General features: G+C 33.7%; 35 protein-coding genes, 6 tRNA genes and 1 rRNA gene. 10 read left to right on the top strand and 32 right to left on the bottom strand.

Annotation, left to right across the window (positions count from 1 at the left end; all coding sequences use genetic code 11):
* Positions 1-420 precede the first annotated feature (420 nt).
* A complete protein-coding gene (locus T537_RS12715; protein WP_081823276.1) occupies positions 421-6,504 on the bottom strand; it encodes a pectinesterase family protein in 6,084 nt (2,027 codons plus the stop codon).
* Positions 6,505-6,767: 263 nt separating this feature from the next.
* Positions 6,768-7,595 (bottom strand): CpsB/CapC family capsule biosynthesis tyrosine phosphatase, encoded by an 828-nt coding sequence (locus T537_RS0108605; RefSeq protein ID WP_031557258.1) that lies wholly within the window; start codon positions 7,593-7,595, stop codon positions 6,768-6,770.
* A gap of 164 nt (positions 7,596-7,759) precedes the next feature.
* Here T537_RS0108605 and T537_RS0108600 point away from each other — a divergent pair, with 164 nt between their 5' ends.
* Positions 7,760-8,587, top strand: a complete 828-nt coding sequence (locus tag T537_RS0108600; RefSeq protein WP_031557255.1) for a helix-turn-helix domain-containing protein — start codon at positions 7,760-7,762, stop codon at positions 8,585-8,587.
* 215 nt (positions 8,588-8,802) lie between these two features.
* Positions 8,803-9,624, top strand: coding sequence for a PAQR family membrane homeostasis protein TrhA (gene trhA, locus T537_RS0108595; protein WP_081823275.1), 822 nt, complete (start codon positions 8,803-8,805; stop codon positions 9,622-9,624).
* Positions 9,625-9,718: 94 nt separating this feature from the next.
* Here the strand turns inward: trhA and T537_RS0108590 are convergent, their stop codons facing one another.
* Together T537_RS0108590 and T537_RS0108585 are read right to left on the bottom strand one after the other, a co-directional pair.
* Positions 9,719-11,329, bottom strand: a complete 1,611-nt coding sequence (locus T537_RS0108590; RefSeq protein ID WP_031557252.1) for a hypothetical protein — start codon at positions 11,327-11,329, stop codon at positions 9,719-9,721.
* A 139-nt stretch (positions 11,330-11,468) separates the two neighbouring features.
* Positions 11,469-13,940 (bottom strand): glycogen/starch/alpha-glucan phosphorylase, encoded by a 2,472-nt coding sequence (locus tag T537_RS0108585; protein WP_031557250.1) that lies wholly within the window; start codon positions 13,938-13,940, stop codon positions 11,469-11,471.
* A 229-nt stretch (positions 13,941-14,169) separates the two neighbouring features.
* Between T537_RS0108585 and T537_RS0108580 the strand changes: the two genes are divergently transcribed.
* Together T537_RS0108580 and T537_RS0108575 are read left to right on the top strand one after the other, a co-directional pair.
* Complete coding sequence (locus tag T537_RS0108580; RefSeq protein ID WP_031557248.1) at positions 14,170-15,690, top strand: Y-family DNA polymerase; 1,521 nt, start codon at positions 14,170-14,172, stop codon at positions 15,688-15,690.
* Positions 15,687-16,109: a hypothetical protein gene (locus T537_RS0108575; protein WP_027437258.1), complete on the top strand. Its 423-nt coding sequence runs from the start codon at positions 15,687-15,689 to the stop codon at positions 16,107-16,109. Before T537_RS0108580 ends, T537_RS0108575 begins: the two co-directional genes overlap by 4 nt.
* A gap of 1 nt (position 16,110) precedes the next feature.
* Here the strand turns inward: T537_RS0108575 and T537_RS0108570 are convergent, their stop codons facing one another.
* A complete protein-coding gene (locus T537_RS0108570; RefSeq protein ID WP_031557246.1) occupies positions 16,111-17,052 on the bottom strand; it encodes a diguanylate cyclase domain-containing protein in 942 nt (313 codons plus the stop codon).
* Positions 17,053-17,278: 226 nt separating this feature from the next.
* Between T537_RS0108570 and T537_RS12870 the strand changes: the two genes are divergently transcribed.
* Positions 17,279-17,446: a hypothetical protein gene (locus T537_RS12870; RefSeq protein WP_155895249.1), complete on the top strand. Its 168-nt coding sequence runs from the start codon at positions 17,279-17,281 to the stop codon at positions 17,444-17,446.
* Between the two features lie 104 nt (positions 17,447-17,550).
* On the opposite strand, the gene T537_RS0108560 is transcribed toward T537_RS12870, so the two are convergent.
* On the bottom strand, positions 17,551-18,474 hold the full coding sequence (locus T537_RS0108560; protein WP_031557244.1) for an AEC family transporter: 924 nt from the start codon (positions 18,472-18,474) through the stop codon (positions 17,551-17,553).
* A gap of 332 nt (positions 18,475-18,806) precedes the next feature.
* Here T537_RS0108560 and T537_RS0108555 point away from each other — a divergent pair, with 332 nt between their 5' ends.
* Together T537_RS0108555 and T537_RS0108550 are read left to right on the top strand one after the other, a co-directional pair.
* Positions 18,807-20,960, top strand: coding sequence for a PTS sugar transporter subunit IIABC (locus T537_RS0108555; RefSeq protein WP_031557243.1), 2,154 nt, complete (start codon positions 18,807-18,809; stop codon positions 20,958-20,960).
* Positions 20,961-20,971: 11 nt separating this feature from the next.
* Entirely contained in the window at positions 20,972-21,811 is an 840-nt protein-coding gene (locus tag T537_RS0108550; protein WP_031557241.1) for a PRD domain-containing protein, read from the top strand.
* A 108-nt stretch (positions 21,812-21,919) separates the two neighbouring features.
* Here the strand turns inward: T537_RS0108550 and ileS are convergent, their stop codons facing one another.
* From ileS to T537_RS0108520, 6 genes are all read right to left on the bottom strand, one after another.
* Entirely contained in the window at positions 21,920-25,156 is a 3,237-nt protein-coding gene (gene ileS, locus T537_RS0108545) for an isoleucine--tRNA ligase (RefSeq protein WP_031557239.1), read from the bottom strand.
* A 359-nt stretch (positions 25,157-25,515) separates the two neighbouring features.
* Positions 25,516-26,547: a stealth family protein gene (locus T537_RS0108540; protein WP_197018736.1), complete on the bottom strand. Its 1,032-nt coding sequence runs from the start codon at positions 26,545-26,547 to the stop codon at positions 25,516-25,518.
* 74 nt (positions 26,548-26,621) lie between these two features.
* Positions 26,622-27,560, bottom strand: coding sequence for a glycosyltransferase family 2 protein (locus T537_RS0108535; RefSeq protein WP_051637198.1), 939 nt, complete (start codon positions 27,558-27,560; stop codon positions 26,622-26,624).
* A 13-nt stretch (positions 27,561-27,573) separates the two neighbouring features.
* The gene (locus tag T537_RS0108530) at positions 27,574-28,806 is read right to left on the bottom strand and encodes an iron-containing alcohol dehydrogenase (RefSeq protein WP_031557232.1); all 1,233 of its coding nucleotides are present in this window, start codon (positions 28,804-28,806) and stop codon (positions 27,574-27,576) included.
* A gap of 86 nt (positions 28,807-28,892) precedes the next feature.
* Positions 28,893-32,378 (bottom strand): DEAD/DEAH box helicase, encoded by a 3,486-nt coding sequence (locus tag T537_RS0108525; RefSeq protein WP_051637197.1) that lies wholly within the window; start codon positions 32,376-32,378, stop codon positions 28,893-28,895.
* 214 nt (positions 32,379-32,592) lie between these two features.
* Positions 32,593-33,606, bottom strand: a complete 1,014-nt coding sequence (locus T537_RS0108520; RefSeq protein ID WP_242839177.1) for a sugar kinase — start codon at positions 33,604-33,606, stop codon at positions 32,593-32,595.
* Between the two features lie 202 nt (positions 33,607-33,808).
* Here T537_RS0108520 and T537_RS0108515 point away from each other — a divergent pair, with 202 nt between their 5' ends.
* Positions 33,809-34,249, top strand: a complete 441-nt coding sequence (locus T537_RS0108515) for a MarR family winged helix-turn-helix transcriptional regulator (RefSeq protein ID WP_027437268.1) — start codon at positions 33,809-33,811, stop codon at positions 34,247-34,249.
* 82 nt (positions 34,250-34,331) lie between these two features.
* Positions 34,332-34,514 carry a hypothetical protein gene (locus tag T537_RS0108510; RefSeq protein ID WP_027437269.1) on the top strand — a complete coding sequence of 61 codons (183 nt, stop codon included), beginning with the start codon at positions 34,332-34,334 and terminating at the stop codon, positions 34,512-34,514.
* Between the two features lie 80 nt (positions 34,515-34,594).
* Here T537_RS0108510 and T537_RS0108505 read toward each other — a convergent pair whose 3' ends face one another.
* From T537_RS0108505 to T537_RS0108490, 4 genes are all read right to left on the bottom strand, one after another.
* Complete coding sequence (locus tag T537_RS0108505; RefSeq protein WP_031557228.1) at positions 34,595-35,758, bottom strand: MalY/PatB family protein; 1,164 nt, start codon at positions 35,756-35,758, stop codon at positions 34,595-34,597.
* A gap of 1 nt (position 35,759) precedes the next feature.
* Positions 35,760-36,638 (bottom strand): DUF3737 family protein, encoded by an 879-nt coding sequence (locus T537_RS0108500; protein ID WP_034244539.1) that lies wholly within the window; start codon positions 36,636-36,638, stop codon positions 35,760-35,762.
* Positions 36,639-36,885: 247 nt separating this feature from the next.
* Positions 36,886-38,901: a hypothetical protein gene (locus T537_RS0108495; RefSeq protein ID WP_031557224.1), complete on the bottom strand. Its 2,016-nt coding sequence runs from the start codon at positions 38,899-38,901 to the stop codon at positions 36,886-36,888.
* Positions 38,902-38,918: 17 nt separating this feature from the next.
* Entirely contained in the window at positions 38,919-41,042 is a 2,124-nt protein-coding gene (locus T537_RS0108490) for an efflux RND transporter permease subunit (protein ID WP_034244536.1), read from the bottom strand.
* A 252-nt stretch (positions 41,043-41,294) separates the two neighbouring features.
* Between T537_RS0108490 and T537_RS0108485 the strand changes: the two genes are divergently transcribed.
* Complete coding sequence (locus T537_RS0108485; RefSeq protein WP_027437274.1) at positions 41,295-41,906, top strand: TetR/AcrR family transcriptional regulator; 612 nt, start codon at positions 41,295-41,297, stop codon at positions 41,904-41,906.
* Between the two features lie 154 nt (positions 41,907-42,060).
* Here the strand turns inward: T537_RS0108485 and T537_RS12710 are convergent, their stop codons facing one another.
* The 16 genes from T537_RS12710 to T537_RS0108405 form a co-directional block, all read right to left on the bottom strand.
* Complete coding sequence (locus T537_RS12710) at positions 42,061-44,073, bottom strand: pectate lyase family protein (protein WP_081775426.1); 2,013 nt, start codon at positions 44,071-44,073, stop codon at positions 42,061-42,063.
* A gap of 166 nt (positions 44,074-44,239) precedes the next feature.
* Entirely contained in the window at positions 44,240-45,115 is an 876-nt protein-coding gene (rsmI, locus tag T537_RS0108475; protein WP_051637196.1) for a 16S rRNA (cytidine(1402)-2'-O)-methyltransferase, read from the bottom strand.
* Positions 45,115-45,933 (bottom strand): tRNA1(Val) (adenine(37)-N6)-methyltransferase, encoded by an 819-nt coding sequence (locus tag T537_RS0108470; protein WP_081823274.1) that lies wholly within the window; start codon positions 45,931-45,933, stop codon positions 45,115-45,117. Before T537_RS0108470 ends, rsmI begins: the two co-directional genes overlap by 1 nt.
* Positions 45,934-45,954: 21 nt before the next feature.
* Positions 45,955-46,866 carry a PSP1 domain-containing protein gene (locus T537_RS0108465; RefSeq protein ID WP_031557214.1) on the bottom strand — a complete coding sequence of 304 codons (912 nt, stop codon included), beginning with the start codon at positions 46,864-46,866 and terminating at the stop codon, positions 45,955-45,957.
* A gap of 47 nt (positions 46,867-46,913) precedes the next feature.
* On the bottom strand, positions 46,914-47,906 hold the full coding sequence (locus tag T537_RS0108460) for a DNA polymerase III subunit (protein ID WP_027437278.1): 993 nt from the start codon (positions 47,904-47,906) through the stop codon (positions 46,914-46,916).
* Positions 47,907-47,918: 12 nt separating this feature from the next.
* Positions 47,919-48,359 carry a YaaR family protein gene (locus T537_RS0108455; RefSeq protein WP_027437279.1) on the bottom strand — a complete coding sequence of 147 codons (441 nt, stop codon included), beginning with the start codon at positions 48,357-48,359 and terminating at the stop codon, positions 47,919-47,921.
* Between the two features lie 143 nt (positions 48,360-48,502).
* Positions 48,503-49,096 (bottom strand): nucleoside/nucleotide kinase family protein, encoded by a 594-nt coding sequence (locus tag T537_RS0108450; RefSeq protein ID WP_031557211.1) that lies wholly within the window; start codon positions 49,094-49,096, stop codon positions 48,503-48,505.
* Between the two features lie 92 nt (positions 49,097-49,188).
* Entirely contained in the window at positions 49,189-50,742 is a 1,554-nt protein-coding gene (locus tag T537_RS12085; RefSeq protein WP_031557210.1) for an aminotransferase class I/II-fold pyridoxal phosphate-dependent enzyme, read from the bottom strand.
* Positions 50,743-50,806: 64 nt separating this feature from the next.
* Entirely contained in the window at positions 50,807-51,892 is a 1,086-nt protein-coding gene (locus T537_RS0108440) for a L,D-transpeptidase family protein (protein WP_051637195.1), read from the bottom strand.
* A 133-nt stretch (positions 51,893-52,025) separates the two neighbouring features.
* Positions 52,026-52,098: transfer RNA gene (locus tag T537_RS0108435), tRNA-Phe, on the bottom strand.
* 4 nt (positions 52,099-52,102) lie between these two features.
* Positions 52,103-52,176: transfer RNA gene (locus T537_RS0108430), tRNA-Met, on the bottom strand.
* A 36-nt stretch (positions 52,177-52,212) separates the two neighbouring features.
* A tRNA-Tyr gene (locus tag T537_RS0108425) sits at positions 52,213-52,294 on the bottom strand.
* A 34-nt stretch (positions 52,295-52,328) separates the two neighbouring features.
* Positions 52,329-52,400, bottom strand: a tRNA-Thr gene (locus tag T537_RS0108420).
* Between the two features lie 10 nt (positions 52,401-52,410).
* Positions 52,411-52,483 (bottom strand) — tRNA-Val (locus T537_RS0108415).
* A 37-nt stretch (positions 52,484-52,520) separates the two neighbouring features.
* Positions 52,521-52,594 (bottom strand) — tRNA-Asp (locus tag T537_RS0108410).
* Positions 52,595-52,768: 174 nt separating this feature from the next.
* Positions 52,769-52,979: ribosomal RNA gene (locus tag T537_RS0108405) — 23S ribosomal RNA — on the bottom strand; the annotation flags it as partial.

Genomic DNA, 52,979 nt, shown 5'->3' with positions numbered 1-52,979 from the left:
TACTACAAGTTTCATACTCTGTTTCCACTTGCTGACAAGACCTCCCTTGGTACCACACGTTTCTTTCTCTCCACATATCTGCCACATTTACTACAGTTAATTCCGAGTAGTTATTGGACTTCAGTTTGTAATGCAACCTTATCCTTAACTATAGCCTGATGTGATTTCTGTTCGTCAGACCAGAGATTTGCCTCCACCTTCCTTCAGATTCCACCTCACGATGGACACCCTTGGTCTTGGCTGTATCCTTCCCACTACTAGGGCGGATTAGGGACTTTCACCCATTAGAAACGTGCGCCGCAAGGCGCACATTAAAAGGAGGATGCCAATTAATGACATCCTCCCCTTTGTTGTTTTAGGCTATATATACACGTCTTTGACGTGCCAAATCGCAAGGTTAGTTGCGATATTAGCATTTAACTATCTATTTTCTTTGCTCTTAGATAACTTAAGATTGCCAGCAAGTAAAGTCATTGATGCTAAAGCAAGTATTAAGTAAAGTCTTAATGCATTAGTATCTGCTGTAGTTGTTGTAGTTTCTGCCACTGTTGCTGTTGCTGTATCTGTTATAGCTGCCTCTACTACTGCTGTGTCTGCTGCCACTTCATTAGCTGTCTCATCTCCAATTACAGCTTCAGATGCTGCAACGCTTATCTTAGCTACTGCCTCACCATCTTCTGATACAATCTTAATTTCATGCTCGCCTTCTGATAGTGTAGCTACATAATCAGCTGCTAAGCGAATAATTGTTGAACCAGCCTTAGCTGTATAATTGCTTTCATCTAGTAATTCACCATCTACATAAACGCCCTTAAATAGTGCAAAGTCAGCTGCAGAACGTAATACTAATTCCTTAGCCTCACCCTTTACTAGGCTTAAATTGCCACCTTCAAGCATCTCATATACCTTACCCTGATCACCTGCAATCTCACCAGAATCAGATGGTGTTTCTGATGGATTCTCGCTTGGTGTTTCTGATGGGTTCTCTGATGGGTTCTCGCTTGGTGTTTCTGATGGGTTCTCTGATGGCTCTTCACTTGGCGTTTTTGCCTCACCATATACCTGTACACCATCTACTACTAAGCTGATGTTAGTAAATGTTACGTCTGCCTTTCTTGAGACAAACATACCTACGTATACGTAATTTGGATCATTACTTGTAAGTGCAAAATCAAAACCAGCTGTAATTGTCTGCTCATTGCCAAATGTACAAGCATAACCATCTGAATTGCTTTCAATCTTAAGATCAAAGCTATCACCTGCATTAATGCTAGCTGTCTGGCTGCATGTTCCACCTTGTGTTAATGTTCCTGATTTTCTAGCAAAGCAATTCCACTTATCATCCTTTGTAAGCTTTAATGGACCTGCTGCCACATAATCACCCATTGTTTCTGTTAATGCCTTATCAAGATACATATCATCTCTTGCCATTAAACCAAATGAAACCTGATCATTTAATGTTACTGCATTAACATTAGCTGTTGCCTGTAATGTAAAATTCTTACCTACTGGCACTTTGTAATAATACATTGCAAGACCTTCATTAGTGCCTGCAATTTTTCCATTGCCGTTTAATGCTGCAATTCTAATTCCACCTTCTACTTCTTCAAGTACAAAGTTAGAATTTGTAATCTTATCATCTCCGCCAACATTTCCAAATACTGAACCACTCCAGATTCCTACATTCTTCCAAAGGCTAGATACCTGTCCATCTGCTATTGGTTCATAAGAAGCTTCTTTATACTCTGGATTAACCACTAAATCTGCTTCCTTAGTTGGCTTAGTTACATCCTTTACATACTTAGCTAAGCTATTATCAGAATTTTTAATTGCCTGTGTTAAGTAGTAATCTAGAAGCTTAGCTCCATAAATATTGATATGTGTATTATCTACTGATGATGGATCCTTTGATGTCCAAGCATGTAAGTATAATGTTTCACTTGGTCCAAGTTCATCATATAAATTCTTAGTGATATTTGTCATATCAATTACTGTAAGTCCTAGCTTAGCACCTAAATCTCTAATTACCTGTGCATAATCACCACCATTTGCCTGATGTAGGTTAGATGCTGACCAATTACCATCTGCACTTCTTCTAACAATTGGTGTATCAAGAATTACTGTTACACCTTTTTCCTGTGCTTTCTTTATATAATTCTCATATAATGAGTTACCAAATGTTCCAGCTTCGTTAATATCTGCACTTGGTGATGTATATCTATCTGGCTCATTTTTCTCATCATTATGGCCAAAACCTATAATTAGGTAATCGCCCTCTTGCATACCATCTATTAATTCCTTATATTCCTTATCGTTAACGTAACTCTTAGATGAACGTCCTGATAAAGCTAAGTTCTTAACTGTAATATTATCAGTAAAATACTGTGAAAGCATTGTTCCATATCCATATCTTGGATAGTAATATGCATCATTAAATGATGATACTGTTGAATCACCTATTACCCATACTGTATGGCTTGCACTATCATCACCCTGACTTGGTGTTTCTGGTGTATCTGGTACTTCTGGTGTATCAGGTGTTTCTTCTTTTGATAACTCTTCTGCCTTGGCATTAATGCTATCAAGTAAGTTCTGAGTATAGTTTTTAAGCTGAGGCACATCTGTATCAATTACGCCATCCTTATTTACTGTAAACTCAACTGTTCCATTTGCCTTTACACCACTTGTCTTAGTTGGCTTTAAGACAAATTTTGAGATATTCAAATTTTTATTCTGAATATCCTGTGCCATTAAACCTGCTGACACAAAACCACCTAATTTACTTGAATGTGTGCTATCGCCATCACATAGTAATTTAGATGCTGCTGGTGAAACTCCGTTAGCTGCTGAAGAATCTTCCTTGTATGTTTTTTCATAAAGATCCTTAGTAATCTGGAATTCATCAATTAACATTACATTTTCTTCCTGTGCAAGCTGTCTAACTGCCTCTACATATGAATTATACTTTACTGCTGGTACATATGAACCTGCATATGTGTCTGATGCGTCACTTGCATCGTGATGTGGTCTAATTGTTCCTTCTGTTGTGAAGTATAATCTTGCAACTGGTGTTACAAGCACAGGTGTTGCTCCTACCTGTCTAGCCACATTAATATACTGTAATAAATACCACTTATATGTTGCACCACAATCATATGAATAATATGTATCACCATATTTATCCTTAAGGGATGATGGTGTATTTACCTTCTGACCTGCTGTTACAGGGAAGATTCCATTAGCATCTGGCTGACCTAGTGGAACATATCTATCTTCTCTATATCCAATTTCATTAGCACAGTCATTATGTCCAAACTGAATAAATAAGTAGTCACCCTTTGAAATATTAGCTGCGATTTTGTCTAGTGTTCCTTCATTAATGAAGTTTCTAGTACTTCTACCACCATTAGCATAGTTAACTACGTTTACATAATCGCTATCAAAATAATCCTGTAAATATTCACCCCAAGATCCTTCTGACTGTGATTTTCCACCGTTATACATACCCTTTGTTGAGTAATCTTTAACTGTTGAATCACCAGCAAGGAAAATATTAATTCCATCACCTACTGTTGGATCTGTTACCTTTCCTGTTGGATCTTCGTATCCTTCTCTTACAAATGCCTCTAAAGTTATTGTCTTAGTTTCACCCTTCTGACCTGAAATTGTCTGTGGCTCTACTTCAAGACAAATGTGCTTTGATACTGCTTCATCTGTAATCTTATATGTTCTATCTGAACTTGCTGTAGATGTCTTTACTAGTGTTCTAGATCCATCATCTGATACAATATACCATCTAATAATAGATGCATCTGCAGCCATATTGTCTCCTAAATCATAACATGCTGTTAATACATGTCCTGGATATGGAGCATTCATATCTCCGTTATCAACAATATATGGATCTTTTACAAATCTAACACCATCAGCTTCTTTTACTAAGCTAACTGGTGTCCAATCAGCAAAGTAATCTGATAATTTAATACTATTTGCTGTATTTTCATCAATAACACCTGTTACACGCTTGCTTAAATCACAAGCTGTTCCATCTGTGTAAACTGTGCCATATTCTCTATACTTTGCATTTTCAGGCTTATTAGAACTCATTGTTGTATAGCCTTCAGCTAAGATTAAATCACCACAAACCTTAGTGTTAAGGAATGTAACATTAGCATCACTTCCCCATGGTCTACCTAGATAACTCTTAGATACTGTTAAATTGTCGTTGCCTGAAATTGTACAGTTTCTAAATAAATATCCTGCATTAGCACTTGGCTTCATAGCTGTAATATAACCACCAACTGAACCTGTGCTGTAACCATAGAAACAAAGATCACATGCATCAAATACGCAATTGCCATCACCAAAAATGTAATCTGTATTACCTTCAACATGGCAGTTTAAGAAATATAATCTAGCATCTGTATTACCTGTATAAAGTGTATCCTGACTACCAAGGAATGAACAATTTGTCATTTCTACATCTGTTGCTTCAACTGCAAAAGCTGTTGCTCTCTCTGTTGCTGATTTTGATGTAACGTCTGCTCCATATCTTCTTACAAATGCAATTGAACCATCTGATACAACACCATCTTCAAGCTCTTCATCTGTTAAGTATCTATTAAATGATGCTTCAAATGTGATTCCATCTGCTCTAAAGTAATCTGCATTGCCTGTTACATAAACTGAAGCACCCCACTTATTAGCTGCTCCCTTATCAAACTTATCATATGCATTTTCTGGATTATAAAAACCTGTATCATCGATACTATAATATTTATAACCAATTCCGTAATACCATGTAAGTTTTACTTCTTCATTACTATCATTTACAAAAGAGATATAAGGTGTATTCACTCTTATCTGTTCTCTATATGTTCCTGGAGCAATGTGAATTGTAATTCTCTCATCTTCTGAACTTGGCTTCATTAAAGATGCTGCTTCAACTGCTTCACTTACTGTGTTGTAGTTTAAACTTCCCTTATCTTCATATCCAACATATAAATCAGATACTCTATCAAGTGCTGCCTTAGCAGTTGTTGATACAAACATAAGGTCTTTTTCTACATTTGCACCAGCTACTACAACATGTGTTGTTGTTCTGTATCCATTAACATCTACAACTGTCTTATATGAACCATCACGTAATGCTACGCTATATCCATTAGCAGTTATTGTTGCTGGATATTCATATGAATCTTCTAAATTTACGAATTTTAATGATGTTGGAGTTGTTCCATTTAATCCTGTAAAACTACCCTTTACTTCATACTTAGGCTTAAGTTCAACCTCAATATCCTGTGTTACTGCAGTTTTACTATTAACTACTCCTCCTTTAATTACTTCATAGTCATTAACACCCTTTAATTGTGCAGTGTAGTTTTCTTCTGCCTCAAGACTTGCACTAAAACTTCCATCTGCTTCTATGCTAAGAACAACATCTTCTGCCATAGAATCTTCATCTGTCTTCATAATTACTGAAAGCTTTGATATATCATAGCTTGGATCAAATCCTGTGATTTTTCCTGTGTAACTATAAAGTGATTTTTCCTCAATTTTTATTGTTCTATTAGCTATTCCTGTTATTGCATCTTTACGACTTGTTTTTATTGTCTTAGTATCCTGTGTTGTACCAAAACCCTTAGCTCCATATACATTTACTGTATATTCTTCATCGGCTCCAAGTGTAACTGAATAATTTCCGTTAGAATCTACTGTAGCATCAGTTGTAGCTCCTGTGCTATTAGATGTAAATCTTAAAACATAATCTGAAAGATTATTTCCTTGTGTATCTACCTTTCCAGTTACCGCTACTCCTGGAATTCTAATTATTCTGTTATATACTGGTTTACCTGCTGCCTTATCTGGATAAATCTTATAAGTACCATCGTACTGTGCAACAAATTCATGCTTACCACCAACATTAGTAAATGGCTGGCCCTCTAGCTGAGATTTAGTTCCATCACTATTCTCATATCTGAAGTAAATTGTTGATTCTGCTGCATTAGATGCTCCCATATATACAACAATCTTATCTCCTGCCTTAACATTTGCTATGTCCATGCATCTGTTTTTGTCAGATCCTGTACCATTACAATAGTACATTCCCTTTGCATTATATCCATCATCATATTTAGTTTGAGCAATGTTATTTAAACCTGCTGTCTTTGTACTTGCATCTCGATAAACTCTATCTTGTCCTATATAAGTAAGAGTTAAATCTCCCCAAGTAATGCTATCAACCTCTGATTTTCCCTGAATAAATCTTCCATTATCGCCTAACTTATCATAAATATCCCAAAAGTTAGACGCAATCTGGTTGTCATACATGCTTGTATCTGCTTCTTGTACTCCACCAAAGTCCCATACTTCGATTTTGCGACCTTGACTTGTTGCAGCACTAGCAAATGTGACACCACTAAAGATAGTAGTGATTGTCATTACTGCTGCACAAACACTACTACTGATGCGACGAATTAAACTTCGTTTACTTACGTGCTTCATATTGAATTGTCCTCCCAATCAATTATCTTGGCCCCTTTACCAAGACAACCATTTTAAAGAGCCTAAGCTCTTTAAAACTGTTTTAGAGAATGCGGGTAATCTAAAACAGGCTTTTCTTGAACTGCTACTTGTTCAATACTTGCTAGTTGTATAGTAATTATAAAGTCTGACGCAGAGTCAAGGTCAATTAATTTCATGGAAGAATTTTGTATTTTTTATGTTCTAATAAAATTTTATTTTGTCTTTTAAAAAACTTAAGTTTTCTATTTTTCCAAACCTAATAACTTTATTGCATTATTTCTAAAAATGTTTTGTGCATAAATTTCTCCATACTTTTTGGAAACATAATCTCTTGCTTCTGATAGTATTGGTTTTCTTGATGTTAGATTATGCGCATCAGATGCTACAAAATCAACAAATTCTTCACTTAATAGTTTCTTTACGCACTTTTTAACCTGTGGTCCGTTCACTCCCATTATAGAGTCTGCATTGATTTGAATATATGCACCCATTTCTCTTAGATCAGCAATTAACAATGGATCCTTTACTATGCACACGTATCTTTCTACATGGGCTACAATTGGCTGAAATCCTGACATAAAGCAGTCAGAAATTCCTCTTCTAATTGTATCTATATCTGTCATTGCAGAAAATTCTATAATCATGTTCTTAGTTCCACACATTCTTATAGCCTTTAAATCTTTTTCTCGGAAATCATTTTTTACATCATTCATGGTTCCCCATTCATAATCTGTCATATCCACATCTGAATCTTCTACTTTATCTATATCTTCAAATACATTGGATAGATAATACACTTCTCTACCTAAATATAAGCTTAATCCAGGAATTTCCTGTGCTACGCTTTCTTTTAATTTTTCATAATTTCTTAGAATCAGCTTATATGGTGCTTTTCCTCTTCTTGGAGAATAATGTGGTGTAAGCACTACCTTTTGAGTACCACTTTCAAACGCCATCTTTAACATTTGTAAGGACATTTCTAGTGTCTTTGCCCCATCATCTACTCCAAAAAGCATATGATTATGTATATCTACCATTGTCCAATTATATGTCCTTTTTCTTCTAAACAAGTTACAAACCTCCAGTATAATAGTATTCCGCCCTTCAATACTTATGAATAATATCATACATTTTCTTTAATAACAATTTTATTTTGCTTAAAGCTAGACTATAGTCTACAATTTGTTATGTAGTTATTCCTTAGGTAACTATAATATTTTTAAGGGGTGTAGTTATGAATTACAAAATTAGTGATTTAGCAAAATTAATGGATGTTTCAACTAATACAGTAAGACGCTATGAATCATTTGGATATTTCAAATCCAAACGAAATGAGCAAAATAGTTATAGAATATATGATGAAGAGTGCATCTTTAATGCAATAAATGCTCGTCTATTAAGAAGTTATGGCTTCTCACATGACGAACTTGCCACTATGAAAAATTTTTCCATGGAAGATAACATTCAGGCCTATGAACACAAGATGAAGGAACTTGAAAAACTAATCAGCAATCTTCAAAATACTCATCATCGTCTAAAGGATGATATTATCCTTATGCATAAATCTATTGATGCCTTAGATAAGCCTTACTTTAAGACTAATGTTGATATGTTCTACAGTTTTTATGCAGAAGGGGATGTGTTGGTTAGCGACCCTAATCACCAGAAGGTTCTTAACACCTTCGTATACGAATATCCAGAAATTCAGCGTATATACCTTATGAAAAAAAAGGACATTGATTCCAAAAAATACACACTGAATGCTGGCTGGTCTGTTAAGGGTTATATAGCTGAAAAGTTTAACGTTACGGAAAACGAATATGTTAAATACTATCCTAGTATGGAATCCATAATGTGTATTGAAAAAATCGAAGTTAAGACCTTTAAGGAAAACAACTACCAAAAAATATATAGTGAACTATCTCCTAACATTAAAGAATTTATGAAAAAAAATAACTGTATTCTTGCAGGGGATGTTCTAGCAGTTTCCGTTTCTAAGGCATATGAGGGGAATAGAGAAATGCTCTACCTTCTACTAAGCGTTCCCATATGTCATGTATAATAATATGTAGAAATTTTATAATAAAAGCCGCAACTAATGTTTTTTACTTAGTTGCGGTATTTCTTTTTGTAAAAAATTTCTTGCATTATCAATAATCATATAGTATTATTGTCTTACAGACGTAGTTTTAAAAACTACATGTCTAAGTTATTAAAAACCACGACAAGAGTTTCCTATTATGGATTTATATAAACTTTTACAGAGGAGGTAATTATATGGATTATTTAAGACCTATTTCTAATAGTCAGATTAAACTAGACAATAGCATTTTTAAGAATTCCTTTAGGCTTCGTGATACTTACGGCGGCAATTCTATTTACAGACCTCGATATAACAATCACATTATTAGACTTATTTCTTTTGATAAGTTAAGAGAACGTGGCAATTTCCGTCTTAAGGATCCTGGCAGTGCTATCACTCATTTAATCGGTATGATTTTAGCAATTATCTTTATGCCAGCTATGGTTTATAAAGCTTCAACTGCTGATAGTTTTCTTAATGTATTTAGTGTTACTGTTTTTATGCTTAGCATGATTGCTCTTTATGCAGCAAGTACTACTTATCATTCATATGATATTTCTCCTTCTGCTAACAAGCTTTTAAAGAAACTTGACCACAGTATGATTTCAGTTCTTATTGCTGGAAGCTACACTCCTATTTGTCTTGTTGCACTTCATAATACTATTGGTTATGTAATGCTTGGCATTGTTTGGGGACTCGCATTTATAGCTATTGCATTTAAGCTTTTATGGGTTACTTGCCCTAAATGGATTTCTTCATGCATCTATCTTATTATGGGATGGACTTGTGTTATGGCTTTTCCTCAGATTCTTGCAGCAGTTCCTTTTAGCGGTTTTATGTGGTTATTAGTTGGCGGCATTATGTATTCTGTTGGTGCTATTATTTATGCACTTAAGCCTGTTAAATTTGATGCTGCTCATCCTAATTTTGGCAGCCACGAGATTTTCCATCTCTTTGTTATGGCTGGAAGCTTATGCCACTATATTATGATTTTTAATTTTGTTGCTAATATGTGATTTATTTACTCTATATAATTAAGAATGCACCAGAACTGTTAGTTATTATCTAACAATTCTGGTGCATTTTTTATAAAATTTTTTATGAAATTTCTTATTTTACGTATATTCTAAATCCTGCTATGCTTTCCACATACTTTGCTCCAAGGGATTCTATATCTGCTATATTATTAGTATCTCCTTCTGTAACTATTAGATACATGTCCTTACTTGTTGTAGCAGCTGCTTCATAATTACTTTTAGTCCCCCAGCCTCGTACTGAATATATATTATCTCCGTCAGCAATCTCTACATTTTTAACACTTAGTCTCATAACTCTTGATATTTCGCATATTTCTCCATCTCCTACAAAATACCAATAATCAACGTCCTTTTTATCCACTATATTTTCTACATCAACTAAGCTCCCTTTTAATGCTTTACCCTTATCATAATATTCAAAGCCTTCATAATACTTTATCATTCCTGCATTTGCCATTACCATTAGGACTATTATTAATATCCATGTGAAATTATAGAGTAATTTTCTTTTGTTATGTTTCATATTTCCTAGATATTCATCAAGTCCTGCTGCTAATATAATAAAAAATGCCACTGCACTAAATAATAAATATCTAAATTCAAAGGTATCTGATCCATATGTAATATTTGTAAGTAACAGAATTCCTGTATTTACAAGTATTATAAACTCACATGCTCCTAACACATGAGTTCTTAAGGACACATTATTTCCTATATATACCTTTCTTAATGGCGAATTTGTTCTTAAATATCTAACAACAACTCCTGCGAAAACTATTATTAATGCCCAATGTACAAGACTATATATTCCTTCCATACTAAACACACTTAAGTCTCGTCCATAAAGTGCTCCAAATAATTGTAGCCATCCTATTAAAAATCCACCAAGATTTTTGCCAAAATCATATACTGAGCATAACTGCATTCCATTGGTAAAATTAAACTGTCCATACCATTTTGTTGTTATATAACCTAGTGCAAATAAACAAAAAGCTACTCCATATACTATAAGTCTCTTAGATATGATTTTTTGGATATTTCCATTACATACAACATAATAAATTTCATAAAAAAGTATTGGTAACACACCACATATCATTACATATAATCCACAAGAAAATGCTGTAAAATACATCATTATCCCCAATATGCAAGATATTATTATATATTCTCCAAGATATCTTTCTTTATATAACTTTATAAAGATAAATATAAACATAAATGGTATTAATACCTTTATTGAATAATAAGATGCATTAGTAAATAACATCGGCATATATCCTAGTGGTTCTAATGAATATGGTGTAAATAGAATTATTAATGTTATTAACCTTACTGTCTTACTTACATTTATTTCCTTTAAAATTCCATATATCACATAAAAATACAGGGCTATTATTACACAATTAGATAAGCCATAGGATATGAATATATTTCCTGTTACCCCGTATATCATACTTGCAAGTAACAATCCCGAATCTAGGCCTAATGTTGACTGATATGCCCAATCTTTTAAAAATATGGTTCGTTGTTTCCAAATTTGCATTGCCTGTGCCATTGCTGCAGATGAATCAAATCCAGCAACATACGGCAATCTTGTTAAATTAAACACTGCAATTACTAGTAACTGTAGCACTAAAAGTATAAATAAAAAAATCTCTAGTTTCTTACACTTCTTTTTCATAATGTGAACCCCTTCTTTATTTGCTAACGTTACTATTGTATCATAATTGCATAAATTTTTAAAATATACATTCAATAATTTAAAACCCCTCCTTACTATTACTAGCAAAGAGGGGCTTTCTTTAAAATCACTTATTTTATTATAGCTCTACATGAACTTTCTTTAACTTCCAGATGTCTTGTACATATTCTTCAATTGTTCTATCTGATGAGAACTTTCCTGATTTAGCTGTGTTAAGCATTACTGTCTTAGCCCAACCCTTCTTATCCTTATATCTTCTATCAATTTCTTCCTGTGCCTTAGCATATGACTTGAAATCTTTAAGAATAAAGTATGTATCTGCTCTTCTACCATCCTTGAAATTTAATAATGAATTATAGATATCTCTAAATTCTTCTGGATCATTTTCTGAATATTTTCCATTTATTAGTTCCATTAGAACTTCCCTAACATCCTGATCATTATTAAATATTTCCATTGGATCATAACCGCCTTCATTCTCATACTTAATTACTTCATCTGAACTAAGTCCAAAAATTACTGCGTTCTCTTCTCCAACTTCCTGTACAATTTCAACATTAGCTCCATCCATTGTTCCAAGAGTAATAGCACCATTAAGCATAAACTTCATATTACCTGTTCCTGATGCTTCCTTAGATGCTGTTGAAATCTGCTCAGATACATCTGCTGCTGCAAATATTATCTCACCATTTGATACTCTATAGTTCTCAATAAATACTACCTTTATCTTACCTCTAATTGACTCATCATTATTAATAACATCAGCAACGTTATTAATTAATTTAATTGTCTGCTTAGCTATTCTATAGCCCGCTGCTGCCTTAGCACCAAAGATAAATGTTCTTGGTGTCATATCAAATGTTGGGTCAGTTTTTAGTTTGTTATAAAGGTACATTACATGTAAAATATTAAGCAACTGTCTCTTATATTCATGTAATCTCTTTACCTGTACATCAAAAATAGAATTTGGATCTACTTCTATGCCATTATTTTCCTTAATATATTTAGCTAGTCTCACCTTATTCTTATATTTGATATTCATAAATTCTTGCTGTGCCTTTAAATCATCTACATATAATGACAATTTATCAATCTGCTTTAAATCTGTTATCCAACCATCACCAATCTTATCTGTTATCCATTCTGCAAGAAGTGGATTTCCGTGAAGTAAGAATCTTCTCTGTGTGATACCATTTGTCTTATTATTGAATTTTTCTGGCATCATCTCATAGAAGTCTTTTAATTCTTGCTTCTTTAGAATTTCTGTATGAAGTTTTGCAACACCATTTACTGAATATCCTGCACATATTGCTAAATGTGCCATCTTAACCTGACCATCATAAATAATAGCCATTTTTCTAATTTTTTCCTGGTCTCCTGGATACTTAGCCTTTATTTCTTCTATAAATCTTCTATTTATTTCTTCTACTATCTGATAAATTCTAGGTAACAATCTAGAGAATAATTCTATTGGCCATTTTTCTAGCGCTTCTGACATAATTGTATGATTTGTATATGCAACTGTCTTAGATGTAATATCCCATGCCTGATCCCAATCTAATCCATTCTCATCCATAAGAATTCTCATAAGTTCTGCTACTGTAACTGTTGGATGTGTATCATTTAACTGGAATGTTACCTTCTCATATAACTTAGAAACATCGCCGTTATGCATACTCTTATATCTATCAACTGCTCTTTGAACTGAAGCTGATACAAAGAAATACTGCTGCTTTAATCTAAGTTCCTTACCTGCATAATGATTATCATTTGGATATAACACTTCTACTAAGTTCTTAGCAAGATTTTCCTCTTCAATAGCCTTTTGATAATCTCCCTTATCAAATGAATTTAGATTGAATTTTACTACAGGTTCAGCATCCCATATTCTAAGTGAATTAACTGTATTATTACCGTATCCTAGTATTGGCAAATCATATGGAACAGCTATTACTGAACGATAGTCCTGCTGAATAAAATTCTCACGTCCTGTCTTTTCATCCTTTTCTATTCTTACGTAGCCACCAAATTTTACTTCATAACGATATTCTGGTCTTTTTATTTCAAATGGATATCCATCTCTTAACCAATCATCTGGTGTCTCTATCTGATATCCATCTTTAATTTCCTGTTTAAACATACCATATCTATATCTTATTCCACATCCGTATGATGGATATTCAAGGGTAGCTAAGGAATCAAGGAAACATGCTGCAAGTCTACCAAGGCCACCGTTTCCTAAAGCTGGATCTGGTTCCTGATCTTCTATTTCATTTATATCTAATCCCAATTCCTCAAGTGCTTTCTTTATTTCATCGTACTGCATTAGATTAATCATATTATTACCTAATGCTCTACCCATTAAAAATTCCATAGACATGTAATAAACAATCTTTGGATCTTCTTTATCATACTGCTTATGTGTAGCAATCCAACGATCCATAATAAGATCTTTCACTGCATATGCTACACACTGAAATCTCTGCTGTTTGGTGGCTTCATCTAGATTTTTTCTATAAAGCAACTTACTGTTACCAATTACAGCTTTCTTGAATTCTTCCTTATCAAACTTAAGCTTACGTTGTAACATAACTCCTCCATTCCAACTAGCGTATATCCCATCCCCTCTTGTTAATTCCTAAGCTATTTTTAGCTTTATCATCCCTGGGACAACACTTCATTTCCGTAAAATCCTAAAAGTATTATACTAAATCATAGCTATTATTGCAAATTTTTCTATATTTTAGAAATATTTCTAACAGTTCCTTGAACACTTGTTCTTTTTTGTGCTATATTTAATTATAAGTAGGAGGTTTATTATGAAAAATTGTTTTATAGCCATTGATTTAAAATCATTCTACGCTTCAGTTGAATGTGTAGAACGTGGACTTGATCCACTTACAACTAATCTTGTTGTTGCTGATCAATCAAGAACTCATAAAACTATATGTTTAGCTGTTACTCCTTCTCTTAAAGCCTTTAGTATTCCCGGAAGAGCTAGACTATTTGAGGTTATTTCTAAGGTTGATGAAATCAATAATGCCAAAAGAGCACTTCTTCCTAATAAGGAATTCACATCTAAATCATATTCATCTAATCAATGCTTAAAAAATGACGTTGAGGTTGACTTTATATGTGCAATTCCAAGGATGCAATTATACATGGACTATTCAACTAAAATATATGAAATCTATCTTAAATATATAGCTCCTGAAGATATACATGTTTATTCTGTAGATGAAGTATTCATTGATGCGACACATTATCTTAATACTTATAAGATGTCTCCTAAAGAATTAGCTCTTCATATGATTAAAGATATTCTTAACGAAACAGGCATAACTGCCACTGCCGGTATAGGAACTAATCTTTATCTTTGTAAAGTTGCAATGGATATTGTTGCTAAACATATGCCCGCTAATGAAGATGGTGTAAGAATTGCAGAATTAGACGAATACAGTTATCGCAAATATCTTTGGAATCATAGACCACTTACAGATTTTTGGAGAGTTGGTCAAGGCTATGCCAAGAAGCTTGAAGCTCATGGTCTTATGACAATGGGAGACATAGCGCGATGTTCTATTGGTAATAAAAACGAATATTATAATGAAGATTTACTATATGAATTTTTTGGTATTAATGCTGAACTACTAATTGATCATGCATGGGGATGGGAACCTGTTTCAATTGCTGATATCAAATCCTATAGGCCCACTACTAACAGTCTTAGCCAAGGTCAAGTTCTTCATTGTCCCTATGAATTTGATAAAGCGCGTATTATTGTTGCCGAAATGACAGATGCCCTTGTACTAGATTTAGTAGATAAAAAGCTTATGACAGATCAAATCGTATTAACCATAGGTTATGACATAGATAATATTAAGGACCCTACTAGACTACAAAACTATAAAGGTAGCATTAAAATGGACAGATATGGAAGATATATACCTGAGCACGCACATGGCACCACTAATCTTTCGGAATATTCATCTTCTAGTAAATACATTTTATCTTGCGTAGATAAACTTTATGAAAAAATAGTAAATCCTACATTATTAATAAGAAGAATCACCATATGTGCTAACCACGTTATAGCTGAAGATAAGGTTTCTTCTAATTCGCCATTGCTTGGACAAATGGATTTATTTACAGACTATGACGAACTAGAAAAGCAAAACAAAGCTAAAAACGAAGCTCTAGCAAAAGAAAAATCTATTCAACACGCTATGCTTGATATAAAGAAAAAATTTGGAAAGAACGCTATTGTTAAAGGAACAAGTTTACAAGAAGGTGCTACTGCAATGGATAGAAATAGACAGATTGGAGGTCACAAAGCATGACATTTAATGAAACCAACAAATACGATGATATTATTAACCTACCTCACCCATCATCACAAAGCCATCCACATATGTCGATGCAAGCAAGAGCTGCTCAATTTTCACCCTTTGCTGCCCTAACAGGTTACAACGAGCAAGTTAATGAATCTGCTAGATTAACAGATTCTTTTAAAGAATTAAATTCTGAAGATTTGTATAAATTGGACATGACTATAAATCACCTTCTTGGATTAAACGACTTTTCCATTGTACCTGTAACCATTACAAGATTTGTCTTTGACGATAAAAAAGAGGGAGGTAAATACCTCCCTATAAATGGCTTTATAAAAAGAATCGACACTATTCATCGACTTATTATTATGAAATCAGGTGATACTATTGATTTTGATACAATACGTAATATAAGCATAGACGATTAATTTATCTATTTACTATGTGTTCATCAACATCAAGTAAGAACACATAGTAAATCATTCCATAAGTCGGATCATTAACTAAATGTCCAAAATCATCAACCAGTCTTTCCGTTCCATCTTTGCATTTTATCTTATATCTTATGTAATCAAGATTTTTATTATTATCCTTAGTCGCAAATTGCTGCTCATTAATTGTTTTTAGCACTCTTTCATACTCATCCGGATGAACTATTCCCTTAAAAGAATTTCCAACAAAGTTTCTAAAATCATTCATATCATCACATTTAAAGAGATCAACCATAGAATCATTCGCATACAGAATTTTTTCATCCCCCACGGCCTCATATACAAAGAATCCACCAGGTAAACTTTTTGAAAACTCCTCTAAGCCAAACATCAATTGATTCTGATGAGCATTAACGAATCCATTTCTATATATTGTATATCTAGATCTACCACGATATTTTGCATCATATAATGCAATATCTACCTTATCAAGCAGCTCTTCAAAATTCTTTCCATGTTCTGGATACATTGCTACACCAGCTGAAAAAGTAAATGGTATCATTTTTCCATTTATCATTCGTGCCGGCTTTTGTTCATCAATAAAACTATCTAATTTTTTCTTAACTTCTTCTATTGATGTATTTATGTAAAATACAACAAATTCATCACTATCCATTCTAGCTACAATACCCTTATCTAAAAAGAAGCGACTTATTTCATCAGCACTTTCTGTAATGATCTTATCACTAACTCTATGACCAAATGTATCCTTTACCTTCTTAAACTTGTCACATTCAAAAATAATAAAAGCACATTTTTCATCTGGATGCTCAGCAATATAATCATTAATCTCTTCTTCTCCACCCCTTCTATTTAGAAGACCTGTTATTGCATCTTCCTCTGCAAGAAGATAAAATTCATCCTTTTCATCATATCCCATAGTGTGCCTCCTAATTAAATTTACGATCTCAAATATATATTTATTGTATCATATTAATACGTTAACTATCAACTTTTGTGCCACACTCTATTTTTTATCTAGTACTTTAGTAACAGTTTTATAAATTTTCTATAAAACATAGGGTATTGTATTGCACTTTTGGAATATAAATGATAGAATAAGAAACTGTTGAGAGAAAGTTAGTTTTCATAGGAGGTTGTAAAAAATGAATGGTAAAGAACTTACATTAAGAGTTGAAAGAATTTCAAGCGGATTAAGCTATTGTGCTTACTTAGATAACAAAAAGGTACTTAGCGCATCTAGCATGGAAGAACTTATCAAGAAAATGAATAATGAATGTTCAGACATATACAGTTCATATAGCCTTTTCTAATATATTGCTTTGTACAAGTATTATACTTGTCATCCATACAAAACATAAAACCCAAACTAATAAAAGCCAAGGATTTAATTCAATCCCTGGCTTTTATTATTGCTTTATAAAATTGTAAGTAAATATGCAATAATAGGCAAAGTTACAATACTAATCAATGTTGTCATTACTACTGCACCAGATGCATATTCTTCGTTATGTCCATAATTTACACTAAATGCTGATGTTATAGCAGCTGTCGGACATGAAATAAGAATAATACATACATTAGCAACTATTCCTGTTATTCCCGTAATTTTAACAATCACGAAACAAATAGTAGGTATTATTAACATTCTAAAAAGAATAGTAAAATAAATGTCCTTATTTTTAAGGATTCTAATTATATCACTATCTGCAATTAACATACCTGTTATTATCATAGAAAGTGGAGTATTCATATCCCCAACCTGACCTAGTGGCTGAGTAATAACAATTGGTAATTTTATCTGTGTTAAATAGAAGAATAAACCTATTATTACTGCATATAATACAGGTGTTTTTAATATGCTCATAGCAATTGCCTTGCCACTTACTTCTCTACTCATTATACCAATGCCAACAGTCCATAAATACAAATTAAACATTGTCACAAAAACGCTGGCATATAAAAGTCCTTCTGCTCCAAACATTGCAGTAATAAGTGGGAATCCCATGTAAGCACAATTAGAAAATCCTATAGCAAATTGCATTACTCTTCTATCCTTAGATGGATACTTAAATGTAATCAAAAAGGCAATTATTACACTTAATGTAAGTACGATTGCACTAAGAATTATTGTCTTTAACAAATTAGGTAAAATCTCAGGATTAAGATCCTGCATATATGAATCAACCACCATACAAGGTACAATAATATATAGTAGAAGATTTGAAAACCACTGCTTACCCTCCGGTTTAATAATATTTAATTTACGACAGATTATACCTATAAAAATCAATATAAAAAGTATAAACACTTGCTGAAATGTTATTAACGCTAAATCCATTATTTTTCCCTTTCTTTACAAAAAACACCACTAGATTTTAGCACACTAAAGCCCTTTACAGCAATAGAAAAACAGCAGGATTTATTAATTTTATTATACCAAAAATATAAAATTAATTTGACATAAGTGCTAATTTATGGTATTTTATTGATATCGATTCAGTATGTAACTTTAAGTAGGCATTAACTGTACAATAACACCGGAGGTGTATTGTCTGTTAATGTTTTTTTATGCTTATTTCTCGTATTTGTGTAACCCCCAAAAACATTACAACAGCATATACCTCACAAGATCAAATACAAAATGTATTTGTTAAATTTAAGGAGGTTTACATGAAAGGTAAAATTTTTGGTGTTTTACAGAGAATCGGTCGAAGCTTTATGCTTCCAATCGCGGTTCTACCAGTAGCAGGTCTATTACTTGGACTTGGTAGCTCATTTACAAATGAAACTACAATTGCAACTTATCACTTAGAGGCTCTTCTTGGACAAGGTACTGTCCTTAACGGATTACTTACTGTTATGAACGAAGTAGCCAATACAATATTCGCCAATCTGCCATTAATATTCGCAATTGGTGTTGCAATCGGTATGGCAAAAAAAGAAAAAGAAGTTGCTGCTCTTGCTGCAACAATTGCTTACTTCGTAATGAACTCAGCAATTTCTGCTATGATTACACTTACTAACTATGAAACTAAAGCTCTTGAAGGTACTATTACACAGGCTTGTGGTATTACTACTCTTCAGATGGGTGTTTTTGGTGGTATTATCGTAGGTTTAGGTGTAGCTGCACTTCACAACAAATTCCACAAGATTGAACTTCCAAATGCAATTTCATTCTTTGCTGGTTCTAGATTTGTTCCAATCATTTCAACATTAGTTTATACAGTTGTTGGTATTGTAATGTTCTTTGTTTGGCCTTATGTACAGAATGGTATCTACGCATTAGGCGGACTTGTAACAGGTACAGGTTATGTTGGAACATTAATATTTGGTTTAATTAAGCGTGCATTAATTCCATTTGGTCTTCATCACGTATTCTATATGCCTTTCTGGCAGACAGCTGTTGGTGGTACAGCAACTGTTGCTGGTGAGTTATACCAGGGCGGACAGAATATCTTCTTTGCTCAGCTTGCTCACTCAGCAGATATCGCACACTTTAGTGCAGATGCAACAAGATACTTCTCAGGTGAGTTTATCTTTATGATCTTTGGTCTTCCAGGTGCTGCTCTTGCTATGTATAGAACAGCTAGACCAGAGAAGAAGAAAGCTGTTGGTGGTCTTTTACTTTCAGCTGCTCTTGCTTCTATGTTTACAGGAATTACAGAACCTATCGAGTTCTCATTCCTTTTCGTAGCTCCAGTACTTTTCGGTGTTCAGGTAATCTTAGCTGGTTCAGCTTACATGATTGCACATATGCTTAACATCGCAGTTGGACTTACATTCTCAGGTGGATTTATTGACCTCTTCCTCTTTGGTATCCTTCAGGGTAATGCAAAGACAAGCTGGTTATTAATCATTCCTGTTGGTATTATTTACTTCTTACTCTACTATATTATCTTTAGCTTCCTTATTAAGAAGTTAAACTTAAAGACTCCAGGTAGAGAAGATGATTCAGAAGAAACAAAGCTTTATACAAAGGCTGATTATAAGGCAAAGCAGGCTGGCGAAGCTGGTGAGGCTAATGCTTTATCTGCGGCTGATGAATTAAGCGATCAGATTATGAAAGGTCTTGGCGGTAAGAAGAACATCTCCGATGTTGACTGCTGCGCTACAAGACTTCGTTGTACAGTTAATAAGCCAGAACTTGTAAACAAGGCTTTACTTAAGAGTACAGGTGCTTCAGGTGTTGTTACTAACGGTCAGGGTGTTCAGATTATTTATGGACCACGAGTTACTGTTATTAAATCGAATTTAGAAGATTATCTAGAAAAAGTTCCTAATGAGGAGTATATTAGTAGTAACCCTGTAGAGACAGACAATAATACAACTAAAGAATCAAACGATTCTAAGAAAGCTATTAAGACAGTTACAATCTATAGCCCAATGAATGGTGAAGCAGATGATTTAGGTAATGCTCCTGATGAAGCTTTTGCTGGTAGAATGATGGGTGATGGCGCTGTTGTTACACCTAAGGAAGGATATGTATACGCTCCTGCTGATGGTGAGATTGGATTTGTATTCGATACAAAGCATGCTATCGGTTTTGTAACTGAAGATGACATTAACTTACTTATCCATGTAGGTATTGATACTGTTAAACTTGGCGGTAACGGCTTTGAAGTGTTAGTTAAAGATGGTCAGAAAGTTAAGAAGGGTGAGCCTCTTATGAAGCTTGATCTTGATTATCTTAAGAACAACGCTCCATCTATTGCATCACCAGTTATCGTTTCAGATATGGATGAGGATACAATGCAGGTTCGTCTTCTTAAAACAGGTGCAATTAAATCAGGAGAACCTTTATTTGAAGTAGAAATCTTCGAATAAAAAATAAAGATATGTACAAGGTAAAAAAAGTATTAAATCATAATACGGTAATTGCCGTAAACACAGATAAATTAAAAGAATATTTGATACTTGGTAAAGGAGTTGGTTTCGGTAAGAAACCAACTCAAGAAATTACCATTAGTTCGGACGATAGAATTTTCTCTTTAGAGGAAACAACGGAACGTGGCAATATAAAGGAATTTATTAAGAACGTATCACCAATATATATTGAACTTGCTGATGCTGTTCTTTGTATTGCAGATGAGAAATTTGATAATGTTGATCATAACATTATTTTCCCAATGGCAGATCACCTTGAATTTGCCGTTAAACGTATTGAAAGTGGTGAAGAAATCTCTAATCCATTAATCGATGATATAAAGATTTTATTTCATTCGGAATATAAGATTGCAGAGACTATTAGACCTCTTTTACAAGAACAATTTAATATCAATATTAGCGATGATGAAATCGGTTATGTAGCACTTCATGTGCACTCTGCCATTTCAAATGACAGAATTTCTCAATCAATGGAAATTGCTAGAGCCGTTCGCGAATGTGTCACTATGATAGAAAATGTTACTAAGACAACCATTCGTGTTGATTCTCTTTCATACAACCGTCTAATGAATCACATTAGATATATGGTAGCAAGAGTCCAACACAATGAGCCTCTTAAACTAAATATGAATGACTACATTCTAAATACTTTCCCTCAATCCTTCGGTATAGCTGCTACGGTTTGCGAAGAATTAGGAAAAAGCCTTGGTACTAAATTAGATGATATCGAAATAGGTTATCTTGCAATGCACATTGAAAGAGTAAAGACTGATATCGAACAAGATAGCTAATTACATTTTAAAAAAAAGAAATCGGGAAATGAAATATTCATTTCCCGATTTTATTTATGTCTATAATTTAGTCAATGTTCTATAGACAACTTTTTTATCTTTTATTTTTTATCTTCTTTCAACACCAAGAGTTACTTTCTCACCGTTAATATCCCAGTCCTTAGTTGATCCTGCAAGACTATCTGTCTTAATCTCTTCAACTAAGCAAACTGACTTAACCTGTTCTGCATTCTTAGTTACAAGACTTGCTACCTTATCATTACCTGAAATGTAAAGTGTAATCTTATCCATAACTTCAAATCCAGCATCCTTACGCATTGTCTGAACCTTAGAAATTACTTCACGTACAAAACCTTCTTCTAATAATTCTTCTGTAAGGTTAGTATCAAGTACTACTGTTACACCCTTATCTGAGTTAGCAACATAACCTTCCATCTGAGTCATTTCAATAAGCAGATCTTCCTTAGAAAGTTCTATTTCCTGATCTGCAACTGTAAGCTTTAATACTCCTGTTTCGTTAAGCTCATCCATAGCCTTATTTCCATCAAGTTCTGTAAGAGCTGTTCTAATATTATTAAGAATCTTACCGTACTTTGGTCCAAGTGTCTTAAGCTGTGGCTTGAAGGAATAACTTGTAAAGTCTCTTACATCATCCTTATATTCTACAGTCTTAACATTTAATTCATCAGCAATAATAGCTGTATAGAAATCATCTAACTTCCAATCTGCCTTAATAAACATCTTACCAATTGGCTGACGATTCTTAATATTAGTTGTGTTACGGCAAGCACGTCCAATAACTACTGCATCAAGAACATCTTCCATTGTTTCTTCAAGCTTCTTGTCAACAAATTCAGCATTAGCAACTGGGAAGTCGCAAAGATGAATTGACTCTGGAGCTGTCTTATCAATGCGTCTTACAAGGTTCTGATAGATATTCTCTGTCATAAATGGAACCATAGGAGCTGAAATCTTAGCAAGAGTTACAAGTGTTGTATAAAGAGTCATATAAGCATTAATCTTATCCTGCTCCATACCCTTAGCCCAGAATCTCTCACGGCTACGTCTTACATACCAGTTAGATAATTCATCTACGAAGTCTTCTAGAGCTCTAGCTGTTTCTGTAATCTTATAGTTAGCTAAGTTATCATCAACTAATGTTACAAGTGAGTTAAGCTTTGATAATACCCACTTATCCATTACTGAAAGCTTATCATATTCAAGTGTGTACTTTGTAGCATCGAAATCATCGATATTAGCATAAAGTACGAAGAATGCATATGTATTCCAGAATGTACCCATGAACTTTCTCTGGCCTTCTGAAACCCATTCATCCTTAAATCTATTAGGAATCCATGGTGCTGAATTCTCATAGAAATACCATCTAATAGCATCAGCGCCGTGCTTCTGTAATGCATCAAAAGGATCAACTGCGTTACCCTTTGACTTACTCATCTTCTGTCCATCAGCATCCTGAACGTGACCAAGTACAATTACGTTCTCGTATGGTGCCTTATTAAAGAGAAGTGTTGAAATAGCAAGAAGTGAATAGAACCAACCTCTTGTCTGATCTACAGCTTCTGAAATGAACTTAGCTGGGAACTGCTTCTCAAATAAGTCCTTATTCTCAAATGGATAGTGATGCTGTGCAAATGGCATTGAACCTGAGTCAAACCAGCAGTCAATAACTTCTGGAACTCTATGCATTTCTTTACCAGTCTTAGGTGACTTAATAACAACCTTATCAATGTATGGTCTATGAAGTTCTACCTTAGCATCTTCTGGGTTACCAGAAAGCTTAGCAAGTTCTTCTCTGCTGCCGATACAGATTCTTTCTGTACCATCTTCTGTTTCCCATACTGGAAGTGGTGTACCCCAATATCTGTTACGAGAAATACCCCAATCCTGTACATTTTCAAGCCAAGCACCAAATCTACCTGAACCAATTGTCTCAGGAATCCAGTTAATTGTCTTGTTGTTAGCAATTAAGTTAGCCTTTACTTCTGGGTCTGACATTTTAACAAACCAGCTCTCTCTAGCATAGTAGATAAGTGGTGTATCACATCTCCAGCAGTGTGGATACTCATGCTCAAACTTAGGTGCATCAAACAACTTACCTTCAGCATCTAAGTCCTTAAGTACTAATGGATCAGCCTTCTTAACAAATGTACCAGCATATGGAGTTTCCTTAGTTAATTCACCCTTACCATCAACGAACTGTACGAATGGAAGGTCATACTTACGACCAACCTTAGCATCGTCTTCACCAAATGCAGGTGCGATATGTACAATACCTGTACCATCTGACATAGTTACATATGAATCACATGTTACAAAGAAGCCCTTCTTATTCTGCTTAGCAGCTAATTCACCAGCACAAGCAAATAATGGCTCATATTCTTTATGTTCAAGATCGCTACCCTTATATTCTTCAAGAATTTCATAGTCAAAGCCTTCACCTGAACCCTTAGCTACAAAATTACCCTTTTCGTTCTTATCAAGAGCTTCGCCCTTTACTGTCTTTCCTTCCTTAACTGATAATCCAGAAAGTACTGAATCAAGTAAAGCCTTAGCCATATAATAAACCTTATCTTCAGCTGTCTTAACCTTAACATAAACTTCATCTGGGTTAACACATAAAGCTACGTTACTTGGAAGTGTCCAAGGTGTTGTTGTCCAAGCAAGGAAATATGCATCTTCACCAACACACTTAAATCTTACAACTGCAGAACGTTCCTTAACTGTCTTATATCCTTGAGCAACCTCGTGAGATGAAAGAGGTGTACCACATCTAGGACAGTAAGGTACAATCTTAAAGCCCTTATAAAGTAAACCTTTTTCCCAAATAGTCTTAAGAGCCCACCATTCAGACTCAATAAAGTCATCGTTATATGTTACATAAGGATTATCCATATCAGCCCAGAAACCTACAGTTGATGAGAAATCTTCCCACATTCCCTTATATTTCCAAACTGAATCCTTACAATGCTTAATAAATGGTTCAAGACCGTATTCCTCGATCTGCTCTTTACCATCAAGACCAAGCATCTTCTCTACTTCAAGTTCTACAGGAAGGCCGTGTGTATCCCAACCAGCTTTTCTTGGAACCTGATAACCCTTCATTGTTCTATATCTTGGAATCATATCCTTAATAACTCTTGTAAGCACATGTCCAATATGTGGCTTACCATTAGCTGTAGGAGGTCCATCATAGAATGTGTATGTTTCTCCTTCCTTACGACTATCAATACTCTTTTGGAAAATGTCATTATCCTTCCAGAATTTCTCTACTTCTTTTTCTCGTGCGACGAAATTCATGTCTGATGATACTTTCTCGTAAACCATTGTTTTTCTTCCTTTCTTTGTCTTATTACAACAAAAGCCCCACTGCCGTAAACGGCAATGGGGCGAAAATTCACTCATTATTAACCAATTACGACATACCAGCATATGCGTCCCTAGATTTCTCCTAACGGTGGGATTACCGTCCTTACTTACTCTAAACTTATAGCTTATTTCTGCTTGGCTGCTCGGAAGTGATGTTCAATTAAGTTCTACTGGTACCGGCTCACACCAACCCGGCTCGCTCTTAGCTTCAAACAAAATCTACTGTCTTCGTCTACGCATTTTAATTAATTGTAGTTAATCTATAGAAAAAAGTCAAGGGATGCTTTTTTCTAAAAATCAAGACTCGCTCGCGAGTCTTATTCTATATTTTCTTTAATCTTACTATCTAACTCAAAGGATGATTTTTCTGGTAAAATCTTAGAAAAGGCATCATAGATTTTTTGTCTATGCACTATAAAATCTTCCTCTGACTCCTCTGATGAATCGTTTAATAAGAATATTTTTTCTTTTTTATTTACAACTATATCCACCAGGTCATCAATATTCCAGTTAACGTCTGTATAAAAGCCAATGTCCCCTACATTAATAGGATTAAAATCTCCCTTAGCAAATCTCCAATAGCGCATTAGCCAATGACTAAAATCATAAGCAGTTCTAAATTTATTGTGGCACATTTTATCAAGGACATCTCCTTCTTCTTTCCAGACTTCCTCAAAAGTTGATTTTTTATGTGCCAGGGCTACATGTTGATTTTCAAAACTTGAATATCTCTTAGTTAGTCTATTAACAGCATTAGATATATTTTCTTTTATTGGATATTTCGGATTTATCCACTTAGTAAATGGTTTATGTCCATAGAAATGCTTATTTACTAAGCTCATGTTATTAAAGACTGTATAATAAATCTGATGTCCATAAACATAATTTACCATTGTTCTAGAAAAAAGACTGTCGCAAACTAAATCGTTTTTAAAAAACATCTCTTCTTTTAATTCATCTATTACATACATGTCATCGTTAAATAGGATGAAATTCTCTGAGAGTTCCTTAATTCTATGTAAATTTAACTCTATTACGTTAGAGTTATATGTTGGTAAATACTCCTTAGGTATAAAGTCCTTGTGATTTACAATTTTTAGTCTTGGATTTTTAGTATCTAAAAACTTAGGCAAATGTCCCCAAGTAATAAAGAAGACATTATTAATCCATGGCATATTTTTTTCAATCCCTCTAAAGAAGAACTCTAATAAATCATAATCTCTAAAGCATGAAGAAGGATTTCCCTGTTCGTCTGCCTTAGCTATTTTATATTGCTTTCTTTCTTCCTGCCATTTTGGATCATTACCGTCAACCCATAATACTACTGCATCTATTTTCTTGTTTTTCATATTAATCATTTTCCCTTTTATGTCATATTTTTACATAATAAACGAAGTGGCACTTTGTGCCACCTCGTTCAAGTTTACGACAAAACTAATTTAATTGCAAATATTGTATATTTTATTTTAGATTTTATTGGGTTACCTTTTGCCTTTAGCATATGTCCATATTTTTCAAAATATTTGCTCTTATAAAATTTCTTAGCACCCTTATCTAAATCTGACCAAACTTCATGTATATTGAAAAGGTAAACTTTCTCCGCTAGCGCTTGTAATTCATCCATCTTATTAGCTTTATAATAGGCAATATGCTTCTCTAGCCAGAACATTCTTTGTTCCTGTTCTTCTATACTAAAATTTCTCTTAGAAGTCATTATGCTTCCTGGTCTATCTCTATACATATAAAGAGCTTTACTAGTCCAGGCTATTTTCTTGGCTTCAAACATATATTCACGCATTATATATGCATCTTCTGCTATTTTTACATCCGTAAATGGATGCTTTTTTATAATGTCTTTTTTGTACAATTTATTCCATACAACACAAAAGACGCCCATGTCATTATAAAGCCTCTTCATTATTCCCTCAGAATCAGTTACAAAGTTGTAATCAGTAGATTCTTTAGGATAAACAAAGTTAGTTGTTCCTGGTATATTTCTATAAAAACGACAACCAGCAATATCTGAGTCTGTTTCTTTTAGTAGCTTATATAGTTCTTCAATAAATGTCTCTTTTATACAATCATCGCTATCAATAAAAGCTAAATATTCTCCTGTTGCTAGTTCTACTCCTGCATTTCTTGCCTTACCTATTCCGCCATTTTCTTTATGAATTACTTTTATTCTAGCATCTTTCTTACTAAAATCGTCACATATTTTAGAACTATTATCAGTTGAACCATCGTCAACTAGTATTATCTCTAAATTCCTATAGCTTTGATTTATAATACTTTCTACACATTCTTCTAGATAGCTTTCAACATTATAAACTGGCACTATTACTGATATAGTTTCTTTTTCCATTTTTTACCTCTTACTATAAACACATTCTTAATATCTTACTTACATCTTCTTTAGTTAATGGCACAAAAGCATTAGATAAATCATTATATTTAATAGTATCCTCTGCCATTAAATCAATCTTAGACTCATCAATTCCAATTTCTGTAAGTGTCATTGGAATTCCACAAGCCTCAAAGAACATCTCTGTTCTATTAATTGCTTCGTTGGCAATAATGCTTAACTCTCCCTTTGATAAAGTCTCAATATCATCTACTTCGCCTCTAATGTTCCATACATTATGACCGTACTGAGCAAACTTAAGGACAGTGTCTTTATTTAAAATATATCTCATCCATCTTGGTGTTATAATTGCTAATCCAACACCATGAGTAATATCGTAATATGCACTTAATTCATGCTCTATTGGATGACATGTCCAAGCTCCACTTGTTCCACAAGACATCAAACTATTTAGAGCTGTTGTGCTTGCCCACATTAAGTTAGCTCTTGCCTCATAATTATCAGGTTCTCTAAGGGCTACTGGGCAATACTTTATACATGTCTTTAATATTGATTCACAAAACGACTGTGTAAGATATGCTCCTGTGTCCTTTCTAAAATACTGCTCAAAAGTATGTGACATTATATCTGCTGTTCCTGCTGCTGTCTGAATTGCTGGAAGAGAGAATAGATAAGTAGGATCACAAATTGCTGCTCTTGGTATAAATTCCTTAGAACTTGTTCCTAATTTCTCATTTGTTTCCATATTAGATATAACTGCATTTTTATTACATTCTGATCCTGTTGCTGATATAGTTAGAATTGCAATTACAGGTAAAACCTTACCTATCTTCTTGCTATCTAGCACCATATCCCATGGATCTCCTTCATAAAATGCACCTGCTGCAATCATCTTAGAAGAATCAATTACTGATCCTCCACCGATTGCAACAACCACATCTATATTATTCTCCTTGCAAAGCTTTGCACCTTCTCTAATCTTATCAATCTTCGGATTTGGCTCAATTCCATTAAGTTCAATTACCTTACAAGCCTCTAAGCCCTTTATGGCATCATCGTAAATTCCATTTTTCTTAATACTTCCGCCACCATAAACTAGTAAGACATTAGGATGCTCATTACTATTTATAGTGCCTAATAAACCAAGGGAATCCTTATTATATTTAGCTACCAATTCAGGTAAAGACTTTATCTGACCTTTACCAAATCTTACATCTGTACGAACAACATAATTAAAATCTAGCATGCAAAACCTCCTTAGAAGAAAACAATTAATCAGCTAATTTATATCAATATATTTTATCATCCTTAGTACATTGTTATCAACCCAATTTACTTCTTGTTAAAAAGTTTAAGAAGGTCATCCTTAGAAAGTGATGAAATAGCCACACCTTCTGCTGAAAGTACCATATCGGCTAATTCTTTCTTTCTATTTTGTAATTCCATAATTCTTTCTTCAATTGTTCCCTTAACAATAAGTTTAACAACTGTAACTGTATTCTTCTGACCAAATCTATGTGCTCTATCAGTTGCCTGATTCTGAGCTGCAACATTCCACCAAGGATCGTAGTGGATAACCATATCTGCTGCTGTAAGATTAAGTCCTGTACCACCTGCTTTAAGAGAAATTAAGAATACGTCTGTCTTTCCTTCCTGGAATTTCTCAACAAGTTCCATTCTCTTAAGCTTTGGAGTCTGTCCTGTAAGCTTAAGTGTAGAAATATTCTTTTGAGCGAGTCTTTCCTCAATCTTCTCTAACATACTTGTAAACTGAGAGAAGAGTAAAATCTTATGACCACCCTCAACTGCAGATTCTACTAAATCTATACATGTCTCTAACTTAGCTGACTCATCATTGTAGTTTTCAAATGCAAGCTTAGGATCACAACATAGCTGTCTAAGACGCATAAGTTCAGCAAGAATCTGTAATTTTTCTTCCTTAAATTCTTTATTATCTTTGCTACCAATCTGGTCAACAAGATTTTTCTCAGCTGCATAGTAAAGTTTTTCCTGCTTAGGTCCCATCTTAGAGTAAACAACCTTCTCAACCTTATCAGGTAAGTCTTTTAATACATCTGCTTTCTTACGTCTAATGTAGAATGGAGAAATTAAATCCTTAAGTGCTCTTAAAGTTGCATCATTCTCTCTTTCTAAGTCCTCACCTACATTTACTCCGCCTACAATATGCTCTTCAAATCTTTCCTTGAAGTTCTTGTATTTATATAAGTATCCTGGCATTAAGTAGTCAAAAATGCTCCATAATTCACTAAGTCTATTCTCAATTGGTGTACCTGTAAGGGCAAATCTTTCTCTTGAGTTAATTGACTTAACAGCTTTTGATACCATTGTTCCTGGATTCTTTATATACTGTGCTTCATCTATAATCTGACAGTCAAAATTGTAATCCACATATTCTTCAATATCTCGTCTTAATGAATCATAAGATGTAATATTAATATTACATTCATTACATCTTGTAATCTGCTCGTTTCGCTCTTCCTTACTACCAGAAATAACATTTACAGATAAAGAAGGAGCGAACTTCTCGATTTCAGCCTCCCAGTTATAAACTAATGATGCTGGACAAATTACTATATGGTGCTCTTCTGGTCTTGTAGCAAGAAAACTTATCATCTGAAGTGTCTTACCAAGACCCATATCATCAGCTAAAATTCCACCAAATGAGAATTCTGATAATGCACATGCCCAATTAAAACCTTCCTTCTGGTATTCACGAAGTGTTGCATTTACTATCTTTGGTACCTTATGCTTCTTATTTCTTAAGTTCTCAAAATTCTTTATTAAGTTATCAAATTCCTTGTTAGTTCTAAACTTGATTCCTTCTTTATTCTCCATCATAAGAGCATTTAGATGTAATGCTCTAAATAACTGTACTTCTGTCTCACCACTTAAGAATTCCTTCTTAGATAATCCTAATTCATCTTCTAACTGTGCAAGTTCTTCAATATCTGTTCCTGCAATTCTTAAGACTTCACCATTCTTAAGTCTAAAATACTTCTTATTAGCTCTATAAGCATCAAGTACTTCATATAATTCTTCTCTAGACATTCCTTCTACATCCCAAGAAACTGTAAGAAGATTTCCCTTTAATGCTAAACCACCAGAAATTGGCTTATTAACTACAACCTTTAATTTCTTAAATGCATCTGATGCAAATATATCAGCTATATCCTCAAACTTAGGTATACCCTCATCAATAAGACGTGCAAGAGCATCATCCTCATCCTTTGCTAGCACCCATAAATTGCCCTTTCTCTTATTTAAGAAATACTCATTAAGCATATGCTTGATTCTAGCCTCAGCCTTGGCATTTCTTCCTGATAAATCACCACTTATAGATGTTTCACCTAAATCTACAACCTTATCATCACCATACTTAATAACACCACTACAGATAATGTTACCGCTCTTATCTACATCAAACTTAAGTTCACAGATTCCATCCTGCTTTGTATATTCTTCAAAATTGATACCATCGATCTCAATGTTTGTATGTTTTTCAAGCTTAGGAAGAATTGTTTCTGCAAAAGTACCATAATCTGACTTTGATACCTGCATTATAAAATTCTCTCTCTTCCTAATACTGTATTTATCGAATTTATCTTCACTTGAAGGTATTACATATTCTGCAAATACCTTTAGAATCTCACCCATTGCATCAACATATGATTTTGATAATACATACATTGTTGAATCAATAAGCATAATTCCCATATCTAAGCCATCAAGATAAATGTATTCTGGGAATTCTACTGTTGCAAATTCCCCTTCCTCATCTGCACTTATCCTAACTGTAATTTGTGGATCATCCTTTAAAATCTTTACTCTGTTAGTTGATAAACCAGTTAAATCTATCTCTAATCTATCTAATGTTTCAAAGAATGCTCTATAGTTATGAGGTTTAATCTCTACTGTCTTATCTCCTGATGCTCTATAATAGTATTTTGAAAAATTATCACTATTCTTATATTTTTCCTCTAAATAAATACTTGTACTTAAGAACTTTACAAGTGGTCTATATTCTGGAGCAAAACTTGCTAATTCATGCTTAAACTCAAGATTTTTACCATAGCTTACCACTTCGCCTGAATTCATTGCTTCACAGAATTCAGCAATATTCTTAATTACATACTTATATCTATCACCAACTCTAAATTCAGCAAAAATACCTGTAACTGCTAAATTAAGTGTAACTTCCATTCCAAGATTACTAACACCATTAACAGATTCATATTTAGAATATTCATCCATTAACTCATTATTCATTAATTTAAATAATTTAGCCGATGTTATATTATCTGCATCTGCCTTATTAGAAAAAACATCTGCTCCTAAACTAACTGAATCCTCAAGTCCCATATCAAATAATGAATCAAGAAATGAATTTCCAGTTTTACTCTCATCATTTGCTCCTGCTTCAAAACTTACTCTTGTCTCTTCACTAGATTCTAATAATTCTCTTATGTCATCTAACTTCATTAATTTATTAGTTACTAAAGCTAGAGCTGTTATATGCTTACAAAAACCTTTATGTCCCTTCTTAGATGGACATGAACATCCACAATCAATAATCTTTACTGCACTTACCTTATCGTCTAATGGTTCAAATGAAATGCTTGCATCGTAAGTAGTTCCTTTTTCGTCTAGTACTTCACCTGTTAATTCTAAGTGACCACCTTTACCTTTTTCTAAATCAATTTTTTCAATGGCTCCATTTTTCGACAATGCCTCTCCCTTACTATATGTTGAAAGTAGGGTTGACTGAGCCTTAATTCCACCTTTTGGAAAAACTACCATAATTAACCTCACTAAATCTTTTTCAAATTTTCCGCAATAATATATTTTACAACAAATCGTAAAATATTTCTCCTATTTTTTTCATATAAAAAACCGACCTTTAGTCATTAGATTTTTGATAGTATTTACCAAAACTTGCGGCAAATAATAAAATATCGTAGTCTAAATCCTTAGGTCGGTTAAAATCACGATTATAGTGATGTATTATTTATTATTATCTCTGAACATCAAATGATGCATTAGTCATAAGACGTTTGATCTGATCAACACTAGTAATATTAGTATCACCTCTAATAGCATGCTTCATTACTGATGATGCTACAGCAAAGTTTACTGTATCCTCTGGTGACATATTCTCCATAAGGGCATAAATAAGTCCTGATGAGAATGCATCTCCACCACCAACACGGTCGACAATTTCAAAATTAATTGTCTTACTTTCGTATGTCTCTCCGTTTGTATAATAGAATGCCTTTAATGAATTATTGCTTCCTGAATGTACATAACGTACAGTTCTTGCAATTGCTTTCATGTGATACTGCTTATCAATTTCTCTAAATACGCGATCCATCTGTTTAAATGTCGGATCCATAGTTAAACCATCTTTATAATCTGTTCCATCTTCTCTATATAGGTGAATTGGTTCAATACCAATAAGTACATCTACATATGGAAGATACTTAGATAATACGTCTCTTGCTGTTTCAAAAGACCAAAGTGTACTTCTAAAATTAGGATCAAAACTTACTGTTAGTCCTAATTTCTTAGCTGCCTTAACTGCTCTATCAACTAATCTTCTACAGTTATATGAAAGAGCTGGTGTAATACCACTTAAGTGTAACCAATCATAATTTTTTAAGATTTCCTCAAAATCTACGTCTTTATAATCGTACTCAGCAAATGCTGACATTCCTCTATCATATATAACAGAAGAAGGACGTACTGAAACACCTTCCTCTAAATAATAAATGCCCATTCTGCCATCAGCCATAATTATTTCTTTTGTATGAACATCATTAGACTTTAGGTAATTTATTGTTGATTTACCTAGGTCAGTATTAGGTAATACCGTAAAAAATGTTGAATCAACCCCTAAATTTGCAAGGGATACTGCAACATTGGCCTCAGCACCACCATAGTTTACCCTGAAGTCATGAGTTGTTACGATTTTCTCGTAGTTTGGTGGAGATAATCTTAACATTAATTCTCCAATTGCTATAAATCTCATGTAGTTTCCTCCCATCTTTATACTTTAGAAACCTAAAGTAAATGATACTACAGGGATACCCAAAAAGCAACCAAACAAGGTCCTTATAAGACTTCATTTTATTAATTTTTAATCTATTAAATACATTTTTGAAGCCTTGCATTTCCTTAATTCTTAATATATAATTTAGATATTAATTAAATTAGGTAAGGTAGCAATTAACATGGACATTTATGAATCATTAAATAGAATATTAGTCGACATCTTCAATGACATTTTGGATATTGAAAGAAAAGCATTAATCACCGATGAATTTAGTGATATTTCCGTTAACGATATGCACATTATTGAAGCTGTTGGTATTAAAGAACCACAGACAATGGGACAAATCTCTCGATATTTGGGTGTAACAATGGGTACTTTAACAACAGGCCTTAACGGTCTTGTAAAGAAAGAATACGTTGTAAGATATCGTAGCGATAAGGACCGACGTGTGGTTTATGCTACACTTACAGAAAAAGGAATTGCAGCGTATTTCCATCATCAGAATTTCCATAAGAAGATGATAGAGAAAGTTATGGAAGATTTACAGCCTGGAGAAGCTGAAGTACTTATCCGTACTTTTGACAGACTTGAGCAGTTCTTTAAGTCTTACGATAACTAATATTTAAATTCGTTGTTTGCAATTCAAATAGTATTTAGAACTTATACTAACAAATCTTTTACCTTGCGAAAGGAGATTTAGCATGGCAGATGACAAGAATTTAATCGATCTAAACGAACTAGGGGATATTTTTGCACAGTTAGATGCGATTGAAGATACTCCTGAGGAATTAACTCCTGAGGAAATTGCTTCACAGCGTCGTTATGACGAAATTATCAAAAAGCATAAGGGAGACAACCCACCAATTGCAGAAAATAATAAATAACACCTTTTAAATAAGAGGAGTTGGTTTTTTGATTTGCCTTTACGGTATAATCATCTATCCAACTCCTCTTTTTTATCTGTTTATAATAAACTATTTATTCCTTCTTTAAATCTGTTTAATCCATCTTGTAATGTCTTTTTTGTACAAGCAACATTCATACGAATAAAGTTGGCTCCGGCCTGTCCATACTCTAATCCTTCGGTTATATAAAGTCCAGTTTTTTCTCTTATTATTCTTGCAACTTCATCGCTTTGCTTATTGCATTTACTTATATCAATCCATAATAAATATGTGGCATCAGCATCTACAACATGAATTCCTTCGCATTCTCTTTCAATAAATTCCTTAGCATATTCTCTGTTATCAAAAACATACTCTCTCATTTCATCAAGCCAGTCTGCGCTTTCATTAAATGCAGCTTTAGTTACTACTTGTGCAAATGAATTAGGTTCTGCAACCTCATCTGTATTAAGTCCTCTCCATACCTTATGTCTTAAAAATGGATTAGATACTACTACAGCTGAAGTCTGCATTCCTGCTATATTAAAGCACTTTGTTGGTGCAATACATGTAATACTTATATCTCTACATGTTTCAGATACTGAAGCAAAAGGTATATAAGACTTATTTGGCCTTGTAATATCGCAATGAATTTCATCAGAAATTACTGTTACGCCATATTTAGCTGCTAACTCGCCAACTTTTTCTAAGGATTCCTTATCCCATATTTTTCCTACAGGATTGTGGGGATTACAAAGTATCATAAGGCTTGCCTGTGGGTCTGCCATTTTTTCTTCTAAATCTTTAAAATCCATTGTATACTTACCATCTTCATACTTTAATGGACTTTCTAATGGACGACATCCATTATTTACAATGCTATTAAAGAAAATATTATAAACCGGTGTCTGAATAATTACTTTTTCATTAGGTGTTGTTAGCTTTCTTACAATGGATGAAATTGATGGAACAACTCCTGTTGAAAAAATCAGCCATTCTTTTTGTATTTCAAATCCATGTCTATTCTTCCACCAATTTATATAGGCATCGTACCAATCCTGCATTATATCTGCATATCCAAAGACTCCATGCTCTAATCTATCAGCAATTGCCTGTCTTATCTGTGGTGCTGTCTTAAAATCCATATCCGCTACCCACATTGGTAGTTCATTATTATTCACATCCCACTTTAATGAGTCACTGCTTCGTCTATTAACTTCTTCATCGAAATTATATTTACCCATTTTATCGTCTCCATTCAACTACTTCTACATTCTCTCCCACAGCCTTACATTCAATTCTAGTCTTTGTTGGATCTACAATATCCTTCTCAACTATTAATGTATCAATCTGTGGTGCTGTAATTGTACCACTTATTGGGTTAAATACGCTATCTATCTTAGTTGTGATTTCTGCATCTACATTGCTTGCTAATTCGAAACTTAAAGTTGTATTGATTAACTTACAATTTTTCATTGTTATATTGTCGATATAACAAAGTCCCTGCAAACTCTCAATTGTACAGTTTACAAATGTTAAATTTTTAGAATTCCATCCAAGGTATTCACCGCAAATGTATGAGTCATAAACTGTTACATTTTCTGTATTCCAGAAGGCATCCTTTGATAAGAGTACTGCATTTTTAATTGTAATATTCTTAGCACCATCAAATGAATAATTGCCATCTAACTTAAAATCCTGGATTTCAATATTCTCTGAATTCATAGCGAAGTAATGTCCCTTAGCTGTTACATTCTTAAGCTTAATATTCTTGCAGCTCCAGAAAGTCTCTTCTGCATCTGTCATTGTTACATTAGTTAAGCTAACACCATCACATCTTCTAAAATTCTTTGGTGCCTGTATTAACGCATCTTCTACTGAAATATTGTTAGTGTACCATACACCAGAACGTGCCATTTCAAGCCAATTACTTCCTTTTACTGTTACATTGTTTGAATACCACAATGGGTATTTATATTTGAACTGTGAATCATATATTTCTACATTCTTGCTTTCCTTTAAAGGGGATTCTCCATCATCAAAAATTGAATCATATACCTTTATACCATCTGCTGCATATAAGGCTCTTTCTCCTTTAAAAAATTCCTGTCTATATTCTTTCATTTGTTAATACCTCCGATTACTCTTATTACTTCGATATACTACCACCTAGAGTTAACTCTAAGTCAATATAAATCATATTAAAAAAAAATAAACTCAACCTAATTTGTTATGTGTAAATATTGTAGCACAAAATTTGATTTTACACAATTTAATTATATCAAAATAAACAAAAAGGCATGAACCTTGGTTTTTCCCTTGGTTCATGCCTTTTGGTCTATCTGTTTTGAAATTGTTATATCTACTATTTTTACTGTATTGCAGCTGTCTTATATACAAATGTTACTGATGAATCGTAATTTCCTGTGCTTCCTGTAAATGTCTTATAATTGCTACCAAGTTTTGCTACTTCATCAATTGTATCAATTGCTGTCTGTACATCTGCACCTGCTAAACTTGTTATTTTTGAAATACCTTCCTTATTAAATTCTGCCATTCCATCCTTTAATGTTATAGCTCCTGTGTTAAGTTGTGCTACTCCTGAGCTAAGTGTTGATGCTGCATTATTAAGTGTTTCTGTACCATTTGCTAACTGTGCTGCTCCTGATGTTAATGCATCATTATTAGCATTTAATGTTGAAGCACCTTGTGCTAACTTAGCTGTTCCTTCTGACTGAAGCTTTGCTGCTCCTGCATTAAGTGCATATAAACTTGAGCATAATGTTCCTTCTCTATATGTATCAAATGAACCAATTGCTCCTGCTAAACTTGCTACTCCTGTATCAAGACCTGCTGCCTTTAACTTACTATATGAAGCATACATTGCCTTATAAGCTGCTGCATACTGGTTAAGCTGAACAATATCTGAAATAATTGCCTGAGCCTGTTCCGAATCTACTGTTGCTCCTAACTTAGAATATCCTGCATATACTTCACATAAACCTGCTGTTGCATATACTGCTGTGTTTTTCTTTTCATCTATAAGTACTGACTGAATGTTAGCATCAGCTGTAATTCCCTTTCCTGCTAAAGTGTTTTCTACTCCTCTCTTTACAAGAGATCCAGCCTGAGCATCCATATCTGGAGTCATACTTCTAGCCTGCAATTCCTGCATATAATTAGCTTTAAAAATCTTCTGATATGCATCTGCATATGCTGTTTCATACTGATTCTTATATGAGCTCATTCCATTAGAAAGTGATGCAAATAAGCCGCTTGCTCCGTTGATTCCTTCATTTAATGAAGCTACCTTTGTATCAAATTCATTATCATTTAATGTGTTATAAAGTGTACTTAAGCTTGATGATAATGTCTGCATGTTAGAATCTACTTCTGCTGCCCCAGCACTTAAGCTTGAAACACCTGCTGCATATGAACCTACACCTGCACTAAGTGTTGCTGCGCCATCATTAAGTGCTGATACACCTGAAACTAATGCTGGTACATTATCTTCTAACTGCTGTGTGCCTTCCTGTAACTTAACTGTTCCATCTGCTAACTGATCTGCTGCTGTCTGAAGTTCTGTTAACTTACTTTCTAAGCTTGTTAATGAAAGATTATCTAAATCCATATCTGATAAGAGATTTGATGTTACTACTGATAAACTCATTTCTAGAGCAAAATCCTTAACATCTGCACTTACTTCAAAATATTCTGGAATATTTAAATCTAATACTTCATCATTGAACTTAAGATTTAATGAATCCTTTAATCCTGGAAGTGTTACACCAAGTGCCACTATATCTGAACCTACCTTTGATACCTTACCATTAGTTACTTCTACGTTAGTAAATTTTTCATTATCAAGCATAAGTCCTGTTGCTACTGTAAATGGTACATAAGCTGTCTGTGGCTGACCATTTACCATAATTTCTTTTTTCTCGTTATTAGTGTAATCAAATCTAATCTTTACTTTACCACTCTTACCAACTAATTCTTCTGGTGAGATTTCCTTACCATTAAGTGTATAGCTTACTTTAATTGTAACTGGTGCTTCTTTAGATGATTCTTCAGATGTTGAACTTGTCTCACCCTTAGCATCTGTTACCTTAGTACTAACTGTTGTATGATCTTGCTTTCCTGTTGCATCGTCAAAAACATATACTGTCTGCTGTCTTGTATTGTTTTTTAATGTTGATGTTGTTGAAATTGCAAGTTCATTATTTATTGCTGATGTTATAGCACTTTCTGCCTGAGGTGCTGCCTCATCATTTACTGCTGTTACGCTAGCTGTTTCTTTACTGCTTCCACAGCCTACCACACTTATTCCAAGCATAGATGCAGTTAATACAACTGCTCCAGCTCTCATTAAATTTCTTCTAATCATTTTCAATCGCTCTCCTTTTACTGATGTGCAAACTTATCTTCCTCACTTAAACCTTTAAATCTACTGTTCTTTGGTTTAAATCCTATACTTGTATGGATTATTAGCTTATCAAATACCATAAATAATGATGGTACTACTAAGATTACAACTATCATACTGATGATTGCACCTCTTGCCATTAAGATACAAAGGGATGCGATCATGTCTACGTTGGCATACATACCAACACCAAAAGTTGCTGCAAAGAATCCAAGTGCTGAAACTACGATTGAAGGAATTGAAGTTTCAAGTGCAATTTCTACTGATTCTTTCTTAGAAAGGCCTGAAGCTCTTTCTCTCTTATATCTTGTTGTCATAAGTATAGCGTAATCGACAGTGGCACCTAGCTGTATTGTTCCAATTACTACTGATGCAATAAATGGAATCTGTGTTCCTGTAAAGTATGGAATACCCATATTTACAAAAATAGCAAATTCAATTGCTGCAACAAGTAAGATTGGTAATGAAATTGACTTAAGTACGAAGAGAATAATTACAAAAATTGCTGCGATGGAAACAAAACTTACTGTTTTGAAATCCTTATCTGTGATTGTAATTAAGTCCTTAGTACATGGTGCTTCACCAATTACCATTGAAGAACTATCGTATTTCTTTGTTATATCTTTTACTTCATTAATCTGATTGTTGATTTCATCAGATGCGATTGTATATTCTGAAGAAATTAACATAAGCTGATAATCTCCGCCCTTTAACTCAGATACAACTGACTCTGGTAAGAATTCTTCTGGAATACCAGTTTCAGTTACTGTTGGTAGTCCAAGAGCAAAGGAAATTCCATCTACATTCTTAATTTCATCTAACATACTTTGTCCATCTTCTTCTGATAAATCACTATCAACAAGAACCATGTAGATTGAATTCAAATCTTTAAAGCTTTCTGCTAATTTTGTATTAGCCTGTGAGCAATCAAGTTCTTCAGGTAATGTACTTGATAAATCATAGTAAACTTTAGTGTTGTTATATCCATAAATTGCAGGTACTAAAAGAATAATAAATGCAAGTAAGAATATCCAAGAATGATTTACTATCCAATGTGAAAACTTAGAAAAGTTCGGCATGATTTCTCTATGCATTGTCTTTTCTAGTGCTCTATCAAATGTTAATACAAGGGATGGTAGAATTGTTACACATCCAATAACACCAAAGATAACACCCTTTGCCATTACAACACCTAAGTCAAGACCAAGTGTAAAGCTCATAAAGCAAAGTGCAATAAAACCTGCTACTGTTGTAATTGATGAACCAACTACTGATGTTAATGTGTTACCAATAGCAACTGACATTGCCTTTTCCTTATCATTAGGATACTCAGCTTTATGTTCCTTATAGCTATGCCACAAGAAAATTGAGTAATCTAGTGTTACACCTAACTGCAATACTGCTGCCAAGGCCTTCGTAATATACGAAGTTTCTCCTAAGAAATAATTAGATCCTAAATTGTAAACTATTGCCATACCAATACTTACCATAAAGAGTACTGGTACTAGGAAGGAATCCATAAATATTGCAAGTACGATACAAACTAAAACTACTGCAATTAAAACATATATTGGTGTTTCCTTCTCTGAAAGGTTCTTAGTATCTGTAACTACTGCAGACATACCAGCTACATAACACTGTTTGTCTGTAACCTTTCTTATCTGCTGTATTGCATTCATAGTATCATCGCTTGATGTTGTATCATCAAAGAATACAGCAAATAAAGTTGAGTTTGTCTCATCATTTTCAAACTTAGATCTTATACTATCTGGTAAAAGTTCTGCTGGAACATCTTCTCCAACTAAACCTGTATAAGAAATAACTTTAGCAACGTGGTCTACATTTTCCACTTTATTAACAAGCTTTGAGACATTGTCTTGATTCATGTCTTCAACTACGATTAATGCATATGCTCCCTTTCCAAAATCCTTCAATAGGATGTCTTGGCCTTGCATTGTTTCGATATTATCTGGCAAATAATACAAGATATCATAGTTAACTCTTGTTCCAAGATATCCAAGAACTGATGGAATTAATAGCAATATGCTAATAATAAGGATTGGAATTCTTAGCTTAACCACAGCTCTTCCAAACTTCTCCATAATTAACCTCCATTCAATTAATGACGTTTTAAATTTTTCTTTTTGTAAAATTGACCGTTAGTCATTTTTTATTTCATAGTCATTATAACACTAGTATTTTTTCTGTCAACAAAAAATGACCGATGGTCATAATTTTTATAGATTTTTTATTTTTTATATGGTAAGATACCTACTAAGAAATATGACTTTTACTAAAGCTTTATACATTTATTAGTAAAATAGTGTTTCTTTATACTGAAATGAGGTGATTTTTTGGGAAAAGTAGAAAATAACAAACTAAACAAACAAAGATCTTTGCTAAACTCTGCTTTTGAATTATTTACAACTAAAGGTGTTTCAAAAACATCTATTGCTGAGATTTCTTCTAAGGCCGGAATGGCTAAGGGAACTTTCTACCTTTATTTTAGGGATAAATTTGATATTAGAAATCGTCTTATCTCCCATGAATCAAGTCTTTTATTTATGGCTGCATCTAAAGCTTTAGATGAAGAACTTAAAACTAGATCACTTAATTTTACGGAAAAGATTATCTTTATTATAGATAATATTATTAATGCTCTTGATTCTAATCAGGCGCTTTTAAACTTTATTTCTAAAAATCTTAGTTGGGGTATTTTTAAAGAGGCTTTAACTACTAATGTCGCTGATAACGACATTAACTTCCTTGATGTTTACCATCAAATTATTAATGATGATGAGGTTAATCTTAAAGAACCTGAGATTATGCTCTTCCTTATTGTAGAACTTATAAGTTCAACTTGTTATAGTGCTATTCTTTATGAAGAACCAGTAGATATTAACACTGCTAAACCTTATATATACGCAACTGTAAGAAACATCATTAAAGAACATATTATTGAATAGGCTTGCTTAATATAGCTAAGATTAACTATCGATTTCAGCTAAAAAAGACTTTCATTAAAAAAGACTTCTATTAAAAAAAGGAGTCAATATGTATTTAACATCATATTGATTCCTCTTTTTTATTATTCTTTAGTTTTTAGTTTTTGCCTTGTTATTAATCTATTGCGTAATGTAGTGTTGATTTTTGAACACCTGCATTAGCCTGTGCCCATGCCTTAGCATCTGCTGCATTTCTTGTAGCATATGAATAACTTGTAATTGGTCTCCATGATGTCTGTGCTGTCTTTATTCCAGATAAGCTGCTTGATAATACTGATCCATTATCTGTAAAGTTACCTACACCATAATCATCTATTACCCAACCTGCATATGCTCCCTTATCAAAGTAATTTTTCTCTGAATAAATTGTACTTCCTGTATATGGAGTAAATCCTAAGTTAAAGCTATATACAAAGTTATTATATACGTGATAGTATCCATAACGCATAAGTCCTGGTGCTCTTGTTTCACAATTATAGAAGTAGTTATTACATATTGTCATTTGTGGATATCCCTTATATGTACTCATTCCATCTTCTGCTGGATATCCAAGAATTAAGCTGTACTTATGATTCATAAATACATTGGCTGAAACTGTTACATAGTCTGCCTTTAAACCAACATACATATGCTTATCTACATCACTTTTATTAATTGTATGTCCTGGGAATGTACAGTGATCAACCCAGAATTTTGTACCATTACTTATATACATCTGAATATCATCATTAGCATTCTTATCTGCATCATGCTTTAATGTTAGGTTCTTAAAAATTACATTACCTGAATTAGAAATGCATCTAAAATGAATATTATTCAATGTATTAGCATTAAATGATCCTATAATTGTCTTATTGCTTCCTACATTAACCTTTGTTAGGTTTGTTGCAGAAATATTTCCATTAATTACGATTGTATAAGGTGTTGAACCTGAGCAATAGCTTGATAAATCAGATACATTTGAAACATATACTGTTTTTCCTAATGCTCCACCGAGTACAGAAGCTGTTTCTTTGCCATCTACACTTTTACATTTTCCAGCAAATCCTTCAACACCATAAGAATTAATATAAAACTTATGTGTTGAATTTCCTTTATATGAACCTAAGATAAATCCCTGGCCTGATTTTTGTAAACAAAGATTAGTATTAGCACAGTTAGAAATCTTATATGCATATCCATTGTTATTAGCATCTGTTGATACTGCACTAATTGTCCAATACTGTGCTGTGCTTCCTGTCTTTCCTGTTGCAACAACACTGCTGCCACTATTGGCTGTATTTCCTGCAGGTGCAAGTACATAACCTGTCGCTGCATTAACAATCATATACTTGTTACTACCATTATTTTCTAAAACCCACTGATTATATGTTGATGATGCTGTACTTGTCTTAGTATTTCCTGTAGATGTTGGTGCAGTTAAGAAAGAATTATCGTTTGTATTAACAAACTGTAATCTCTGCTGTGAATAAACAGAATCAATAGCTACACTTGTTGAACCTGAACTTGATGAGCCTGAGCCTGATGAACCTGAGCCTGATGAGCTAGATCCAGAACCAGATGATGGCCACTGAGCCTCTTCGAAATACCAAATTTGATTAGCACTGCCCTTATAAGTATATTCAATAACATTAGCTCCAGTTGCTGTGCTTGCTCCTGCCACATCTAAACAGCTTGCGCCATTAGATACTGCAGTTGTTATGGCATATCCATCTGATGATGATTTAAGAGAGAAGTTCTGTGCAGAATATCCATTATTTCCCCATATCTGGATATTAGTATTATTATTTGCACTTCCATTAGCCACATCTAAAGATATTCCACCTGTCATATCTGTTGCAGGATGTAATCTGTAAGTACCATTAGCATTAGCTTCCAAAATCCATCTTTGTCCCAAACTTCCTGTTCCCTTAGACTGAATTACGTTAGCTCCGCTAGAACTTGAATCTCCTTGAACTGTTAAATACATTCCGCTGTTCTTATTCTTGATATAGTAAATATTACCAGCCTTTGGTGTTACCGCTGCTGCCTTTACTTTCCTTGCGGGTAGAACAGCTAATGCTGTAACTGCAGTTATTATTAAAGTCAAAAAAACTGCAGCTATTCTCAAAAATCTTTTTTTAAGCATAAATACCTCCCAATTTTATCTTATCCTTAAAAGATTAATAACTACAGTTTATAATGTATAATATTGTGAACTTTCGGTCAATGTGTTTGCACAAAAATTTATGCCTATCTTTCTAGTACTTTGGTTATATTGCACAAAGCATATTCATGATTAGTTTTATTTTTATTTATCTTTCTAGCTCATTATAGATATCTCTTTTTGAAACTCCTCTATCTTTAGCTGCTGCCTTCATAGCCTCTTTTTTATCCATTCCCTGTTTAATATACATATCTACATGTTCTTTAACAGTTAGTTCTTCCCAGCTTGCTTCTCTTTCTTTCTTAATATCCTCTCTAGATTTTCCCGCTATTACCAGTACGTATTCTCCTCTTGGATCATTTACCTCATAATACTCGCACGCTGTTTCTAAGGTAAATTCCATAGATGTTTCATGTTTTTTGGTTAATTCTTTGCAAATTGTTAGGGCTCTGTTATCACCTAACGCATTTCTTAATTCTGCCAATGTCTTTTTTAAATGATGTGGTGCCTCGTAAATTATCATTGTTCTTGTTTCATTTACTAATTCATTAAACACTTCTTTTCTTTCTTTTTTATCTGCTGGTAAAAAAGCTTCAAAAGCAAATCTTCTTGTTGCCTGTCCTGACATTGTAAGTGCTGTAATACACGCTGCTGGACCTGGCACTGAACTTACTCTTATTCCTGCCTGTCTTGCCTGCTTACATAATTCCTCTCCAGGATCTGAAATTCCTGGGGTTCCTGCATCTGTAATACAAGCTATACTTTGACCACTTAACATCTTATCTACTAAAACCTTGGCCTTATCATATTTATTAAATTCATGATATGCTGTCATTGGTGTCTTTATCTCAAAATGATTTAGAAGCTTTATGGAATTTCTTGTGTCCTCAGCTGCTATTAAGTCTACTTCATTTAGTATTCTTAAAACTCTATATGTTATATCTTCAAGATTTCCTATTGGTGTAGCACATAAAAATAATTCGCCTTTTTCACCTGTGGCATTTTTCTTCTCAAAATCCTGCATTATTCATCCACCTTTCCTGTCATTCCATACATTTCCAATAATTCTGTCGTGTAAATTCCATTTTTCCCATCATTTTTCTCATAAACTATTAATGGTTTTTCCACAATCATATAAGAATTCGCGCCCTTTATTCCCTCTATAAGTACCATATTAGCTTCCTTATCTACATATGGATGTACCATGCGTATTCTTTTGGGTTCAATATGAGCTTTTTTCATTGCCATAATAATATCTATTAATCTATCTGGTCTATGCACCATAAATAAATGTCCCTTAGACTTTAAACATCTACTTGCTGCTTGACATACATCATCTATATCACACAATACCTCGTGTCTTGCTATTGCCTTACTTGAATCTGGATTAACTATTCCAGAATTTGCTTTTTTATATGGTGGATTTACCGTTACAACATTAAAGGAGGCATCGCCTAGAATCTGGGCTGCCTCCTTTAAATCACCTTTAATAATTTGTATTTTATCATCAAGATTATTTATAGAAACATTTCTTGCAGCCAAATTTGCAGACACTTCCTGTATTTCTAAGCCTACATAACTTGTGTCTTTATTCTTAGATTGCATTAATATTGGTATTACCCCATTTCCTGTACATAGGTCTAACACCTTATTAGACTTTCCTGCCTTAGCAAATGTTGACAATAACACAGCATCCATTCCAAAGCAAAATATATCTGGTTTTTGTATTAACATCAATCCATCTTTACACAAATCATCTAGCCTTTCATCGGCTTCAATACTTATTTCTCCAGAAAGAGTTGTATAAGTCTCCTTCCTTTTTTCTAGAGTCTTATTACACATACTCTTTCCTCCAAACTTTTATTAATCATCACTTATATGAGCATTTCCTTCTCTTCTTTCAAGCTCTTCTAAGGCTTTTAATTCCTTATCTTCGATTTGCTCATTCTTCTCTTTTCTACGTGTCTTAAATTTAATCTCTGAAACTGGATATTCTCTTACTTCTTTTTCATCATTGTCTAATGTTACAATAACCTTTACTAACTGACGAAGTACATTTACTGATGATACTTCACCATGTAACTTTTCTGGTGTTGTAACATGATCACCAACAACAGGTAAGTGGCTGTTTAATTCCTCATATGTTTCCTGCTCATACTTTAGGCAACACATTAATCTTCCACACACACCCGAAATCTTAGTTGGGTTTAATGAAAGATTCTGCTCTTTTGCCATCTTAATTGAAACTGGAATAAATTCTGGCATATATGTTGCACAACAAAGCGGTCTACCGCATGCTCCCATTCCACCTAGTATCTTAGTCTCATCTCTAACACCAATTTGTCTTAACTCAATTCTTGTTCTAAAAACTGCTGCTAAATCCTTTACTAACTCTCTAAAGTCAATTCTTCCATCTGCTGTAAAATAAAATAGCACTTTATTATTATCAAATGTATATTCTGCCTTAATTAGCTTCATATCTAGATTATGCTTCTGAATCTTATCAAGACAAATATCAAATGCTTCTTTTTCTTTCTCTCTATTTCTTATTTCTTTCTCGTCATCTTCAGGTGTAGCGATTCTAATAATTGCCTTTAAAGGCTGTACAACCTTCTCATCCTCTACTTCTCTTTCACCCAAAACAACGCTTCCGTATTCCACACCACGTGCTGTTTCTACAATTACGTGCTGTCCTACCTCAACACTATATTTACCTGGGGCAAAAAAATAAATCTTGCCTACCTGTCTAAATCTAACTCCAACAACTCTTGTCATTATTTTTTACCTATACATCAAAAATGATGTATCACCTTCCTCTTAATTTATATATGTTCCTTTATGGCCATTATTAGCAATTCAATTGTTAAATCAAAATTTACGTTCGCCATAAGTCTTATTTTTACTTTATCTATAGACTCTAGAATATCCTGAATTCCTTCGTATGAAATCACTTCAGCTTGTGCCTTAATTGTTGATATTTCATCCTTAAAAATCACAAGATTAGAATCCTTAGTACTCTTAAATATTAACACATCTCGATACCAAACGTTAAGTAAATCCAAATAATCATCTATTACCAACTTATATTCTGAAGTCTTTTTTACCGAATCCATGATTTCAACTGAAGTCATCTTCTTCGCATTTTTTACAACATCTAAAACAACGGATCTAAGCTGTGAAAAATCTGGGCTCTCCAAAATTGATATCGCCCTACCGATACAACCTCTTGCAAACTTAGATGCAAATTTTTTCTCGTATTCTCCACACTCCAAGTGATCTGATATGTACTTTTCCACTATATCATCACTTATTGGTTTTAAATCTAATACCACACATCTTGAAAGAATTGTCTGTAAAAATATATCTGCATTCTTTGTTAGCAAAATTACTATACCATAAGCTGGTGGTTCTTCTATTGTTTTTAATAAAGCATTCTGGGCCTGAACTGTTAATTTTTCAGCCTCATCCACAATATAAATCTTATATTTACTGCTATATGGTTTAATCTGCATATCAGCCACCAACTGATCACGAATATCATCCACACCTATACTTGTTGGTTTTTCATGCTTAACCCATATTATATCTGGCTGATTTAATGTGTCTGCTTGAACACAAGAATGGCAGTGATTACATGGATTACTTTTGCCCTCCTCACACTGCAATGTCTTAGCAAAAATACTTGCAATCATCTTCTTACCTGATCCAAGTCCTCCGCTAATTATATATGCATGTGACACCTTATCCATAACCACTGCATTCTGTAGATGCTCTTTTATTGTTTCATATCCATATATATCCGAAAATCCGCTCATTATTCACCCTTACTATGTTGAAATATCCAACAACAGTCCTCTGATATCATCTATCTTGCTAACTATTGTCAAATGATCCTTCTCGTCCTTAACTAGTTCACTTGCCAAATCATCAAGGTTTTTGTCCACAAGTTTAACAATACCATAAACCCTATGACGTCCTCGTCTATCAAGAAAATTCTCTCTTGAAAACTTGTGCGACCTATTTACAACCTCATTCATAAAGTCTTTAACCAATTCTCTATATCGCTTCATGTCCTTAATATCCATGTGTTTAGCGATTTTTTCCCCTTGGTCTGTAATCTCCTTCATCATAGAACCAAGTTTTTCTTGTAATTCCTTCTCTTCAATGTTACTAATTAAAGTAAATTTGAAGGAATCATCATGGTTTTCAACCTTATTGACATTCTGTCCTGATGTAACCTGCTGCACATCATTAATCTTTATTTCCATACCCATCTGCCTCCATCCATTTAAGCAAAATCACTTTAAATGTTCACGACAATACAACTTACATTTTATAACACCTTTAAATTTCTTGCAAGTTACCCTATTTGGATTGCATTATGTACTGTTTAATGTACTGTTTAATCTCCTCATTGGGATTGCATTATGTACTGTTTGATCTCCTCTATACAGTCCTCAAGACGTCCATTATTTTTAAAACATCTATTAATCTGCGCATGCTTAATATTATCCTCACTAAAATCCTTAGCGTCAGCTAAAAATCTTCTACATAATTCCTCATAGTTTGGCTTTAACTGCTTTCTTTCTCTTTTAATAGATCTTTCTAATCTAATATCGTCGTCTACCTCTATATATATCGGCATGAAATGCTCTCTTCCATAGAATTCCACAAATTTTTCATAAGCTTCAAGAGTTCCAATAATTATATATCTATTCTTCCCATCTAAAACTATCTGACCATCATCAGCTGTAAAGTATTTCCACACTCCATTTATAGTATTATATGCTCTTAATTCTATTATTTTGCCATTTTGTTCTAATTTTTCCACTACTGCATCATCAACAAAGTGATATTCTACCCCTTCTCTTTCACCAACACGCATTGGTCTTGTAGTATACATCACCACAGTCTTTAACTCGCCATCAAATTCATTTACTATCTTCTTAAAGATTTTATCTTTACCCGAAGCACTTTTACCCATTATAAAAATAATTTCCTTCATACAGTTTAAACCTCATTACTATTTTTAATAATTTTATCTAGGCTTTATTGGTATTAGCTTATTTCCTTGCTTTATTCATATTAACTTATTTCCTAATAATTCTCCGTTATGACATTTATTAAATCTTCATTTAATCCCATAACTTCTATGTTATTTTCTAGTGCATTTATTAATATTTCTGCTTTTTCCTTTGTTATTATTTCACCAGAATTAACTATTGGCATTCCAGGCGGATATAATAGTACTGCATTAACACTAACCCTATTAATTACTTCCTTTGATTTTAATGATACAAACTCAGATTTACCTTCATCCGCTAGCTTTATTGCCTCTGATGGTTTTAATGCCTTATTTACAGATACCATATCCTCTAAACTAAAGCCTTGATTCTTATTATTTGCGTTAAATTTTTCTATTTTACGCTTCTTTGTGCTATCTATTCTCTCATCGATTTCATTATCTATTTCCTGATCAACTTCTTTATCAACTTCTTTATCAATTTCTTTATCTATTTTCTTGTCAATTTCCTTATCAATTTCCTCTAAGGCTTTAATAAATCTATCATAGTACTCTTTTAAATCTCCAACGGCAGTCATCGCTATTGCGTACTCAAATGATGCCATTTCCAATTGTATCTTGTATTCTTCTAACAACTTATCATAAAGCCATTTTCCAAAATTTTCTATAATGTTATTTCCCTTTAATACAATCTTAGAAATATCATCTACTTCAACTAGACTTATATTATTTAATTTACTGATCCTGGCTCTTAAATTTATCAAATTGTCACAGTATTCTTTATAGGCTTTCTCCCCATCAAGTTCTATAAAGCTTAATGCTCTATCAATTCCTGCCATTAAAAGGTATGACGGAGAAGTACTTTGATATATATTCCAGTATCTTTTCACCTTATCATAATTTATTAAATCTGAATTTAAGTGCATAATTGCAGTCTGTGTTGGTGCTGGTAAAGTCTTATGAATACTATTTATAACAATATCCGCTCCAAGTTTTACTGCGCTTTCCGGAAATTTATCAGAAAATTGAAAATGTGCCCCATGAGCCTCATCTACTATTAACACAATTTCTTTCTCGTGCAAATAATCTGCTATTTCCTTTATTTCAGATACTATACCCTCATATGTAGGACTTGTTATTACAACTGCTCTAGGTTTCTTGTTTAAGGCTATAGCTTTATCCACAGCATTAACTACTTCATTAAGTGTTATCCCCTTAAGTATTCCTGTATTCTCATCCATCTGTGGAATTATATACTCTGGATCCAACTCATTGATATAAATAGCATTATATACCGATACATGACAATTTCTTGCTATTATTATGCTATCGTTTTTATTACATGCGCCACTAATCGCTGCTAAAATCCCTGCTGTACTACCATTTACTAATAACAAACTTTCCTTCGAATTATACAATCGCTGCGCTTTTTTCTTTATATCTAATAATATGCCTTCTGAATTATGTAGGTTATCAAAGCCATCAATTTCAGTTATATCCAATTTACTTAATGCTTCTCCGCCTTCATATATTGTTTCATTCCTCTTAGCACCTGGCATATGCATTGGTACAAAATCCGAATTAGTATATTCTATTAATCTATCCAATAAATCGTTATATTTACTCATCTAACAACCTCTTTATTATTAAAAAGGCTGCATTATTAATGCAGCCTTAATTCAGTCTATTATTTTATTCTACTACTAAGTTAACCTTAACTTCATCAGATCTTCCTAGTGCGTCAACTACTTTGTAAGTTATCTCATATGTACCTTTTTCATCTACTGTATATTTACCTAATACATAAATCTTATTTGTTATGTCGTTACCACATGTATCCACTGCTGTAACTCCATTTAGTAAATTTACAGATTCACCAACTTTAACCTTTATATCAGCTGCTCCTGAAATCTTAGCACTAAAACTATTCCATGGATTCTCTTCTCTTGGATCTGTTGGATCCCATCCTGCATATTCACTATTCTCAGGTATTTTAATTGATTCTGGCTTACCTAATGGACCTGGATTTGACGCATCATCATAAATTGTTACGCCAGTTCCTGCAGGACAATTATCATAAATCCACTTACAATCTCTTACACATAATCTAACACATCCTAATGAAGCATAATCGCCTATTTTATTATACTGACCTTCTTCTAGATTATTAGCTGACTGTGAGTTATAAGGAATTGAATGGAATAAAATTCCATCTGTGCCAGCTATTCTAGTAGCGTACTGTGCATATGTACCATCAACCATTAATCTCCATGGATATTTATCTGATGTTACATAATTTTCAACTAAAGGTGTTTCCTGACCTGCTCTACCACATGAACTTGCAAATGCAATTATAGGTCTTGTATACTCTCCGTTATTATCAATACCGTAAACTGTAACACAATTTGCAGCTCTGTTAACCTTAATAAAATATGGCTTTGTAGATCCAATGGATTTAGCTATTGATTCTGTTTCAGCCATCTTTGTCTCAATTTCTTCCTGTGTCTGAACATTCTTAACGCTTTCTGGAACAGTTTCTTCGATCCAGTTAACTTCATCTGTTGTTTCTTCTGAAGCTTCAGATGCTTTATTATCTACCACATTAGTTTGATTTTTATTATCATTATTAATATTCTTACCTATAAGAACGCCTGCAATAACTGCAACTATAATAACAACTAAAGCAACTGCTGCTATTATAACCGAAGTCATATTACGTCTTATCCACGACTTTCTTCTTCTTAAGTATTTATAGTTAATGTTACCTTTTTTGCTCATATATTCCTCCAAGTAATATTTTCACACAACTATTATATTGTAAACGATTATACTATTTAATACAAGGTTAATTACATTAATGTTAAATAATCTTATACTAAAAAAACCACTCCATATTGGAGTGGTAATCTAGTGCCTAGAACCGGAATCGAACCAGTGACACGAGGATTTTCAGTCCTCTGCTCTACCGACTGAGCTATCTAGGCTTAGTAGCGGGGGCAGGATTTGAACCTGCGACCTTCGGGTTATGAGCCCGACGAGCTTCCGAGCTGCTCTACCCCGCGGCATCGCTTATAAAAAGATAATCTATTGATTATCAGTGGGCGGAGAAGGATTCGAACCTTCGAAGGCAGTGCCAGCAGATTTACAGTCTGTCCCCTTTGGCCACTCGGGAATCCACCCAAAATATTAACTAGCTCTATAAACTAATTAATAGAGCCGACAGTCGGAGTCGAACCAACAACCTGCTGATTACAAATCAGCTGCTCTGCCATTGAGCCATGTCGGCATAAAAAATATGGGGCCTACAGGGCTCGAACCTGTGACCCTCTGCTTGTAAGGCAGATGCTCTCCCAGCTGAGCTAAGACCCCATAGTTAATAAGCTAAAATAAAATATTGAATTGTAAACGACCCGGATGGGGTTCGAACCCACGACCTCCGCCGTGACAGGGCGGCGCTCTAACCAGCTGAGCCACCAGGCCAAATCATTACCTTCACTATTATATCTCATTTCTAATAAAAAGGCAACTACTTTTTTTGAAAGATTGCTCTTTCAAAACTGCACATTAAATATATTCATCCGTAAGTCATTCTCTAAGAATAACCCTCGTTTATGTTCAGTGATTTCTCACTCTCTATCCAAACCTTAACCTTTATTGGTTAAGCCCTCGACCTATTAGTACAAATCAGCTCCACATGTCACCACGCTTCCACCTTTTGCCTATCAACCTCGTCGTCTTCAAGGGGTCTTACTACATTCGTATGGGATATCTCATCTTGAGGGGGGCTTCACGCTTAGATGCCTTCAGCGTTTATCCCGTCCCGACTTGGCTACTCGGCCATGCACTTGGTAATGCAACCGATACA

The sequence above is a fragment of the Lachnospira multipara LB2003 genome (assembly GCF_000702205.1).
GTDB classification, from domain to species: Bacteria; Bacillota; Clostridia; order Lachnospirales; family Lachnospiraceae; genus Lachnospira; species Lachnospira multipara_A.
This window is presented reverse-complemented; position numbering and strand designations above follow the sequence as displayed.

What these genes read in the sequence shown, in the direction of transcription:
- T537_RS0108555 (WP_031557243.1), top strand. Translation starts at nt 18,807, where the DNA reads ATGAAAGGTAAAATTTTTGGTGTTTTACAGAGAATCGGTCGAAGCTTT.
- T537_RS0108535 (WP_051637198.1), bottom strand. Translation starts at nt 27,560, where the DNA reads ATGGAAAAAGAAACTATATCAGTAATAGTGCCAGTTTATAATGTTGAA.
- T537_RS0108570 (WP_031557246.1), bottom strand. Translation starts at nt 17,052, where the DNA reads ATGGGATATGATGAAAAGGATGAATTTTATCTTCTTGCAGAGGAAGAT.
- T537_RS0108465 (WP_031557214.1), bottom strand. Translation starts at nt 46,866, where the DNA reads ATGACAAGAGTTGTTGGAGTTAGATTTAGACAGGTAGGCAAGATTTAT.
- T537_RS0108460 (WP_027437278.1), bottom strand. Translation starts at nt 47,906, where the DNA reads ATGAGCGGATTTTCGGATATATATGGATATGAAACAATAAAAGAGCAT.
- T537_RS0108505 (WP_031557228.1), bottom strand. Translation starts at nt 35,758, where the DNA reads ATGGGTAAATATAATTTCGATGAAGAAGTTAATAGACGAAGCAGTGAC.
- T537_RS0108455 (WP_027437279.1), bottom strand. Translation starts at nt 48,359, where the DNA reads ATGGAAATAAAGATTAATGATGTGCAGCAGGTTACATCAGGACAGAAT.
- T537_RS0108575 (WP_027437258.1), top strand. Translation starts at nt 15,687, where the DNA reads ATGACATTTAATGAAACCAACAAATACGATGATATTATTAACCTACCT.
- T537_RS0108540 (WP_197018736.1), bottom strand. Translation starts at nt 26,547, where the DNA reads ATGAAAAACAAGAAAATAGATGCAGTAGTATTATGGGTTGACGGTAAT.
- T537_RS12870 (WP_155895249.1), top strand. Translation starts at nt 17,279, where the DNA reads ATGAATGGTAAAGAACTTACATTAAGAGTTGAAAGAATTTCAAGCGGA.
- rsmI (WP_051637196.1), bottom strand. Translation starts at nt 45,115, where the DNA reads ATGCAGGATTTTGAGAAGAAAAATGCCACAGGTGAAAAAGGCGAATTA.
- T537_RS12715 (WP_081823276.1), bottom strand. Translation starts at nt 6,504, where the DNA reads ATGAAGCACGTAAGTAAACGAAGTTTAATTCGTCGCATCAGTAGTAGT.
- T537_RS0108560 (WP_031557244.1), bottom strand. Translation starts at nt 18,474, where the DNA reads ATGGATTTAGCGTTAATAACATTTCAGCAAGTGTTTATACTTTTTATA.
- trhA (WP_081823275.1), top strand. Translation starts at nt 8,803, where the DNA reads ATGGATTATTTAAGACCTATTTCTAATAGTCAGATTAAACTAGACAAT.
- T537_RS12085 (WP_031557210.1), bottom strand. Translation starts at nt 50,742, where the DNA reads ATGAGTAAATATAACGATTTATTGGATAGATTAATAGAATATACTAAT.
- T537_RS0108495 (WP_031557224.1), bottom strand. Translation starts at nt 38,901, where the DNA reads ATGATTAGAAGAAATTTAATGAGAGCTGGAGCAGTTGTATTAACTGCA.
- T537_RS0108490 (WP_034244536.1), bottom strand. Translation starts at nt 41,042, where the DNA reads ATGGAGAAGTTTGGAAGAGCTGTGGTTAAGCTAAGAATTCCAATCCTT.
- T537_RS0108580 (WP_031557248.1), top strand. Translation starts at nt 14,170, where the DNA reads ATGAAAAATTGTTTTATAGCCATTGATTTAAAATCATTCTACGCTTCA.
- T537_RS0108440 (WP_051637195.1), bottom strand. Translation starts at nt 51,892, where the DNA reads ATGAGCAAAAAAGGTAACATTAACTATAAATACTTAAGAAGAAGAAAG.
- T537_RS0108500 (WP_034244539.1), bottom strand. Translation starts at nt 36,638, where the DNA reads ATGAAAGAATATAGACAGGAATTTTTTAAAGGAGAAAGAGCCTTATAT.
- T537_RS0108515 (WP_027437268.1), top strand. Translation starts at nt 33,809, where the DNA reads ATGGACATTTATGAATCATTAAATAGAATATTAGTCGACATCTTCAAT.
- ileS (WP_031557239.1), bottom strand. Translation starts at nt 25,156, where the DNA reads ATGGTTTACGAGAAAGTATCATCAGACATGAATTTCGTCGCACGAGAA.
- T537_RS0108590 (WP_031557252.1), bottom strand. Translation starts at nt 11,329, where the DNA reads ATGAAAAAGAAGTGTAAGAAACTAGAGATTTTTTTATTTATACTTTTA.
- T537_RS0108470 (WP_081823274.1), bottom strand. Translation starts at nt 45,933, where the DNA reads ATGTGTAATAAGACTCTAGAAAAAAGGAAGGAGACTTATACAACTCTT.
- T537_RS0108510 (WP_027437269.1), top strand. Translation starts at nt 34,332, where the DNA reads ATGGCAGATGACAAGAATTTAATCGATCTAAACGAACTAGGGGATATT.
- T537_RS0108550 (WP_031557241.1), top strand. Translation starts at nt 20,972, where the DNA reads ATGTACAAGGTAAAAAAAGTATTAAATCATAATACGGTAATTGCCGTA.
- T537_RS0108530 (WP_031557232.1), bottom strand. Translation starts at nt 28,806, where the DNA reads ATGCTAGATTTTAATTATGTTGTTCGTACAGATGTAAGATTTGGTAAA.
- T537_RS0108450 (WP_031557211.1), bottom strand. Translation starts at nt 49,096, where the DNA reads ATGAAGGAAATTATTTTTATAATGGGTAAAAGTGCTTCGGGTAAAGAT.
- T537_RS0108520 (WP_242839177.1), bottom strand. Translation starts at nt 33,606, where the DNA reads ATGAGATTTATAGCAATTGGAGAATTAATGTTAAGATTATCTCCACCA.
- T537_RS12710 (WP_081775426.1), bottom strand. Translation starts at nt 44,073, where the DNA reads ATGCTTAAAAAAAGATTTTTGAGAATAGCTGCAGTTTTTTTGACTTTA.
- T537_RS0108585 (WP_031557250.1), bottom strand. Translation starts at nt 13,940, where the DNA reads ATGTTACAACGTAAGCTTAAGTTTGATAAGGAAGAATTCAAGAAAGCT.
- T537_RS0108525 (WP_051637197.1), bottom strand. Translation starts at nt 32,378, where the DNA reads ATGGTAGTTTTTCCAAAAGGTGGAATTAAGGCTCAGTCAACCCTACTT.
- T537_RS0108600 (WP_031557255.1), top strand. Translation starts at nt 7,760, where the DNA reads ATGAATTACAAAATTAGTGATTTAGCAAAATTAATGGATGTTTCAACT.